Consider the following 56,579-nt stretch of genomic DNA (forward strand, 5'->3'; position numbering starts at 1 on the left):
GTGGCCACCGCGCGGTGCCGTTTCAGCCGGTTGATCCCGCACTCCACCGCGTGGCGCTCCTTGTAGTCCTCCTTGTCGAAGGCCGGCGGCCGGCCGCCTCGGGAGCCGGGCTTCTTGCGGTTGCGTACCTGGTCGGCCTTCTCCGGGATGGTGCATCCGATCCTGCGTCTGCGCAGGTAGGAGCGGTTCACGCGAGAGCCGTAGGCTTTGTCGGCACGAACCCTGGCCGGTTTGGTGCGCGGTCGTCCGGGACCGGTGCGGGGGACGCGGATGCGTTCGAGGACAGGCTGGAACTGCGGACTGTCGTGCCGGTGCCCGGCAGTGTCAGCAGCGACAGCGGCTTCTGCCCCTGCTCCGTCGCCAGGTGTCTTCGTGCTCAGTCCGCCCCGGGAGCGTCCGAGGCCATGGTCATCCGGCTCGGTGTCGATCCCGCCGGGAGGCTCGCGCTGCAGATCCCTTTTTTTACGCGCACCGGCGGCGTGCTGGTGGGCACGGCAGACAGTCGAGTCCACGCTCACGTCCCAGGTGATCAGGCCCTGTGCGTCGGCCTGGACCTGCAGTTGCTCCAGGATCCGCTTCCAGGTGCCGTCGCGCTGCCACCGGCGGAACAGGTCGTAGATCCGGTCCCACGGGCCGTATCGCTCAGGGGCGTCCCGCCACGGGGGGGCCCGCTCGGGTCCGCCACCGTATGCCGTCGATCAGCTGCCGACGTGTCCACGTCCGCGACCTGACGAACAGAACATCACAGCAGAACCCCAGGGACGTGCTGATCAGGCTCAACCAGATCATGCGCGGCTGGGCCAACTACTTCAAGCACGCGGTCTGCAAAGCCGCCCTGAGCTCCCTGGCCAGCTTCACGTGGCATCGGGTGATCAGCTGGTGGATGGCGCTGCACCGCTGGAAGTGGAAGGACGTCCGCCGACGCTTCACCGACCGCAACGGACGGTGGCAAAAGCTCTCGGCGGACGGGATCGAACTGTTCGACCTCCAGGCGGTGACGGTCACCCGCTACCGCTACAGAGGCAACACGATCCCCAACCCCTGGACCCGCCCCAACCACGCCTGAACGGCAGAGTCCGTGGAGAGCCCGGTACTCGGAGACGGGTACGCCGGGTTCGGCGAGCGGCACGGAGAAACGGACCGGCGGCAACACCGGCACCGCGCTCCGTGCCGACTCAACAGGCCCCCCGCATCCGGAATGAGTGCGTCCGGTGAATACGCGGGCGAGCCATTGAGATGGAGGCCATGACGGCGACAAAGGCGCTGGTCAGCACGGCTTACCAAGCAGAGAAGATCAGCGCCTTCTAAGCGCTTGGCCGCAGGTTCGAGTCCTGCCGGGGGCGCTCCGTTTCCACCGCACGCCCCTCCCCCCGGGAGGGGCGTTTCTGCTGGTCAGGGGCACCTTGGCGAAGACGGCGCAGCAGCCGCGTAAGCGCCGGGGAGGCCTGTGACGGCCGTGGCCCATGAGGCGGCGCGCCCGACCTGCGGGCCGATCCGCCCGACCTGCGGGCCGATCGATTCGCACACCTCGGCTGCCATCGTCGGCGCCGACGGCGGTCCTGCCGGAGGCTGTCAGCGGCGCCCCATCGAGGCTCGAGCGGTCTCCCATGGTCGCGTGCGCATGATGGGCCCCGAGGCGTCAGATGGCCCCGCGGTTCTCGCGGGGCCCGCCGCGTGGGGGGTGGGGACAGCGATGAGCAGCGATTACCTCGTCCGTGTCGAGCGGGGCCGGGCGAGCGAGGAGGAGGTCGCGGCCCTCACGGCGGTGCTGCTGGCCCGCGCCGCCGCGGCCGGGAGCGGCGGCCGGGGGCGGGGCGGCGGCCATCGCGCCTCCTCGGCGCGGTGGCGGCGGCTGGAGCGTACGCAGGGCTTCCGCGCCCCGCACAGCTGGCAGCGCTGACAGCCGGTCAGCCGGTCAGCCGGTCAGCCGGCTGTCAGTTGCCTTCGTAGTTGGTCAGGACGCAGCCGTTGACCAGTGCTTTCTCGAAGCGGTAGCCCTCGGGGGCGGTGAAGCCCTCCTGGCAGTTCAGGTGGAGGAACTGCGCCTGGTAGAGGCCGTTCCGGTGCGCCGCGTTGTTGGTCTCGACCGCGACGTTCTTCCCGACGAGGACCATGCTCCGGGTGGCCCTGTACCGGCCGCCGTTCTCCCGGAGCTCCTTCAGTTGGGCGGCCTTGGCCTTGGTCTGGAAGGTGATCATGTCGTCGACCTTGTCGAGCCAGGACAGGTCGTGGGCCCGGCGCTCGCCGGCCGGGTAGCCGCACATGCCGCGCTCGCCGACGCCCCACATCTTGTGGTCGCCCTCGATGGCGGGCAGGTAGTCGATGGAGGAGATGGACACGGTCTCGGGGTCGGTGGAGAACTGCTCGCAGCCGAGTTCGTGGTGGACGAGCTTCTTCAGCTCGGCGAGGCTGCCGGCCTCGGCGAGGCCGAGGCCGTCCTCGGGCTTGCGTCCTTCCTTGGGGCGGGCGCTCTCCCCGCGTTCCCGGCCTTCCTCCTCGGGGCTTTGGTGGTTCACGCTGCCCTTGCCGTCCTGGCTGTTGACGAAGTCGCTGAGGACGCAGTACTCGACCAGCGCCTTCTCCTTCTTGTATCCCTTGGGGACGCCGAAGCTGGGGTTGCAGGTGAGAATGCGCAGCCCGGACTTGGCGAGGGCCATCGCCGACTCGGTCCTGCTCGGGACGACGGCGAAGTCCTTGCCGACGAAGACACGGCTGAAGAGCCCGTAGTCGCCCTTCCCGCCGGCGATCGCGTCCGAGACGTGCTTCTTGTAGCCCGTCTGGAACTCCTTCATGTCGGAGGTGCGGTAGACGACGATCTCGCCCCCCTCGCGCCGGTCGCTGCACACGCCCCGCTCGGTCACGGACCAGGCCCCGGGCTTCGCCGGGTCGTCGGAAGGCATGCGCTGGTCCGCGGGTTCCGTGCTCAGCTGCTCGCACGAGGTGTGGCGCTGGACGTACTTCTGCGCCTCGCCCAGCGAACCGGCGGACGGCGGCCCGGTGTCGGGCCCGGCGGAGTTGGTGCTGTTCGTCGAGGCCGGGAACGCGTGGCCGTCGTCCTTGCCGCCGTCGCAGGCGGCGGTGGTGACGAGGGCGGTGAGGGCGGCGGTCGCGGCGAATATCCGCTTGATGCGCATGTGTTGCTTCCGTCGAGGGAGAGAACGCTCCGGAGAAGCGCTCCATGACGTGCGCATGCTAATGCGGTCGGCGGGGGCGGACGGACGCGCGCATGCGTGTGGCGCCCGCCGACGAGGTCGGGGGCGCCACACGAAGCGTTCCGGGGCCGGGGCGGAAGGGACCGAAGAGAGCGAGCCCCGCCCGGAGCCGCCGGGATCACTCCCGGCCCGCCTGAAGGATCAGGCGTTGACGCAGGTGTTGCCCGACGTCGGGTTCAGCAGGGCGATGATGTCGATGGTGTTGCCGCAGAGGTTGATCGGCACGTGGATGGGCACCTGGATGACGTTGCCCGAGATGATGCCCGGTGACCCGGCGGCAACACCCTTGGCGCCCGAGTCTGCGACGGCGCCGCCGCTGAAGCCGGCGAGAGCGGCGCCCATGGTGGCGGTCAGGACTGCTGCCTTGGCGATTCGTGACATGGGGAGACACCTTTGCTTCGTCGTACGGGGAGGAGCTCCCGGCCGGTGACGGTCGGGAGCCGGATAAACGCCCAAACCTCGCAAAGGTTTCGTACGGCGCGCGGATGGGTGACCGAAGCGGGGAGACGCCGCCCCTCGTGACGGCGGCGGACGGGGGCGCGCGCCATCTGTACAGCGCGCGCCGGGCCCCGCTACAACGGGGTGCGGGCGTGGCCCCACGGGGTCCCGGGCGGGGCACCTGACGGGGCACCTGACGGGGCACCTGACGGGGACGGACCGGCAATGGACCGGCAATGGACCGGTATCAGCACCGGAAACGGGACCGGCAACGGAGGCAGCGATGCGAAGGATCGCGATCGTCGGAGCGGGGCAGGCGGGGCTGCAACTGGCCCTGGGGCTGCGGGCCGAGGGGGCGTACGAGGTGACCGTCGTCACCGACCGGACGCCGGAGCGGATCCGGGCCGGGCGGGTCATGTCCACGCAGCTGATGTTCGGCCCCGCGCTCGCCCTGGAGCGGGCGGCGGGCCTGAATCTGTGGGACGACGCGGCCCCGCCCGTGGAGGGCATGTCCATGGCCTCGATCGACCCGCCGGGCGCACGGATCCGCTCCCTGGCAGCCCGCTTCGACACGCCCGCCCGGTCCGTCGACCAGCGGGTCAAGACGGCGCGCTGGCTGGAGCTGTTCGAAGAGCGCGGTGGCCGGGTGGAGTACCGGGCCGTCACCCCGGCGGACCTCGCGGACCTGGCCTCGGCCCACGATCTGACGGTGGTCGCCTCCGGCCGGGGCGCCCTCGCCGAGACCTTCGCGCGCGACGACCGCCACAGCCCGTACGACCGTCCGCAGCGCGTTCTGGCCTGCGTCTATCTGCACGGCGTCGGGCGCGGCCCGGACCTGCCCGGCCCGCACGCACGGCTCTACTCCGCGGGGGACGCGGGCGAGTTCTTCGTGCTGCCCGCCCTGGTCGCCGAGGGCCCGTGCCACATCCTCTTCTGGGAAGGGCACCCCGGCGGGCCGCTGGACTGCTGGCAGGACCGCCCGGACCCGGAGGCGACGCTGAAACGGTCGCTGGAGCTGCTCCGGCAGTACGCGCCCTGGGAGTACGAGCTGTGCGCGGGGGCGGAGCCGACGGACGCGGGCGCGGCGCTCTTCGGCGCCGTCACCCCGACGGTCCGCCGTCCGGTCGCCGAGGTCGCCCCGGGTCGGCACGTGCTCGGCATGGCGGACGCGGTGGTACTCAACGACCCGATCACCGGGCAGGGCTCGAACAGCGCGGCCCGCTGCGCGGCGGGCTATCTCCGGTCGGTCACGGACCGGGGCGAGGGGCCCTTCGACCGGGCGTGGATGAGCGGGACGTTCGCGGCGTTCTGGGAGCACGCGCGGCACGTCACCGCCTTCACCAACCTCATGCTGGGCCCGCGGCCCGAGCACGTACGCCGCGTGCTGACGGCGGCGGCCGACCACCCCGAGATCGCCCACCGTTACGTGAACGGCTACGCGGATCCGGCCGGCTTCCCGGACTGGCTGATGGACCCCGACCGCGCCGACGCCTATCTGGCGGCGATCGGGGCCGCTACGGTGCGGCGGTAGCCTGGGGCCGTCTTTACCAGAAGAGGTGCACGTGGACCGGCCCGGACCAGCGGAGACGATCGAGCCGATCGATCCCGACGTCGAAGCCGAGGACGTGCGCGGCACGGTCCGCGCACACTGGCCGGTGCTCTGCGCGGTCTCGGCGGGCGGCGGACTGGGCGCCGCCGCGCGCTACGGCGCGGGCCTCCTGTGGCCGACGGCGAGCGGCACCTTCCCATGGACGACGTTCGGGATCAATGTCGTCGGCTGCGCGCTGATCGGCGTCGTCCTGGCCGTGGTGACCCGGCTCGCCGCGCCCCACCCGCTGCTGCGGCCTTTCCTCGCCACGGGGATCCTGGGCGGCTTCACCACGTTCTCCACGTACGCGGTGGACATCCGGCAGCTGCTGACGGACGACCGCACGGCGACCGCCCTGGCCTATGCGGCCGCCACTCCGCTCGCCGCGCTGGCGGCGGTCTGGGCGACGGCCACGGTGACCCGCCGCCTGCTCGACCGTGTGACACGCCGGGAGGCCACGGCGTGACCTGGCTGTTCGTCATCACCGGCGCGATGATCGGTGCCCCCCTGCGCTATCTCACCGACCGCGCCGTCCAGTCCCGCCACGCCTCCGCGTTCCCCTGGGGCACGTTCACGGTCAACGTCATCGGCTCCCTCGTCCTCGGCCTCCTCACCGGTGCGACGGCCGACGTCCATCTGGCGCTGGGTACGGGCCTGTGCGGGGCGCTCACGACGTACTCGACGTTCAGTTACGAGAGCCTGCGGCTGGCGGAGGAGGGAAGGCGCGGGTACGCGGTGGCGAACGTCGTCGCGAGCGTGGCCTGCGGCCTGGGCGCGGCCTGCGCGGGGGCGGCGCTGGTGGGGTGAAGGCAGGGACCTTCACTCGAACGTGCGCTCCCCAGACCCCTGCCGCCCGGCGTCCTGGCCGAGGTGGAGCGACTCGCTACCGAACTCGCCGCGCCCGGCAGGGATGCGGCGAAGGTGGGTATGCCCGATCGCAAGGAGTGCGGCCTGCGGCAGCTCCATATCCTCGGCGGACATGGCCTCGTCAGCTTTCTGGTGGTCGCCCGGGACAGCTGCGTGTACGTCGTCAACGTCACCTGGACCGGCTGACCCCGGCATCATTCGCCGCGCTCCGCCCCCAAGTGCTCCAGCAGCACCCGCCGCAGCTCGCGTGCCGCGCGGGGCGGGGTCGCGTCCTTGCGGTGGGCGATCGCGATCGTGCGGCGCATGCGGGGGTCGTCGAAGGGCGTGACGCGCAGGCCGGAGCGGGCCGCGACCATGCCGGGGACGACGGCGAGGCCGAGACCCGCGCGGACGAAGCCGAGAACCGCGTCCATTTCACCACCCTCGACCGTGAACGACGGTTCGAAGCCGGCCGCTCGACACGCCGCCGTGGTGATCTCGCGCAGGTCGTAGCCGCGGCGGAACATCACCATCGGCAGCTCCCGCAGGTCCGCCACCCGTAGCGCCCGGCGCCGGGTCGGGGCGGGCGCGGCGGGGTCGGAGACGGCGACCAGGTCCTCGTGGAGGAGTTCGGTGGTCGCGAGGGCCGGGGCGCCGACGGCCAGCGGGGTGATGATCAGGGCGAGGTCGAGTCCGCCGGTGGCGAGGGTGCGGACGAGGTCCCGCGAGCCGCCCTCGTCGATGAGGAGCTCGATGCCGGGGTAGCGGGCGTGGTACGTGCGCAGCACGTCCGGCACCAGGCTCGCGCACAGGCTCGGCGGCGCGCCGAGGCGCACCCGGCCGCGGCGCAGCCGGGCGACCTCCTGGACCTCGCGGTGGGCGGTCTCGGTGTCGGCGAGGATCCGCCGGGCGAGCGGCAGCAGCGCCTCGCCCGCGTCGGTGAGCGTGATGTTGCCCCGGGCCCGGTGGAACAGCTCGGCGCCCATTTCCCGCTCCAGGGCCCGGATCTGCTGGGAGAGCGACGGCTGGGCGACGTGCAGCGCCTCCGCGGCCCGGGTGAAGTGCCGGACTTCGGCGACGGTGGCGAAGTAGCGGAGCTGCTGGAGTTGCACCCGTCCAGCATAGATAGGCACGGCCTATGGAAACCAGGTCCATCATGTCTTGGACGGATGGAGAGCGGCTGCCTAGCGTCTCACCCATGGCACTGGCGACCCGGACGGAGCGGCCTCCGTCCCTCATCGGCACCGTGTGGCACTCGACCGTCGGCAAGAAGGCGGTCATGGCCGTCACCGGTTTGATCATGCTGGCGTACCTGGTCGCCCACATGATGGGCAATCTGAAGGTGTTCTTCGGGGCCGGGGAGTTCAACCACTACGGGCACTGGATCCGCACCGTCGGCGAACCCTTCCTGCACCGGGAGTGGTTCCTGTGGGCGGCGCGGGTGGCGCTCAGCGTCTCCGTCGTGCTGCACGGCGTGACCGCGTACCAGCTCAGCCGCCGCGACCGCGCCGCCCGCCCGGTGAAGTACCGGCGCAAGCCGCGGCGCGCGAGCTATGCGACCCGCACGATGCGCTGGGGCGGGGTGATCCTCGCCCTGTTCATCGTCTGGCACATCCTCGACCTCACCACCCTCACCGTGAACCCCAACGCCCAGCAGGGCCGCCCGTACGAGAACCTCGTCGCGTCCTTCGACCGTCCGGCCGTCACGGCCTTCTACATCGTCGCCATGCTCGCCCTCGGCCTGCACATCCGGCACGGCTTCTGGAGCGCCGCGCAGACCCTCGGCGCCGGCTCCCCGCGCCGCGACCGCGCCCTGAAGTTCCTGGCCAACGCCCTGGCGGCCCTGCTGACCTGTGGTTTCCTCGCCCCGCCCGTGGGCGTCCTGACGGGAGTCGTGAGCTGAGATGTCCGAGTACGTGCACTACGGTGTCGGCGCGCCCCTCACCGACACCAAGGCCCCCGAGGGCCCGATAGCCGAGCGCTGGGACCGCCGCCGCTTCGACGCCAAGCTCGTCAACCCCGCCAACCGCCGCAAGCACACCGTGATCGTCGTCGGCACCGGTCTCGCGGGCGGCGCGGCGGGGGCCACGCTGGCCGAACAGGGCTACCGCGTCGTGCAGTTCTGCTATCAGGACTCGCCGCGCCGCGCCCACTCCATCGCCGCCCAGGGCGGCATCAACGCCGCCAAGAACTATCGCAACGACGGCGATTCCATCCACCGTCTCTTCTACGACACCGTCAAGGGCGGCGACTTCCGGGCCCGCGAGGCCAATGTGCACCGCCTCGCCCAGGTCTCCGTCGAGATCATCGACCAGTGCGTGGCCCAGGGCGTGCCCTTCGCCCGCGAGTACGGCGGGCTGCTGGACACCCGCTCCTTCGGCGGCGTCCAGGTCTCCCGCACCTTCTACGCCCGTGGCCAGACCGGGCAGCAACTGCTCCTCGGCGCCTACCAGGCGCTCACCCGGCAGATCGCGGCGGGCGGCGTCGAGATGCACCCGCGCACCGAGATGCTCGACCTGATCGTCATCGACGGCCGGGCGCGTGGCATCGTCGCCCGCGACCTGGTCACGGGCGAGGTCTCCAGCTACTTCGCGGACGCCGTGGTCCTGGCCTCCGGCGGTTACGGCAACGTCTTCTACCTCTCCACCAACGCCAAGAACTCCAACGCCACCGCCGCCTGGCGCGCCCACCGGCGTGGCGCGTACTTCGCCAACCCCTGCTTCACCCAGATCCACCCGACCTGCATCCCGCGCTCGGGCGACCACCAGTCCAAGCTGACGTTGATGAGCGAGTCGCTGCGCAACGACGGCCGCATCTGGGTCCCGAAGGCGAAGGGCGACACCCGGCCGGCGGCACAGATCCCCGAGGACGAGCGCGACTACTACCTGGAGCGGATCTACCCCGCCTTCGGCAACCTCGTCCCGCGCGACATCGCCTCCCGTGCCGCGAAGAACGTCTGCGACGAGGGCCGTGGCGTCGGGCCCGGCGGCCAGGGCGTCTACCTCGACTTCGCCGACGCGATAGCCCGAATGGGCCGCAAGGCCGTCGAGGAGAAGTACGGCAACCTCTTCGAGATGTACGAGCGGATCACCGCCGAGAACCCGTACGAGGTGCCGATGCGCATCTACCCGGCGATCCACTACACGATGGGCGGCCTCTGGGTCGACTACGACCTCCAGACCACCGTGCCCGGCCTCTTCGCGATCGGCGAGGCCAACTTCTCCGACCACGGCGCCAACCGGCTCGGCGCCTCGGCCCTCATGCAAGGGCTGGCCGACGGCTACTTCGTCCTCCCCGCCACCATCAACGACTACCTCGCCCGCCACCGGCACGAGCCGGTCGACCCCGGGCACCCGGCGGTCACCGAAGCCGTCACCGACGTCACCACCCGGCTGCGGCGCCTGCTGGCGAACGACGGCGACCGCACCCCCGACTCCTTCCACCGCGAGCTGGGCGAGCTTCTGTGGGACGAGTGCGGCATGGCCCGCACCGACAGCGGACTGCGCAAGGCGCTGGACCGCATCCCGTCGTTGCGGGAGGAGTTCTGGCGGCGGATCAAGGTTCCGGGCACGGGCGAGCAGCTCAACCAGTCGCTGGAGAAGGCGAACCGGATCGTCGACTACCTGGAGCTCGCCGAGCTGATGTGCCTGGACGCCCTGCACCGCACGGAGTCCTGCGGCGGCCACTTCCGTGAGGAGAGCGCGACGCCGGAGGGCGAGGCGGCCCGCAAGGACGAGGAGTTCGCCTACGCGGCGGCGTGGGAGTTCACGGGCACGGGCACCGCGCCCGTACTCCACCGGGAGCCGCTGGCCTTCGAGTACGTCCACCCCACCCAGCGGAGCTACGCGTGACGGTGTTCACCCGGGGGACAGCCCCCGGCACCCCGGCCGAGCCCCGGCACCCCGGAACCCCTTGTGCGAGGCATACGACATGAAACTCACCCTGCGCATCTGGCGCCAGACCGGACCCGACTCCGCCGGTGCCATGACCCGTTACGAGGTCACGGGCATCTCCCCGGACATGTCCTTCCTGGAGATGCTCGACCACCTCAACGAGGAGCTGATCCTCTCCGGTGACGAGCCCATCGCCTTCGACCACGACTGCCGTGAGGGCATCTGCGGCGCCTGCGGCATGGTCATCAACGGCCAGGCGCACGGTCCCGAGCGGACCACCACCTGCCAGCTCCACATGCGGCACTTCTCCGACGGCGACACGATCGACGTCGAGCCGTGGCGCGCGTCGGCCTTCCCGGTGGTCAAGGACCTGGTCGTCGACCGCTCGGCCTTCGACCGCGTCATCGGCGCCGGCGGCTACGTCTCCGTCCCCACCGGCGCCGCGCCCGACGCCCACGCCACGCCCGTCCCGAAGCCCGTCGCGGACCTCGCCTTCGAGCACGCCGAGTGCATCGGCTGCGGCGCGTGCGTCGCGGCCTGCCCGAACGGCTCGGCGATGCTCTTCACGGCGGCGAAGGTGGTGCACCTGAACGTGTTGCCGCAGGGCGCCCCGGAGCGGGAGTCGCGCGTACTGGACATGGTCGGCGCGATGGACGACCAGAGCTTCGGCGGCTGCACGAACACCGGCGAATGCGCGACGGCCTGCCCGAAGGGCATCCCGCTGTCGTCGATCGCGACGATGAACCGGGAGTACCTGCGGGCGACGCTCAAGGGCGGGGCGCGACGGTAACTCCGTCGGCGGTCGGAGGATGACCGTGCCCGTCCCGCGAGTGGTGGGCTGCTCTCGCGGGACCGGCGCCACGTCCCGCCACAGCGCCTCGTACTTTGTGAATCGCCGCACCCCGCAGCGCCCGCACTCTTGGGCTGCCGCCCGGTCGGGGAACACGTGCGCGCAGGGCCGCGCCGCCGCCATCAGTGCACCGCCCGGTGGTGGCGGCCCATGGCCGCGATCCACCCACGAGCGGCCACGCGGTCGCCCGCGCGCGACGTGAGCACGTAGGCCGCCTTGATCAGGCGGCACTCGGGACAGGGAACCGGGCGCGGCTGCGGGCTGCGGGCCGGCGGCCGATCGGCGGCAGCGACATCTGGCGAGCTCAACTGTGCGCATTGGCCGATTTCGCCGATGACTCGGCGGCCATCCTGCAGATTCTCCCCTTCGAGCATGGGGGACATGCCTTGCTGGGTGACCATCTGGTGCTGTTCACCTTGGACGACGACACCACCATCGCCTTTGAGGAGAGCGCCACCACGACTGAGTCGCTGGAGGATCCGGATCGTGTGAGGCGCCATTGCCGGGCTTACGAAATGGTCGGCGCTTGCGCTCTATCACCCAAGGCATCCACCGAAATGATCAACGCACACGTTAAGGAGCTCGCCTCATGACCTGCGTCAGCCAACCATCCGCCGCGTGGGTCAAGTCCAGCTACAGCACCAATGGCGGCAACTGCCTGGAGTGGGCCCCCACCCACATACCCACCGGCACCGTCCCCATACGCGACAGCAAGAACCCCGACGGCCCCGCCCTGCTCTTCTCCGCCAGATCGTGGCGGGCGTTCATCTCCGTAGTGAGCGAAGGTCGACTCAGCTAGAGCCCGCCGGTCTCACCGCACAGTGCCGCCGCCGTGGTAGTTCGGTGGTGGTTGGTAGATGTCGGGCGGACGAGGCGGGTCGGGGAATGGGTGTGAGTCGAAGGGGCTGGAAGAGCTTTCCCCATCGGGGGCCTTCACCGTCTCGTCAACCTCGAACGCACCTATGACCGCAAGGGCCACCGAAACGACGACGGCGGCCAGCAACATGGCGACGATTCCCCGCACCGCGCCCGGGGCGGCCTTCCGCATCACACCCGCTCCTCCGCTTGCGTTCATCCGACGGGGGCTCTCCTGAGGCTACGACAACGCCCGGGCGCAACAGGGGCACATGCGGCAATGATCATTGCCTGCTGCGGATGCCGATTACGCCGGCACCGCTCAATCCGATCGACGAACTGAGCGGGACACACCGGTAATTCGGGTACCTCAGGTGGCGGGGAGCAGGGTCTTCTTGGCCAGTTCGTAGGCCGGGAGCATGTCCTTGTACTCGGCGCCGTCGAACGCGGTGAGGTGCAGGACCACCGTGCCCTTCGGGGTCGTCATCGCGAGGGCCCGCTGGGGAGACGGTTCGTCCAGCAGCGGGCTCGACTCCTTGTACGTGACCTCCGCGGCGGTCAGGCCGCCGACCTTGGTTTCGCTGAATTCCTGCCCGCTGACGCGCTTCTCCTCGGCCATGAACGCGTCCAGGACCTGGCGCGGCGACTTGTCGGTCCGCGCCGCGGTCCACACCCGCATATTGCCGAGCAGGCCCGCCGGCTTGGCGTCGACCACGCAGGCGGCCGTCACCGACGTGCGGTCGTTCAGCTTGGCCAGCATCTTCGCCTCCTCGGCCGAGGACGCCGCGGGCTTCCACCCCTTCGCCACCTCGAACGACACCGGAAGCTCGCAGGCCGTACCGGCGGTGCCTATCCGGGCGGCGTCCTTCTTCCCGACCGCCTTTCCGGCGTCATTCTTCCCGGCGTCCTTCCCGGTTTCCTTCGCCGCGCCGGCCGAAGCCTTGGCAGAGTCGCCGCTCTTTCCGTCAGCGGACGAGCAGCCGGTGAGCATGCCGACCGAGAGCATCGCGGTCGCCGCAGCCCACGTGAGTTTGCGCATGTGTTCTTTCCTCGCCAAGTAGAATCAACCGCACAAATTTAGCCCTATCGGGTCGGCGCACCCAAACGGCTTTTCCCGCGTCCGCCGACGCGGTCCAGATCGCGGGCGAGATGCGCGCGGCGCAAGCCGTTCTCGCGCAGATTGCGACGGTCCTCGGCGGTGTCGTACATGAGCTGGGTGTGGAAGTAGTTCACGTGCTCCAGCACCGCGAACAGCGCGAAGCAGAGCCCCGGCACACTGCCGCTGCCGGGATCAGAGACCGTCGCCCACAGGGTGAACAGCACCCCCGCCGCCAGCACCGGCATGTTGATCACGCGGAGGGCCGCGAAGGCCCGGAGGCCCGGCAGGGGCGTCCCCGGGGCCGCGAGCCGGCGGAGCTTGGCCAGCCAGTACGCGGCGCCCTCCACGAGGAAGAGCGCGAACAGCGCGAAGCCCACGGCGTTCGCCGCCGTCACCGGGAAGCCGGTCACCCCGAACCAGAGCGCGGCTTGCAGGGGGATGTTGAACAGTTCGAGGGCGACCAGCGACCGCAGACGCCGCCGGATCCAGGCGCGGGAACGGTTGTCCATCCGGTGATCATGTCAGCAGCCGTACCGCGTCGAGGCGGCCCGGGGCCTGGGGAAACCTCGTCGACACCGCGTCGCTCCCCCGGGCAGGATCGTTCCATGGCGAACCCGAACTCACTCAGCAAGCGTGCCCAGGAGGCCGTAGACCTCGCGACCCGGGCCGGGAAGCGGCTCGGACTGCGGGCGGACGAGCCGCGCGTGCTGCACGACGTCTTCAACGTGCTGGTTCATCTCGCGCCGGATCCGGTCGTGGTGCGGGTGCCGACGCTCGCGCTCGCGTCCGCCGGGGAGCAGGCGGTCAAGCAGCGGCACGAGCTCGCCGTGGCGGGGTGGCTGGCCGACAGCGGGGCGCCGGTCGTGCGGCCCAGTCCGCTCGTGCCGCGTGAACCCGTCGAGTTCGAGGGCAGGTCGCTGACCTTCTGGGAGTTCGTCAGCGAGGCGGACGCCGACGAGAGCCAGTCGTTCGAGGACCGCTTCGCCGAGCAGACCGGCTGGGCCGCCCGGCTGCACGGCCTGCTGGCCGGGTACCCCGGCGAGCCGCTGCCGACGCTGGCGCCCCTGGTGCCCGCGCTGAAGCCGGCGCTCGCGGAGCTGAAGAAGCAGCCGCAGTCGCTCACGACGGCGGAGCTGGACCGGGCCGAGCGGGAGTACGCGGTGCTCGAAGCGCTCGTCAGCGATCTGTCCGCGTACTTCCCCGACGCCCGGGTGCAGACGCTGCACGGCGACTCACCGTCCTACAACGTCCTGCGGACCGCTGACGGCTATGTCTTCAACGACTTCGAGGACGTCACGCGCGGGCCCGTGGAGTGGGACCTGACGCTCGTCGGCCCGCGCGGGGTCGAGGCCTACGAACGCGCCAGCGGCACGCGGGTGGACCGGGCCCTGCTGGACGTCATGGAGGGCGCGCGGATGCTCCAGGTGGTGGGTGCCCTGGCGCTCGTGCCGCGCATGCCGGAGCTCGGCCCGATGCTGGAGCCCGTCGTCGACCAGTGGCGGGCCCGGACCCCGCTGTCCCTGCCCGGCCTCGCCTGAAAGCCCGATATGCCAGCGCAAACAAACGGTCGGTCACATTCCGATTAGTTGCGGTCAGGACCGTAAGCTCGACGGCATGACCTGGTCGAAGGCGCTGAAGGACACCGTCCGCACCGGGCTGACGGTCGAGCGGACCAAGTTGCAGCCGCTGGTCGCGGTGCGGGGTGCGGCCGGGGTGGCGATCGTCATCGGGGTCGTGCTGTGGCTCGCCACGCCGACGTTGGCTGTGTCGTCGGCGTTCGGGGCGTTCGCCTCCGCGCTGGTGACCTTCCAGCGGTCCTGGCGGCCACGGCCCGTGCTGGCGCTCGCGGTGGCGGCGGGGCTCGCGATCAGTACGTTCCTGGGGTACATGGCCGCCGCCGACCACCTCGCGTTCGCGGTGCTGCTGGCCGTCTGGACGCTGCTCGCGGGGATGGCGTGGGCGGTCGGGCCGGTGTCGGGGATGGTCGCGACGCAGACCGTCGCGGTCATGCTCATCACCGTCACGCTGCCGACGTCCGTCGCGGGGGCGCTGCTGCACGCCGGGATCATCGTCTGCGCGGGCGTGGTCCAGGCCGCGCTCATCGTCCTCTTCCCCATCAGACCCTGGGGCCTGCAGCGCGACGCGCTCGCGGACGCGCTGGCCGCCGAGGCGGACTACGCGCGCCGGCTGCGGCACGACCCGGTGGCGCGGTTCGACGCACAGCCGCTGATGGACGCCCGCAGCGCCGCCGAGCTCACTCCCCGCCAGGCCCGGAACCGGCCCCGCCAGTTGGGCGGGCCGCGCGGGGTCGCCGAGCGGCTGCGGCCGGTGCTCGCCTCGCTGGCCGACCCCGTCGTGGGGGCGCCCGCCGAGGGGCCGGAGCGGGATCACGTGCGGGATCTGCTGGCCGCCGCCGCGACGGTGCTGGACGCGGTGGCGCGGTCGATCCGGTGGGGCAGGCCGGTGCGGCTGCCGCAGGAGGTGATGGCGGTCCTGGAGGGGGCCGAGTCCGGTTCGATGCTCACCGGGCCCGCCCGCCGCTCGGCGCTGCGGCTGATCGCGCTGCTCGCGGACGCCGTGGAAGCCACGGACGAGCCCGTCAAGGAGGCCCCGCCCGCCAACGGGGACCAGCCCGCCAAGAAGTCCAGGAACTCCGGGGAGAAGGAGCCGTACCGCCATCTGCTGCGGCCCACGGTGCCCCGGCTGGTGCCGGTGGGGTTGCGGGCGCTGCGGCGGGAGGCCCGCTGGTCCTCGGCGATCGGACGGCACGCGGTGCGGGTCGCGGCGGTCTCGCTGGCCGGGTACGCGCTGGGCAGCGCGTTGCCGCTGGGGCACGGTTACTGGGCGCCGATGACGTCGGTGATGGTCATGCGGCCGGACTTCGGCCAGACCTATTCGCGCGGGGTCGCGCGCTTCGTCGGGACGCTGGTCGGAGTGTTCGTCGGCGGCCTGGTGATGGCACTCGCCCACCCCGGCCCGTGGGTGTGCGCGGCGCTCGCCGTGGTCTGCATCGGGCTGATGTATCTGCTGATGCGCACCGGCTACAGCGTGGCCTCGGCGTGCATCGCCGCGTATGTCGTCTTCCTGCTCGGCATCGCGGGCGAGGGCTGGTCGCAGACCGTGGAGGAGCGGGTGGTCCTGACCCTGCTGGGCGGGCTGCTCGCGATGGCCGCGTACGCGCTCTTCCCGGCCTGGGAGACGCCCAAGCTGCGCGACCGGCTCGCGGACTGGCTGGCCGCCAACGGCCGCTACTCCCTCGCGGTCCTCGACACGTTCGCCCGCCCCGCCGACCGCAAGCCGCGCCGGGTGCGCGAGGCGCTGCTCGATGCCCGGGCCGCGCGCCAGGCCTGGGACGACGCGGTCGCCCGCGCCCAGCGGGAGCCCGTACGCCACCGGGGGATCTCGCGCAGCGCGGAACGGGGCGCGGAGGCGGCGCTGGCCACGATGGGGCGGACGACGATGCTGATGGAGGCGCACCTCCCGGACCGCGACGCCACCCCGTCCAAGGAGGCCGAGGACTTCGCGGCGGCCCTGCGCACGGCCCTGCCGGACGCCGTCACGGCCATCCGGGAGCGGCGGGAACTGGACTGGTCGGGCCCCCTCCAGGCATACGCCGCGTGGCAGGCGCGGGTGGACGACGAGGGGGTGGCGGTGCGCGCCGCCGAGCTCCTCGTGGACGCCCTCGACGAACTCGCGGGCGCCCTTTCCCGCGGCCCCGGCGGCCGCAACCGGGCCGCTCGGCGCTAGGGCCTGTCCGGCCGGATCACGGGGGCGCACCGGCACCACCGCTGCGCGGCGGTGTCCTCAAACGCCGGACGGGCTGGTAATGGCTGAGCTCAGCCCAAATCAGCCCGTCCGGCGATTGAGGACGCGCCCGCAGGGCGCCCGCCGCCGCAGGCGGCACAACCCCAGCGGCTATGCCGTGAACAGCCCCTCCAAATGCGCGTCCACCAAGCGGAGCGCCTCCGCCGCGGAGACGACCTCCAGCAGGGTGTAGTTCGTCAGGCCGTCGATCAGTGCGATCAGCAGCATCGCCTCGGTGTCGGGGTCGCGGTCGTCGGCGACCTCGCCCCGGGTGACGCCCTCCCGGATCTGGTGGGCGAAGAGGCCGCGCAGGGCCGGGATGCCCTCCTTGGCGTGGCGGCGCAGGCGTTCGTCGTGGACGGCCCGGACGAAGTAGGCGATCTGGACGAGGTTGCCCGTGCGGCTGTTGTCGTCCAGGGGCAGCATCTCCACCGCCGATTCGCGCAGGATGTCGCGCGGGGCGGGGGCCTCGGCCAGGGCGTGGACGCGCTCGCCGATGCGGCGGGCCGCGAGGGCGCTGATGTGGTCGAGGGCGAAGACGAGCATCTCGTCCTTGCTGGAGAAGTAGTGCTGCAACTGCCCCAGCGAGATGCCCGCTTCGGCCGCGACGTCGCGCAGGCTGGCCCCGTCGAGCCCGCGCTCGCTCGCGATCACCCAGAGGGCCTCCGCGATCTTCTGGCGGCGTTCCTCATGGTCCACCCGCTTGGGCACGTGGCGCCCCTTCCTCATTTTTACAGGTCAAGTGTATTGCTATAGCTTAACCCCTGCCAATACGATTGACTTGCAAAAGATACGGGGGCGGTCATGGTCGAACACCGGCACCACACGCGCGTCAGGCTCCGGCCGCCGCGCAACAGCGTCGATCCCCGCGCCCGGCGCTGGTGGACCGTGCAGTCGCTGGTCACCGTCAGCGGCCCGCTGCTGCTGATCGCCCTCACGCTGTTCATGCTGTCCCTCCTCTTCTTCCCCGGCGCCCTGCTCTGGCTCGGCCCGCTGCTGCTCGCCGTCCTCGTGCTGCCCGCGCTGGCGTACACGCTGGCCATGCCGGCCTGGCGGTATCGCGTGCACGCCTGGGAGCTGGGGGACACCGCGGTCTACGCCGCGAGCGGCTGGTTCTGGCAGAAACGCCGCATAGCCCCGCTCTCCCGCGTCCAGACCGTCGACACCGCGCGCGGCCCCATCCAGCAGTACTTCGGCCTCGCCACGGTCACCGTGACCACCGCCTCCACGGCAGGCGACGTGAAGATCGCGGGCCTGTCCGACGCCGACGCCCGGCTGCTGGCCGAGCGCATCACCGCCGCCGCCCGCGCCGTCCCGGGGGACGCCGCGTGACCGGGCGGGACATCGATCGGGGCACCGGGCGGGACCGGGACAGGGACGGCTGGCGGTCGCTCGATGCCCGCACCCTCCTCGTGCACTGCGGCTGGCTGGCCGCGCCGCTGGGCTCGCTGGCGCTCACCGCGCTGGCCACCGGCGGCGAGCTGGATCTCCGCGGCTGGCTCACCCTCGGGGTCATCGGGGTCGTCTTCGCCGTCATCACCTCCGCCGGGTTCGTCACGTGGTCGCGCACCCGTTACCGCGTCACCGACGATTCCCTCGAACTGCGCACGGGCCTGTTCACCCGGCGGCTGCGGTCGATCCCGCTGCGCCGCGTGCGCAACGTCGACCTGACCGCCAACCCCGTGCAGCGCGTCCTGGGCCTCACGGTCCTGCGGGCGGGCACGGCCGGTTCGGCGGGCGGCCGCAGTGAGCTGTCACTGGACGCCCTGTCGCGGCCCGAGGCCGTGCGGCTGCGGGCCGAACTCCTCGCCCGCGCCGGGGCCGTGAGCGCCCAGGACCCGGTGCTCGCCACCGCCGATCCGCGCCGACTGCGCTACGCGCCGCTCACGTTCTGGGTGTTCGGAGGTGTCTTCGCCGCGTTGGGTGCCGTGTGGAGGGTGTTCGACGGGATGGGGATCAAGCCCTGGCGGATCGGCTTCGTCCGCCGGTCGTTCGAGGAGTTCGGCCACAGCGCGCTGTGGCTCACCGTCCCGCTGGCCCTGCTCGCGGTGGTGGTGATCGGCGTGATCGGCTCGGTGCTGCTCTACGTCGAGAACTGGGGGCGGTACCGCCTGGAGTGGACCGATCGGGAGACCCTCGGCGTCCGCCACGGACTGCTGACGACCCGTTCCGTCTCCATCGAGCGGGCCAGGCTGCGCGGGGTGGCCCTGCGCGAGCCGCTGCTGCTGCGCGCGGGCGGCGGGGCGAGCGTACGGGCGGTCGCGGGCGGTCTCGGCAACCGCGAGGAGAACCGCAAGCGCAGCGCCGTCCTGCCGCCCGCCTCCCGCGCCGAGGCGCTGCGGGTGTGTGCGGGGGTGCTGGGCGAGGAGGTCCCGACGGACGGGCTGCGTCCCCACCCGCGAGCGGCGCTGCGGCGCCGGGTCGTGCGCGCGCTGATGTGGTGCGTCCTGCCGCCGACGGTGGCGCTGGCCGTGCTGGGATGGCTGCTCACGCCCGTTCTGCTGTACTGCGCGGCGGGTTACGCGCTGCTCGCGACCCCCCTCGCCTGCTATCTCGCCCGCGACGCCTACCGCGCGCTCGGGCACGCGGTGCGGGGCCGGTATCTCGTGGTGCGGTCGGGCACGTTCGGCCGGGAGACCGTCACGCTGCGCCGGGACGCGGTGCTGGCGTGGACGTTCTCGGACACGCCCTTCTCCCGCCGGTCCGGGGTGGTCACCGTGACGGCCGGGGTGGCGGCGGGTGAGGACGGATATCGCATCCGGGACATGTCGGCCACGGAGGCGGCAGGCTTCACGGACACGGCGACGCCCGGGATCGTGACGGAGTTTCTGGACCGGTCGCCCTTCGACGAACACCCCCGCAACGCAAGTGACGAGACGCGCATATAGGGCACACCGGTGCAGGTGAGGCGCACGTGAGGTGCTTCACATCGGGCTCGCGACGGACTGATCCACAAGCCATCGACGGGCCCGGCCCCGCGCGCCGTCCATCTTCCAGAAACCCGCCCTGAGCTGGACGTTCGCCGCGAACCCGCACCCTCGCCCGGCAACCGCGGCCCGTACGCCGCCACCCGCGCGCACCCGCCGTTTCGATCTTTCCGCCCGAACCGATCTCCACATTCTTGTTATTGGATGAGCGGCTTCGGGTCTCCCATGTGTCGGGACGGCAATCGACTCAGGTGCGGAAAGAGGTGGACGGGGCGTGCAGAGTGACAGCGTGAGCGCGGCCGTGATCGAGGCGGCGCGTGCCGGGAACACCGCCGCGCAGGACGAACTCGTCGCCGCGTACCTGCCGCTGGTCTACAACATCGTCGGCCGCGCGCTGAACGGGCACGCGGACGTCGACGACGTGGTCCAGGAGACCATGCTCCGCATGATCAACGGCCTTGACGGGCTGCGGGATCCGGCCTCGTGCCGGTCGTGGCTCGTCGCGATCACGATGAACCAGATACGCAGCCACTGGCGGGACGGACAACGCGAGGAGACCCCCGTGGGCGGACTCCAGGAGGTCGGCCGCGAAGTGCCGGACCCCGGTGCCGACTTCGTCGACCTCACCATCGTGCGACTGGGCCTGTCGGGCCAGCGCCGCGAGGTCGCGGAAGCCACCCGCTGGCTGGACGACGGGGACCGGGACGTGCTGTCCCTGTGGTGGCTGGAGGCCGCGGGCGAGCTGACCCGTGCCGAGGTCGCCGCCGCCCTGGACCTCTCCCCGCAGCACACCGCCGTGCGCGTCCAGCGCTGCAAGGCCCAGCTCGACGTCGCCCGGGGCGTCGTACGGGCGCTCGCCGCCACCCCGCGCTGCCAGGAGCTCGCCGAACTCCTCGCGCCCTGGGACGGCACCCCCTCCGCGCTGTGGCGCAAGCGCCTCGCCCGGCACACGCGCGGCTGCGCGGGATGCGGTGGCGCCGGGGCGTCCCTGGTCCCCGCCGAGGGGCTGCTCGTCGGCCTCGGCCTGGTGCCCGTCCCGGGCGCGCTGCTCGGGTGGTGGGGCGGCGGCGCCGTGCTCGACACCCAGCCGGTGGCCTTCTCCTCGCCCCCCGACCCCGCGCCGCACACCGGCCCCCACACCGGTCCGCACGCCGATCCGCAGCCCTCCGTCCTCGCGTCCCCGACACCGGAACCGTCCCCGATACCGAATCAGGCCGCTATGCCGAATCGTTCCTCCATATCGAATTCCCCGCACCAGCCCTCCGCTCCCCGCAGTCACCGCGCCCGCCCCCGCCGCACCGCCGTACGGGCGGGGATCGGGGCCGGGGTGCTCGCCCTGCTCGGCGGCGCCGCGCTGGGCGGCTCGTACCTCTTCTCCGACTCCTCCGAGAGCACCGAGCCGAAGGCCGCGAGCGCCCCCGGCCAGGCTGTGCCCTTCGGGGACCGCACCCCCTCACCGATCGAGACCGGCGCCTCGGCTTCCGCCAAGCCCTCCCCCTCCCACAGCCCGTCGGCGTCCAAGAAGCCCTCGCCCAAGGCCTCCCCCTCGGCCAAGTCGGCGGCGCCCGAGCCGAGCGCCACGACGTCGAAGCCGGGGCCCGACACCGTCCCGGCCCGCCCGAAGCCCAAGCCGAAGCCGGCCACCGGCACCACGGGCGGCGGCAGCACCGCGCAGCAGGTCGTGGCCCTCGTCAACGAGGAGCGCGCCAAGGTGGGTTGCTCCCCGCTGACGAGCAACGCCCAGCTGACCACGGCCGCCCAGCGGCACTCGGACGACATGGCCGCCCGCGACTACATGGACCACACCAACCCCGACGGCCAGGGCCCGGGCGAGCGGATCACCGCCGCCGGTTACCGCTGGAGCACGTACGGCGAGAACGTCGCCGCCGGGCAGAGCGGCCCGTCGGCCGTCATGGACTCCTGGATGAACAGCTCCGGCCACCGGAAGAACATCCTCAACTGCGCGTTCAAGGAGATCGGCGTGGGCGTCGCCTCCGACTCCGGCGGCCCGAAGTGGACGCAGGTCTTCGGCGCACGCTAACGCTTGGCCTTTGGCTTTTGGGGCCGTGGCATCAGCACCACCGCTGCGCGGCGGTTGTCCTCAAGCGCCGGACGGGCTGGTTTTGGCTCAGCCGCAACCAGCCCATCCGGGCTGATGGGACGGCCTCAGCCAACAGCCGCCCTTGCGGCGGCACTTGCCGACCCGCTAAACAGAGGCGTGAAGCCCTCCCCGCACAGCCCGGCCGCAGGCCACGGCGCACGGCGCGGCGGCGACAGCGGCCCTCGTGGCTGATCGTCACCCCCGCACCCGGAGCGGAGCCGGCTCGCGGCGTGCCGCGTGGGTCGTGTTGCTCCTGGTGTCCCTGTTTGGCTGTGTGGCGGCCGTGGGCGCGCTCGGGACCCACACCCGGCTGTCACCCGAAGCCATCCTGCCCGCCTCGGCCGAGTCCGTCCGTGCCGAAGCCGTCCTGGTCTCCCGCTTCGGTGCCGGGGAACCGCACCTGATGCTGCTCGCCACGACCTCCGGCTCCGTCGACGAACAGGGGGCCGCCACGTCCGGCCGAGACCTCACCGACCGGCTCGCGGCCGATCCCCGCACCGCCTGGGTCCGGAGTTACTGGCCCCGGCGTCCGGCCGGGCTGCGCACGGCCGACCGGCACCGCGCCCTGATTCTGGTCCGGTTCCGCGGCGACGAACGCGCGTCGCGCGCCGCCGGTGACGACGTCGTCGCCCGGTACACCGGGAGGACCGGGCCGCTGCGCGTCTCCGCGGCCGGCACGGTCGCTGTCCTCTCCGAGAGCGACCGCCTCAGCGAGCGGGGCCTTCGCCTGGCCGAGATCGTCGCCATGCCCCTCGTGCTGCTGGTCCTGCTGTGGACGTTCGGGAGCGCGGTGGCGGCGCTGATCCCCGTGGCGGTGGGTGTCCTCGCGGTCGTCAGCACCACGGCGTTCCTGCGCCTGCTGACCGAGGTGACCACGGTGTCGGCCTTCGCCCTCAACATCACCACCGCCCTGGGCTTCGGACTCGCCGTGGACTACTGCCTGCTCCTGGTCAGCCGCTTCCGCGAGGAGCTGGCGCGGGAGGGGAGCACCGGCCCGGCCGTGCGGGCGACGCTGCGGACGGCCGGGCGCGCCGTGGCGTTCTCCGGGGCCATCGTCGCCGTGTGCCTGTGCACCCTGCTCGTCTTTCCTCTCCCCCTGGTCCGGTCGATCGCCTACGGCGGTGTCGCGGTGGTACTCGCCTCCGTCGCCGGGGTGCTGCTGGTGGTTCCCGCACTGCTGGTGCTGCTCGGGGAGCGCGTGAACCGCCTGGACGTCTTCGCCCGACTGCGGCCGCGGAAAAGGACGCTCTCCGCCGAGGGGGCGGGCGCGTGGTACCGGCTGGCCCTGTGGGTGACGAGGAGACCGGCGGCGGTCGCGGTCGGCGTGCTGCTCCTGCTCGGTCTCCTGGCCGCGCCGGCCGCCCTGACGAGGTTCGGCATGTACGGCGACCGGCTGCTTCCGCACTCCTCCCCGGTCGCCCGGACGTCCCAGGAGGTGCGCGCCGCCTTCGCGGCGACCGTGTCGGACAGGCCGTCCGTGGTCCTCCTCGGTCCGGGTGCCGCGCGTTCCGCGGAGGCGGTCGACGGGTTCGCCCGTCGCCTGTCCCGCGTCCCGGGTGTGCGGCGGGTGGATACGGCCACGGGTGCCTATCGGCAGGGGCGGAGGTCGGCGCTCCCGCCCGGTCCGGCGGAACGGTTCACGGTCGGCGGCGCCACCCGGCTGTCGGTCGTCCCTGCCACCGGGCCCGCCCCGCAGGACGGCCTCACGCCGGAGGGCAGCCGGCTGGCCGCGAGGCTGCGTGCGGTCCCCGCGCCGGCGCCGGTGCTCGTGGGCGGGGCCGGGGCCCGACTGGACGACGTCAAGGGGGTGTTGGCCGATCGACTGCCGCCGGCCGTCGGCTTCGCCGCCTCCGCCACCTTCGTGTTGCTCCTGGTCTTCACCCGCAGCCTCCTCATCCCGGTCAAGGCGCTGCTGTTGAACGCCCTGAGCCTGATGGCCACGTTCGGGCTCCTGGTCGCCGTCTTCCAGGAAGGGTGGTCGGCCGGTGTGTTCCTCGGCCCCCGGGGTGTGGGGGTCACCGACGTGATCGCCCCGTTGATGTTCGCGGTCGCGTTCGGCCTCTCCATGGACTACGAGATGTTCCTGCTGTCGCGCATCGTCGAGGAGCACCGCCGGGGAGCCTCCACCTCGACAGCCGTGGCCACCGGACTACAGCACAGCGGGCGGCTGTTCACCTCGGCGGCCGTCGTGTTCGCGACGGTGACGGCCTCGCTCGCCCTGTCGGACCTGTTGCACCTTCAGGTCGTCGGCACCGGGCTGGCCGTGGCCGTCCTGCTGGACTGCACCGTCATCCGCGCGCTGCTCGTTCCCGCCCTGATGCAGCTCGTGGGCCGGGCGAACTGGTGGCTGCCCGGGGCGCGCGCGAAGGACCGCGGTCAGGAAAGGAAGACCGGCAGGGACCGTACCCCGTAGACGATGGACAGCTCCCGGAAGTCGATCGCGTCCGGCTCGATGGCCAGTCGCGCGGCGGGGAACCGCCGTACCAGCGCGGGACAGGCGGCCCGTAGCTGCATCCTCGCCAGTTCGGCGCCGACACACCGATGGATGCCGTGGCCGAAGGCCAGGTGGGAGGTGGCCCGCCGGGTCGGGTCGAACTCCGTCGTGCCGGGCCCCGGGGGCCCGGCGCGGTTGGCTGCACTGAGCGAACACAGCACCGCGTCGCCCTTGGCCATCCGCACACCGGAGACGACGACGTCCCGCCGGGCGAACCGCGGGAACGCCACCTGGACGACCGAGAGGTGGCGCAGGAGCTCCTCCACCAGTGCGTCGACGGGTATCTCCCCGTCCCGGACCAGGCGGCACAGTGCGGGACTCCTCAGCAGGACGAGGGACCCCAGGGCCAGCATGCTCGCCGTCGTCTCCAGCCCGCCGGTCAGCACTCCGTCGGCCAGCCCGGCGAGTTCCCTGTCACCGACCTCGTCGCCGTGCTCGCGTACGAGCATGCCGAGCAGACCGTCACCGGGGGACGCCCGTTGTTGTCGCACCCATTCCGTCAGCTGCGCCATGGCTGCCGACGTGGCGCCGAGCAAGCCGTCCAGTCCGTCGGACGCGTCGAAGTGGGCCACGCTCAGTTCCTGGAACTCCGGGCGGCTCGCGTGCGGAACCCCGAGCAGTTCGCAGATCGTCAGAGCCGGGACGGGCAGCGCGAAGGACCGCACCAGGTCGACCGGGCCCGGTTCGTCCGCCATCGCGTCGAGCCGGGACTCGATGATCCCGTCGATCACGGGGGCGAGCCTGCCGAGCCGTCGGCCGGTGAATTCCGGTGTCAGCAGGCGGCGCAGCCGCGTGTGCTCCGGCGGGTCGCTGAACCCGAGGCCCCCGGGATGCCTTCGCGCGTCGACGCCCGCGCCCTCCACCAGCCGGGAGAAGTCATTGCTGAACGCATCCGGGCCGCCGAGAACCGCCTTGACCTCTTCGCGGCCGGTGACGAGCCAGACGTTGGCACCGAACCATCCGGCCACCCTGGTGACCGGTTCTGCCCCGTGCTCCCGGCCCTGGCCGACGACCGGGTCCACCCCCTCGCGCCGCAGGGCGACCAGTACCGAATCCGGGAGCAACGACCCGGCGGAGCGACCACGGCCGGCGCCGCGCGCTCTGAGCACCCGCGCGATATGGAGCCGTGTCAGGAGCGCAGCGACGGTGCAGCGACGACCGCTCATACCGGGACCGTAGCGTTCGGCCGTCTTCCCGGGGTGGGCCCCGCCCCCGATTCCACCGAACCGGTGAGGACGCGGTACCGCCCGCCTACCGCCCCGCCCACCGGCCGAGCGCCGCCTCGGCGCGGGCGCGGGCGTCGGGCGCCAGGTCCGTCAGCCGCGCGCGGTGGTTGGCCGTCGCGACCTCGACGTACGCGTCACGGCTGCCGCGGCCGAGCCGGAAGCGCTCGGCCGTGGCCGGGTCCCTCTCGCCGTAGACGAAGAGCAGTTCGCTGCCGTGGCGGCGCACCCAGCGGTCGATGTCGGCCATCGCGCGCGGCTGGAAGCGCAGCGGGATGTCCCGGGGGACGTAGCTGCGGACGTCCTGGACGCCGGGGTGGCGCAGCAGTCCGTCCAGGTGCGGGGCCCGGTACTGCGGGTACCCGAGCTGGGTGCCCAGCTGGTGGAAGTACGGGGTCAGGGCGCCCAGCACCTGGTCGGTGTAGTTCTTGAGGCCGGACGTTTCGTCCAGCCACGCGTACAGCTCGTCCGTCGAGGCGGTGGGCGCCGGGACCTCCGCGCACTTGGTGGCGTCGCCGTACTGCCAGAACATCGGCACGGCGCGCAGCACGGCGAGTTCGAGTGCCCGGTCCGCCCCGCCGACCGTGGTGAAGGTCCGCTGCTCCTTCGCCGCCCAGCCGGTGTAGCGGTTCACCAGCTCGGTGCGCCGCACGAGCGCCTCCCGCTGTGCCGCCTTGAGCGCGGTCCGGCAGGCCGGGGTGCCCAGCCGCTCGACGAGCGCGTCGTACGCGGTGTCGTCGCGGTCGTCGGTGTTGTTCGGGGCGGAGTAGGCGACGGTGCCGTTCACGTCCCGTGGGTAGAAGCGGCGGTGGTAGACGGAGGTCATGCCGCCCTTGCTCCCGCCGGTGGAGATCCACGGGCCGCCGTACAGCGCCTTGAGCGCCTGGATCAGCCGGTGGTGGTCGCTCGCCGCCTGCCAGATGTCCAGCGTCGAGTAGTCCACGGCCTGCGACTGCGGCCGGGAGGTGCCGAAGTACCGCTGCTCGGTGGAGATCTGGTTGCCGTCGACGAGCTTCGTGGGCTCCGATCTGAACGCGGGGTCCGCGCCCAGTGCGTAGCCCGTCGTGTAGAGCACCATCGGCTGCCGGACGGACTTGTGCAGCAGGGTCAGCCGCTGCTCGAACGTCCCCCGCTCGGGGTGGCGGTGGTCGACGGGCTGCCGGTAGCTCAGCTCGAAGTAGCGGTAGCCGGGGGCGGCGGGCTTCTCACCGGTCAGCCGCATGCCGGGCACGGCTTCGACCCTGGCCCGGATGTCGGTGTCGGGCGTCTCCTCCAGGGCCCCCGCCTGCGTCGTGGGAGCCAGCAGCCCGGCGAGCAGGCCGAGGGTGACGAGAGGGCGGCGTGTCCGGGTGCGCGTGTGCTTCCTCATGCCCGCCAGTCAACCGGCCGCGCCCGGCCGCCGGACCCCCCGCGCGTGTGAGCGGCCTCCCCCGCGTGGGGGAGGCCGCTCAGGCCGTGTCAGCGCGTGTCAGCGGTGGCTGGGGAAGCCCAGGTCGACGCCGCCGTCCTCGGGGTTCGGCCAGCGGGTCGTGACGACCTTGCCGCGGGTGTAGAAGTGCACGCCGTCGTTGCCGTAGATGTGGTGGTCGCCGAAGATCGAGTCCTTCCAGCCGCCGAAGGAGTGGTAGCCGACCGGGACCGGGATGGGGACGTTGACGCCCACCATGCCCGCCTGGACCTCCAGTTGGAAGCGGCGGGCCGCGCCGCCGTCGCGGGTGAAGATGGCGGTGCCGTTGCCCCACGGCGAGGCGTTGATGAGGGCGATCCCCTCCTCGTACGTCGCGGCGCGCAGCACGCACAGGACGGGGCCGAAGATCTCGTCGCGGTAGGCGTCCGCGTCCGTGGACACCTTGTCCAGCAGGGACAGGCCGATCCAGTGGCCGTCCTCGTAGCCCTCGACGGTGAAGCCCGTGCCGTCGAGGACGACCTCGGCGCCCTGGGCGGCCGCGCCGTGGACGTAGGAGGCGACCTTGTCGCGGTGGGCCTTGGTGATGAGGGGGCCCATCTCGGACGTGGGGTCGTCGCCGGGGCCGATCTTGATCTTCTCGGCGCGGTCGCGGATCTTCGCCACGAGGGCGTCGCCCGTGTCGCCCACGGCGACGACCGCCGAGATCGCCATGCAGCGCTCGCCGGCCGACCCGTAGGCGGCGGAGACGGCCGCGTCGGCGGCGGCGTCGAGGTCGGCGTCGGGGAGGACCAGCATGTGGTTCTTGGCGCCGCCGAGGGCCTGGACGCGCTTGCCGTGGGACGTGGCCACGCCGTGGATGTGGCGGGCGATGGGGGTGGAGCCGACGAAGGAGACGGCCGCCACGTCCGGGTGTTCCAGGAGCCGGTCGACGGCGACCTTGTCCCCGTGCACGACGTTCAGCACGCCGTCCGGCAGCCCGGCCTCGGCGGCGAGTTCGGCGAGGCGCAGCGCGGCCGAGGGGTCCTTCTCGCTCGGCTTGAGGACGAAGGTGTTGCCGCAGGCGATGGCGAGCGGGAACATCCACATCGGCACCATGGCCGGGAAGTTGAAGGGCGTGATGCCCGCGACGACGCCGAGCGGCTGGCGGATCGAGGCGACGTCCACGCCGCCGGACACCTGGGTGGACAGCTCGCCCTTGAGCTGGAGGGTGATGCCACAGGCCAGTTCGACGATCTCCAGACCGCGGGCGACCTCGCCGAGCGCGTCGGAGTGCACCTTGCCGTGCTCGGCGGTGATCAGCTCGGCGAGTTCGTCGCGGTGGGCGTCGAGCAGGGCGCGGTAGCGGAACAGCACCGCCGTGCGCGTGGCCAGTGAGGACGTACCCCAGGTGCCGAACGCGGCCTTGGCCGCCGCGACGGCCGCGTCGACCTCCTCGGCGGACGCGAAGGCGACCCGGGTGGTGACGGCGCCGGTGGCCGGGTCGGTGACCTGTCCGAACGCGCCGGAGGCACCCTCGACGGACGTGCCGCCGATCCAGTGGTTGACGGTCTTCATCTGCTGCGACCTCTCTTACGTTCCAAGGTAACGGCGGCGGGCGGCGGCGTGGCGCTCGTAGTCCCGGCGGGCCCTGACGGCCGCCGGGCGGGTCGCGGTCTCGGCGACAGGCACATCCCACCACGCCTGGGCGGGGGGCGCCCCGGACACACTGTCGGCTGTTTCGGTCTCCACATAGACACATGTGGGCCGGTCCGAGGCGCGCGCTTCCGCGAGCGCCGTGCGCAGCTCACCGGCCGTGCGGGCGCGCAGCACGGCCATCCCGAGGGAGGCGGCGTTGGCGGCCAGGTCCACGGGCAGCGGGTCGCCGGAGTACGTGCCGTCGGGGGCCCGGTAGCGGTAGGCGGTGCCGAAGCGCTCGCCGCCGACCGCCTCCGAGAGGCCGCCGATGGAGGCGTAGCCGTGGTTCTGGATCAGGACGACCTTGATCGCGATGCCCTCCTGCACGGCGGTGACGAGCTCGGTGGGCATCATCAGATACGTGCCGTCGCCGACGAGCGCCCACACGGGCCGGTCCGGGGCGGCCAGCCGGACGCCGATGGCGGCCGGGATCTCGTAGCCCATGCAGGAGTAGCCGTACTCCAGGTGGTACTGGCGGCGGGAGCGGGCCCGCCACAGCTTGTGCAGATCGCCGGGGAGCGACCCCGCCGCGTTGACGATCACGTCCTCGTCGCCGACGACGGCGTCCAGCGCGCCGAGCACCTGGGCCTGGGTGGGGCGGGCGCCCGGGTCCGCCACCGCGTACGCGCGCTCGACCTCCGCCTCCCAGGCGGCCTTCCCCGCGGCGTACTCGCTCTCGTACGGAGCCGGGACCCGGTATCCGGCCAGGGCTTCGGCGAGCGCCCGCAGTCCGGCGCGGGCGTCGGCGACCAGCGGCAGGGCGGCGAGCTTGTGGGCGTCGAAGGAGGTGATGTTGAGGTTGACGAAGCGGACGCCGGGCGCGAAGAGGGTCGCGGAGGCGGTGGTGAAGTCGCTGTAGCGGGTGCCGACGCCGATGACCACGTCGGCGGTGCGGGCCAGTTCGTCGGCGACGGCCGTCCCGGTGTGGCCGATGCCGCCGACGTCCGCGGGGTGGTCGTGGCGCAGCGAGCCCTTGCCCGCCTGGGTCGAGGCGACGGGGACGCCGGTCGCCTCGACGAGCGCGCGCAGGGCGTCCTCGGCCTCGCTGTGGTGGACGCCGCCGCCCGCGACGATCAGGGGCCGCCGGGCGGCCCGTACGGCCGCCGCCGCGTCGGCGGTCGCGGCCGGGTCGGGTGCCGGGCGGCGCACGTGCCAGACGCGGTCGGCGAAGAACTCCTCGGGCCAGTCGTACGCCTCCGCCTGGACGTCCTGGGGCAGGGCGAGGGTGACGGCCCCCGTCTCGGCGGGGTCGGCCAGCACCCGCATGGCCGTCAGGGCGGCGGGGATCAGCGCCTCGGGGCGGGTGATCCGGTCGAAGTACCGCGACACCGGGCGCAGACAGTCGTTGACGGAGACGTCGCCCGCGCCGACGGGTTCGAGCTGCTGGAGGACGGGGTCGGCGGGCCGGGTGGCGAAGGTGTCGCCGGGGAGCAGCAGGACGGGCAGCCGGTTGATCGTGGCGAGCGCGGCACCGGTGACGAGGTTGGTGGCGCCGGGGCCGATGGAGGTGGTGACGGCGTGCGCGGCGAGCCGGTCGCGCTGGCGGGCGAAGCCGACGGCGGCATGGACCATGGCCTGTTCGTTGCGGCCCTGGAGGTAGGGCAGGGCGCCCTCGGACTCCAGCAGCGCCTGCCCGATTCCGGCGACGTTGCCGTGGCCGAAGATCCCCCAGCAGGCGTCGATCAGCCGCTGCCTGCTGCCGTCGCGCTCGGTGTACTGGTGGGCGAGGAAAGCGACGAGGGCCTGCGCGACCGTGAGCCGTCGGGTCATCGGGCTTCTCCCTGGGTGTGTTCCTGCCGGGCGGGTTCCTGTGCGGCGGGGTAGAGCGGCAGGCGCGGGTCCACGGGTCGCTCGGGCCAGGTCCCGCGGATCCAGGCGTGGTCGGGGTGGTCGCAGATCAGCCACTGCCGCTCGGCGCCCGGCCCGGCCATCACATTGAGGTAGTACATGTCGTGGCCGGGGGCGGCCATGGACGGGCCGTGCCAGCCGTCGGGGATCAGCACGGCGTCACCGCTGCGGACCTCGGCGAGGACATCGGTCCCCTTCTCCCGCGACGGCGACACCCGTTGGTATCCGAGGCCGGTGTCGTCGCCGGCGATCTCGAAGTAGTAGATCTCCTCCAGCTCCGACTCCAGACCGGGGCGGTCCTCGTCGTGCTTGTGCGGCGGGTAGGACGACCAGTTGCCGCCGGGGGTGAGCACCTCGACGGCGATGAGCCTGTCGCACTCGAAGACGCCGGCGGCGGCGAAGTTGTTGACCTGCCGGGAGCAGTTGCCGGTGCCGCGCAGCTCGACGGGCACGCCGGAGGCGGGCCCGTAGCGGGCGGGCAGCCTGCGCTCGCAGCGCGCCCCGGTGAGCGCGAAGCGGCCGCCGGCCGGGGAGGCGACGGTGGCGCGCGCGTCACGCGGCAGATAAGCGAAGTCGGTGACGGCGGTGAACACGCTGTCCCGGCCGTGGAGTTCGAAGGCCTCACCGCTGTCGGTGACGACGGTGCAGCCGCCGCTGAGGGGCAGCACGATCCATTCGCTGTCACCGGTGGGGAAGCTGTGGCTGCCGCCGGGGGGCAGCGTCAGGATGCGCAGGGAGGAGTAGCGCCAGCCGGCGCGCTCGGGGGTGATGTCCACGGCGTACGGGCCGCTTGCCGTCCCGGCGGGTAGGTGGCGCTTCGCGGAAGTCATACGGTCCTCGTCTCGTGGCTCGCGTGAGGGAAACCGGGGCTCCGCCCCGGACCCCGGTCCGGGGTCGCCGGACGGGCTTGAAAATCGAGCCCGTCCGGCGATTGAGGACACCGCGCGTAGCGCGGCTGGGGAGCAACGACGCGCCACTGGCACAGCCTCCCCCGGCGAAGGCGAACCGTCACAACAACCCCACAGCCGCATCCACCGCACCCACCACATCCCCGTCCGCCGGATACAGCAGGGCCCGCCCCACCACCAGCCCCTGAACCGTCGGCAGCCGAAGCGCCGCCCGCCACCTCTCGTACGCCGCGTCCTGGTCGTCCCCCACGTCGCCGCCGAGCAGGACGGCCGGGAGGGTGGAGGTTTCCATCACCCTCGCCATGTCGTCGGCGTCGTCGGTGACGGGCACCTTGAGCCAGGTGTAGGCGGAGGTGCCGGCCAGGCCGGAGGCGATGGCGATGGACTTGGTGACGGCCTCGGCGCTCAGGTCGTTGTGGACCTTGCCCGCGACGCGCCGGGAGAGGAAGGGCTCGACGAACACGGGCAGCCGGTGGGCGGCCATGTCGTCGATGGCGCGCGCGGTGGCGACTATCGTGCTCAGCGAGCCGGGGTCGTCGTAGTCGATGCGCAGCAGCAGCTTGCCCGCGTCGAAGCCGAGGCCGACCAGGTCGGCGGCGCGGTGGCCGGTGAAGCGGTCGTCCATCTCGAAGGCCGCGCCGGCGAGGCCGCCGCGGTTCATGGACCCGACGACGACCTTGTGTTCGAGGGCGCCGAGCAGCAGCAGGTCGTCGAGGATGTCGGCGGTGCCGAGGACGCCGTCCACGCCGGGGCGGGAGAGCGCGAGGCACAACCGTTCCAGCAGGTCGGCCCGGTTGGCCATGGCGTGGGCGCGGTCGCCGACGGCGAGGACGCCGCGCGCGGTGTGGTCGGCGGCGATGATCAGGAGTCGGCCGCTGTCGCCGACCAGCGGGCGCCGGGCCCGGCGGGCCGCCGCCTCGGCGACGGCCTCGGGATGCCTGCTCCGCACCTTCACGAGGTCGGGGATACCGATGGTGCTCACGCGGTGCCTCTTTCAGGCGAGGAGTTCGTCGATCTCGGCCGAGGTGGGCATCGCGGCCGAGCAGGAGAGCCGGGAGGCGACCAGCGCCCCGGCGGCGTTGGCGTAGCGGATCACGCGCTCGAGGTCCCAGCCCGCGAGCAGCCCGTGGCACAGCGCGCCGCCGAACGCGTCACCCGCGCCGAGTCCGTTGACGACCTCCACCACCACCGGCGGCACCTCGGCGACGGTGCCGTCACGGTGCGCGGCGAGCACACCCTTGGGGCCCTGCTTGACGACGGCGAGTTCGACCCCGGCGGCCAGCAGGGCCCGGGCGCAGTCGACCGGTTCGCGGACGCCGGTGGCGATCTCGCACTCGTCGAGGTTGCCGACGGCCACGGTCGCGTGGCCGAGCGCCTTCGCGTACTGCTCACGGGCCTCGTCGGGGTCCCTCCAGAACATCGGCCGCCAGTCGAGGTCGAAGACGGTGACGCCCCCGGTGCCCGCGGCCGTGCGCGCCTCCAGGGCGGCGAGCGTGGCGGTACGGCTCGGCTCCTCACAGAGGCCGGTGCCGGTCATCCAGAAGATCCGAGCCCCGCACACGGCGGCCAGGTCGAGCTCGTCGGCGCGCAGCTCCATGTCCGGTGCCTTGGGCCGTCGGTAGAAGTAGAGAGGGAAGTCGTCGGGCGGGAAGATCTCGCAGAAGGTGAGCGGGGTGGGGTGGTCGGGGCTGGTCAGGACGTGCCGGTCGTCCACGCCGAAGTCGCGCAGCGCCCGGTGGACGTACTCGCCGAACGGGTCCGCCCCCGTACGGCTGACGAGGGCGGTGCGCCGCCCCAGCCGGGCGGCGGCGACCGCGACATTGGCGGGCGAGCCGCCGAGGAACCTCCCGAAGGTCTCCACCCGTGCCAGCGGCACCCCGGTCTCGAGCGGATAGAGGTCGACCCCGACGCGGCCCATCGTGAGCAGGTCGTACGGCTCGACCGGCCCGGCCGGTTCGCTCATGTCTGCCATCTCCGTCCTCCCGCCGGCCGGCGGATCGGCTCCGGTCGGCTCGGGTCAGGTCTAGCCGGGCGCACGGGACCCTGTCAAGGATTTGTCCTTACATATGGACGTCCCTCGAAAGGGCATTGACTGTACGTCCATATGTCCGGACGAAGCCTTGACACCCATCTACCCGGCAGGGAAGCTACCGGCAACCCCACCCCTGCCCTTCGGCACGGGAGAACCAGCCCTTGACCGGTCACCGCCGACCGGCGAGAGGAGAGCCGCCGCATGCCCGCCGCCCACTCCCCTTCTCCCCCCTCCGGTTCCCCTGCCCAAAGCTCCCCCGGCCGGATCCGGGTCGGCTCCGCACCGGACTCCTGGGGCGTCTGGTTCCCCGACGACCCGCAGCAGGTCCCCTGGCAGCGCTTCCTCGACGAGGTCGCCGAGGCGGGTTACGCGTGGATCGAACTCGGCCCGTACGGCTACCTCCCCACCGACCCCGCCCGGCTGCGCGACGAGACGGAACGGCGCGGCCTGACCGTCTCCGCCGGCACGGTGTTCACGTCCCTGCACCGAGGGCCGAAGACCTGGGACACCACCTGGGCGCACGTCGAGCGGGTCGCCGAGCTGACCCGGGCGACGGGCGCGGGCCACCTCGTCGTCATCCCCTCCTTCTGGCGCGACGACAAGACCGCCGAGCTGATCGAGAGCCCCGAACTGACCGCCGAGCAGTGGCGTCACCTCACCACCGGCACGGAACGGCTGGCCCGCGAGGTGCGCGAGCGCTACGGGCTCGACATCGTCGTCCATCCGCACGCCGACACCCACATCGACACCGAGGCGCACGTCGAGCGCTTCCTCGACGCCACCGACTCCGACCTGGTGAACCTCTGTCTGGACACCGGGCACTACGCCTATTGCGGCGGGGACAGCGTCAAGCTCATCGAGACCTACGGCGAGCGGATCGGCTACCTCCATCTCAAGCAGGTGGACCCGGAGGTCCTCGCGGACGTCCTCGCCGAGGGCACCGCCTTCGGGCCTGCCGTCCGGCGCGGTGTGATGTGCGAACCGCCGCGCGGCGTACCGGCCCTGGAGCCCGTCCTGGCGGCCGCCCGCAAGCTGGACGTCGACCTCTTCGCCATCGTCGAACAGGACATGTACCCCTGCCCGCCGGACCGGCCGTTGCCCATCGCCCGGCGCACCCGCCGCTATCTGCGCTCGTGCGGCGCGTAGGCCTGGCCGGCGGATCGTCGCGAGTGCACCTCCGCTGCGCGGCAGTGTCCTCAAGCGCCGGACGGGCGAAGGTACCCGCCGCCGCAGGCGGTACGGACCGGCCCGCAGTCGAACGAGAACGAGGGAAGCCATGACACAGCGAGGAACACTCGGCGTGGCCGTGATCGGTACGGGCAGGATGGGCGCGGACCACGTCCGGCGGCTCGACGAAGTCGTCGGCGGGGCCCACGTCGCGGCCGTCGTGGACATCGACGGCGACCGCGCCAAGGAGATCGCCGACCGCCTCGACGGCGCCACCGCCTACACGGACCCGGCCGCCGCCATGGCCGCCGACGACGTGGACGCCGTCCTCATCGCCTCGCCCGGCCCGGCCCACGAGGCCGCGCTGCTCGAAGCGCTCGACCGCGACCTGCCGGTGCTGTGCGAGAAACCGCTCACCCCGGACGCCGCGTCCGGGCTGCGCGTCCTGGAGGCGGAGACCCGGCTCGGCCACCGTCGGGTGCAGGTGGGCTTCATGCGCCGCTACGACGCGGAGTACATGCGGCTGAAGTCGCTGCTGGACGCGGGCGAGTTCGGCCGGACGCTGATGCTGCACTGCCGCCACCGCAACGTGTCCACGCCGCCCGGGTTCACCGAGCAGATGATGATCAACGACTCGGTCGTGCACGAGATCGACGCCACGCGCTGGCTCCTCGACCAGGAGATCACCGCCGTCACCGTCCTCAAGCCCGCCCCCTCGTCGGCGGCGCCCGGGGCGCTGAGCGACCCTCAGCTCGTCCTCTTCGAGACCTCGGGCGGCGCGGTCGTCGACGTCGAGATCTTCGTCAACTGCGGCTTCGGCTACCAGGTGCGCTGCGAAGCGGTCGGCGAGCGCGGCACGGCACTGATCGGGGACGCGCACGGCCTGACCGTGAACGCCGCCGGGCGGTGGGGCGGCGAGATCGCCCCCGACTTCCGCCAGCGCTTCGAGGACGCGTACGACCGCGAGGTCCGCCACTGGGTCGACGCCACCCGCCGCGGCCTGGTCGAGGGCCCCAGCGTCTGGGACGGCTACGCGGCCGCGGTCGTGTGCGAAGCGGGCGTACGAGCGCAGACCGCGGGCCACCGCGTAGCGGTGGAACTACCGGAGCGCCCGGACCTGTACCGCGACCGCCCACCGGCGTGAGGCCCCGGGACGCGCGACGCCACCGGACGTCGGACGTGCCGGGTGCCCTTCCCTCCCCCACCCAGGGGCGGAGGCGCCGCAGGCCAACGGACCTGAGGGCTCGGGACGCGCAGGGGTGTTGCGGGACGTAAAGCGAAGCAGTCCCGCAACACCCCGGAGCGGCACGGGCCCGCCCCACAACAGACGCGCAGCGGCGCGAACGGCCCAAACCCCCACCCCCGCCGAAGGCGGGAAACGACGCCGCACCGGGACGGAGGCCCAAACCCCACCAGCCCGCCGCAGGCGAAACGGCGCCGCACCCGGCGAACCAAGGCCCGCCACAGAAAGGAGCAACCACATGCGGATCGGACTCCTAGGAGCAGGCCGCATCGGCACGTTCCACGCCAAAACTCTCGCGCACACCGACGGCGTCGACGCCCTCGTCATCGCCGACGCCGACCCGGCGCGAGCCGCCGCGCTCGCCGAGCGGCTCGGCGCCCGGACAGCAACCGCGGCAGCCACAACGGAAGCCGTCTTCCGGGCCGTGGACGCCGTGGTGATCGCCGCCGCGACCGCCGCACATGCCGACCTCATCACCGAAGCGGCACGCAACCGCCTGCCCGCGTTCTGCGAGAAACCGGTCGCGCTCGACCTGGACCGCACGGTCCGCGCGCTGCGCGAGGTCGAGTCGGCGGGGACGCTGTTGCAGATGGGGTTCCAGCGGCGCTTCGACGCCGGGTTCCAGGCCGCTCGGGAAGCGTTGCGGGCGGGACGGCTGGGGCGGGTGCACACCATCCGGGCCGTCACCTCGGACGCGGCGCCACCACCGGCGGAGTTCCTGCCGCTGTCCGGCGGGCTGATCCGCGACTGTCTGGTCCACGACTTCGACACCGTCCGCTGGCTGACGGGCCGTGAGGTGGTGGAGGTCTACGCCCGGGGCACGGACAACGGCGCGGCGTTCTTCCGCGCGGCCGGTGACGTGGACACCGCCGCCGTTCTGCTCACCCTGGACGACGACACGCTCGTCACCGCGACCGCCACCCGGTACAACGGCGCGGGGTACGACGTGCGGATGGAACTGTCCGGCGAGCACGACCAATGGGTGGTCGGGCTGGGCGACCGTACGCCCATGACATCGGCCGAACCGGGCGGGCCGGGGGCTCCCGTGCGGCCGTGGGGCGGCTTCCTGGAGCGGTTCGACCCCGCGTACCGCGCCGAGCTGGCCGCCTTCGTACGGGCCGTGCGGGGCGAGGTGCCCAACCCCTGTTCGGGGTGGGAGGGGCTGCGCGCGCTGGTCGTCGCGGAGGCGTGCGAGCTGTCGCGGCAGGAGGGCCGGCCCGTGCGGCCGGCGGAGGTTGCCGAGCGGGCGGGGCTCGCTTTCCCCTGACTGTCACCGAATGTCACCTCCGCGTCACAGTGGTCACGCTTGCGCGGTCCTTCCGTCACAGGCGATCGACAGCCCCGCCCGCCCGGTCACTCTGCGTCGTTCATGGGGGGGCAGGCTCAGTGATCAAGAACGGCCGCGCGGCAGCTTTCCGACGGATCCCCCCTCCGTGGCTGCGGCGCAGCGGAGAGGCGCGACAGATGACCGACCGTCGGCTCTGGTCCTATAAGGAAATCGCGGCACACATCGGAGTGCAGACCGACACCGTGCGGTCCTACCGCAAGCACGGACTGCTCCCCGCACCCGACCTCACCGAGGGCGGCAAGCCCTACTGGTTCGCGGACACCATCCGCGCCTGGGTCGCCCAGCGGCCCGGCAACCGCTCCCGGCGCGGATCGAAGGACTGAATCCGCCCTCTGCCCCCTCACCCCGCCCCACCAGCCGGGCCCCAGGCCGAGCTCCCCCTCGGCCTGGGGCCCATTTCCGTTACGGCGCGTTCCGTTACGGCGCGCGGGCAGGCGTACGCAGGTGCGCGACCGGGTGGAAATCCCCGGAACCCCTCCCTGTGGGAATACCCCTAGGGGGTAAGGTGTTGACGCTGTCGAGTTGATCGAGATCTACCGAGGAGCCACCACCATGAGCGCTGGGACGAACACCGCCCCCACCACCGTCTACCGTGTCACCGGCATGACCTGCGGCCACTGCGAGTCCGCCGTGACCAGCGAACTCACCGCGCTCCCCGGCGTCACCTCGGTGCAGGCCGTCGCGGCCACCGGCGAGGTCACCGTCACCGCCACCGCCCCGCTGGACGACGAGGCCGTCCGCGCCGCCGTCGACGAGGCCGGCTACGAACTGACCGGCCGCGTCTGACCCACCCGCGACCGCCCCCTGCCCGCCCGCCCGCCAGGAGCGACGCGATGACCAGCACGACACCCACCCGGACGACGCCGCCCACCGCCGAGGTGGAACTCGCCGTCGGCGGCATGACCTGCGCGTCGTGTGCCGCCCGCGTGGAGAAGAAGCTCAACCGGATGGACGGCGTCGAGGCCACCGTCAACTTCGCGACGGAGCGGGCGCGCGTCGCCTTCGGCCCGGGGGTGGAGATCGCCGACCTCATCGCCACCGTCGAAAGGACGGGCTACACCGCCGAGGTGCCCCGCCCGCCGGAGCCGGAAGCCGCGGAAGCGGATCAGGGTGACGGCGGCGCAGAGGCGGGCGGGCTGCGGCAGCGGCTGGCCGTCTCGCTGACGCTGTCCGTCCCCGTCGTCCTGATGGCGATGGTCCCCGCGCTGCAGTTCGACAAGTGGCAGTGGCTGTCGCTGACGCTGGCCGCCCCCGTCGTGGTCTGGGGTGGGCTGCCCTTCCACCGGGCGGCCTGGACCAACGCCCGGCACGGCACGGCCACCATGGACACGCTCGTCTCGATCGGCACCCTGGCCGCCTTCGGCTGGTCGCTGTGGGCACTGTTCCTCGGCACGGCGGGCATGCCGGGCATGCGGCACGGCTTCGACCTGACCGTCTCGCGGACGGACGGCTCGTCGGCGATCTATCTGGAGGCGGCGGCCGGGGTGACCACGTTCATCCTCGCCGGGCGCTTCCTGGAGGCGCGCTCCAAGCGGAAGGCGGGGGCCGCGCTGCGGGCGCTGCTGGAGCTGGGCGCCAAGGACGTGAGCGTGCTGCGCGACGGGCGCGAGCAGCGGATTCCCGTCTCCCGGCTGGCGGTCGGCGACCGGTTCGTCGTGCGGCCCGGGGAGACGGTCGCCACCGACGGCACGGTCACCGAGGGCGCCTCGGCGGTCGACGTCTCCATGCTCACGGGCGAGTCCCTGCCCATGGACGTCGCCATCGGCGACGCGGTGACCGGCGCGACCGTGAACACCTCCGGGCGCCTCGTCGTCGAGGCCGTCCGGGTCGGCTCGGACACCCAGCTCGCGCGGATGGCGAAGCTGGTCGAGGACGCGCAGAACGGCAAGGCCGAGGTGCAGCGCCTCGCGGACCGCGTCTCCGGCGTCTTCGTCCCCGTCGTGCTGCTGATCGCGCTCGGCACGCTGGCCGGCTGGCTGCTGGCCACCTCCGACGCCGCCGCGGCCTTCACCGCCGCCGTGGCCGTACTGATCATCGCCTGCCCCTGCGCCCTGGGGCTCGCCACCCCGACGGCCCTGATGGTCGGCACCGGCCGGGGCGCGCAGCTCGGCATCCTCATCAAGGGGCCGGAGGTGCTGGAGTCCACCCGCCGCGTCGACACGGTCGTCCTCGACAAGACCGGCACGGTCACCACCGGCCGGATGGGCCTGCACGACGTGGTCGCGGCGCCCGGGGTGGACGCGGACGAGCTGCTCCGGTACGCCGGGGCGCTGGAGCACGCCTCCGAGCACCCGATCGCGCGAGCGGTGGCGGAGGCCGCCGCCGGGCGGGTCGGCGCGCTGCCGACGCCGGAGCGGTTCGAGAACGTGCCGGGCCTCGGCGTGCGGGGTGTCGTCGACGGCCACGAGGTGCTGGTCGGCCGTGAGCCACTGCTCACCGGGCGGGGGATCGAGCTGTCCGGCGAGCTGGACCGGGCGGTGTCGGCGGCGCGGACGGCGGGCCGCACGGCGGTGCTGGTCGCCTGGGACGGGCGGGCACGCGGTGTCCTCGCCGTCGCGGACACGGTCAAGCCCACCAGCGCCCGGGCCGTGGCCGAGCTGCGGGCACTGGGGCTGACGCCGGTGCTGCTGACGGGTGACAACAAGGCGGTCGCCGACGCGGTGGCGGCCGAGGTCGGCATCGACGAGGTGATCGCCGAGGTTATGCCGCAGGACAAGGTCGACGTCGTCCGGCGGCTCCGGGCCGAGGGCCGTACGGTCGCGATGGTGGGCGACGGCGTCAACGACGCGGCTGCCCTGGCCACGGCCGATCTGGGTCTGGCGATGGGGACGGGCACGGACGCCGCCATCGAGGCGGGCGACCTCACACTCGTCCGGGGCGATCTACGGGTGGCGGCGGACGCGATCCGACTCGCGCGCCGGACGCTCGCGACCATCAAGGGCAATCTCTTCTGGGCCTTCGGCTACAACGTCGCCGCGCTGCCACTGGCCGCGGCCGGACTGCTGAACCCGATGATCGCAGGAGCGGCGATGGCCTTCTCGTCGGTGTTCGTCGTGACGAACAGCCTGCGACTGAGGCGGTTCACGTAGGCGCGTCCTCAAACGCCGGACGGGCTGGTTGTGGCGGAGCTCAGCCGAATCAAGCCCGTCCGGCGCTTGAGGACGCGCCCGCAGGGCGCCCGCCGCCGCAGGCGGCAAAGACGGCTCGCGGCTCGCGGCTCGCGGCCGAAGATCCACCGGGCGCCCCCAGGCCGCACGATCGAGGTTCACGTAACCCACATAACCGGCACAACACCCACACCGCGCCGGAGGCGAATTGGCGGGCGGGGGTCTTGCCCTTTTACGTCCAGTTATGGCAAGAGACCTAGATCACAGCAATATGCAGGTAACCATTCAGGGGGGTGGATGGTCTAACCATGCAGTGCTGGATCGTCTTGGGGGACGAAACCGGCCACGCGTGGCCGGGGCACGTACCTGGGGAGCTTTGAGCGGCCCTCCCGTACGGGTCCCGGCAGATCGCGTCCGCCGGTGCCACGCGCCCGGCACGCCGAGGCGCCCGGCCGGATCCCGTGGGGGGAATCCGAACCGGGGAACGGAAGGCGCCTCGGCTCCGACCCGTGGGGGGATCGGAGCCGAGGCGCCTTCTAGTTGGTACATACATTGGTACCCGAAGCTTCTCTGTGCGTCGCATACGAAGGCGCCCCCTCCGCGAGAGCGGAGGGGGCGCCTTCGTATGCGACTACGACTACGTACGCGTCAGCGTCAGCGCTGCTCGACCGGGATGAAGTCGCGCTCGACGACACCGGTGTAGATCTGGCGCGGGCGGCCGATACGGGAACCCGGCTCCTTGATCATCTCGTGCCACTGGGCGATCCAGCCGGGCAGCCGGCCGAGCGCGAAGAGCACGGTGAACATCTCGGTGGGGAAGCCCATCGCCCGGTAGATCAGACCGGTGTAGAAGTCCACGTTGGGGTAGAGGTTGCGCGAGACGAAGTAGTCGTCGGAGAGCGCGTGCTCCTCCAGCTTGAGCGCGATGTCCAGCAGCTCGTCGGACTTGCCGAGCGCCGAGAGGACGTCGTGCGCGGCAGCCTTGATGATCTTCGCGCGCGGGTCGAAGGACTTGTACACCCGGTGGCCGAAGCCCATCAGGCGGACGCCGTCCTCCTTGTTCTTCACCTTGCGGATGAAGGAGTCGACATCACCGCCGTTGGCCTTGATGCCCTCGAGCATCTCCAGGACCGACTGGTTGGCGCCACCGTGCAGCGGGCCCCACAGGGCGCTGATGCCGGCGGAGATCGAGGCGAACATGTTCGCCTGCGAGGAGCCGACCAGGCGCACGGTCGACGTGGAGCAGTTCTGCTCGTGGTCGGCGTGCAGGATCAGCAGCTTGTCGAGCGCGCTGACGACGACCGGGTCCAGGTCGTACTCGGCGGCGGGCACCGAGAAGGTCATGCGCAGGAAGTTCTCGACGTAGCCGAGGTCGTTGCGCGGGTAGACGACCGGGTGGCCGATCGACTTCTTGTACGCGTACGCGGCGATCGTCGGGAGCTTGGCCAGCAGTCGGATCGTCGACAGGTGGCGCTGCTGCTCGTCGAAGGGGTTGTGGCTGTCCTGGTAGAACGTCGACAGCGCGCTGACGACGGACGACAGCATCGCCATCGGGTGGGCGTCGCGCGGGAAGCCGTCGTAGAACCGCTTGACGTCCTCGTGCAGCAGCGTGTGCTGGGTGATCTCACCCTGGAACGCCGCCATCTCGTCGACGGTCGGCAGTTCGCCGTTGATCAGCAGGAACGCCGTCTCGAGGAACGTGCTGCGCTCGGCGAGCTGCTCGATCGGGTAACCGCGGTAGCGCAGGATGCCCTGCTCACCATCGAGGTAGGTGATCGCGGATTTGTAGGCGGCGGTGTTGCCGTAACCGGAGTCCAGGGTCACCAGACCGGACTGGGCGCGGAGCTTGCCGATATCGAAGCCCTTGTCGCCGACAGTGCTGTCGACCACCGGGTAGGTGTATTCGCCGTCCCCGTACCGCACTACTACAGAGTTGTCGCTCACGTCATCCCTCACCGACGTTGTGCCTCTTCTTCGAGGTGCCCTGACTACCCCTACCTTCCCCCATTTGGACGATGTACGTGCACTCGGGGTCGGCCATAGGGCCTAAAGGCGGCACTCAGTGCCGCCCAGCCTGCCCATCCTGCCCCCTTCGCCCTGATTGGTAAACTCAACCGAGACGAACGCCACCTCCGAGCCGATGATCAAGCGCCGTGCAGCGCTTTCCGGCCGACATCGTGCGCACCGCCTGCCCGAGCGCCTTCCGCGAGCCCACCAGCACCACCAGCCGCTTTGCCCGGGTCACGGCGGTATAGAGCAGATTGCGCTGGAGCATCATCCAGGCGCTGGTGGTGACCGGGATCACCACCGCGGGGTACTCGCTGCCCTGTGAGCGGTGGATGGTCACCGCGTAGGCGTGGGCGAGCTCGTCGAGCTCGTCGAAGTCGTAGCCGACCTCCTCGTCCTCGTCGGTGCGCACGGTCAGCCGCTGTTCGTCGGCGTCGAGGGCGGTGACCACCCCGACCGTGCCGTTGAAGACGCCGTTCTGTCCCTTTTCGTAGTTGTTGCGGATCTGGGTGACCTTGTCGCCGACGCGGAAGACCCGGCCGCCGAAGCGCCGCTCCGGCAGATCGGGGCGGGCGGGCGTAATGGCCTGCTGAAGCAGGCCGTTGAGGGTGCCGGCGCCGGCCGGGCCGCGGTGCATCGGGGCCAGCACCTGGATGTCGCGGCGGGGGTCGAGGCCGAACTTCGCGGGGATCCGCCGGGCCGCCACGTCGACGGTGAGCCGGCCGGCCTCCTCGGTGTCCTCCTCGGGGAAGAGGAAGAAGTCCGTCATCCCCTGGGTGATGGGCGGCACCCCGGAGTTGATGCGATGCGCATTGGTCACCACACCGGACTGCTGCGCCTGCCGGAAGATCCGGGTGAGCCGGACCGCGGGGACGGGCCCGCCCGGGGCGAGGAGATCGCGGAGCACTTCGCCCGCGCCGACCGAGGGCAGTTGGTCGACGTCCCCGACGAGCAGCAGGTGGGCGCCCGGCGGCACGGCCTTGACCAGCTTGTTGGCGAGGAGGAGATCCAGCATGGACGCCTCGTCGACCACCACCAGATCGGCGTCCAGCGGCCGGTCGCGGTCGTACGCCGCGTCGCCGCCGGGCTTGAGCTCCAGCAGCCGGTGCACGGTGGAGGCCTCGGCGCCGGTCAGCTCGGACAGCCGCTTGGCGGCCCGCCCGGTGGGGGCGGCGAGCACCACCTTGGCCTTCTTGGCGCGGGCCAGCTCGACCACGGACCGCACGGTGAAGGACTTGCCGCAGCCTGGGCCGCCGGTGAGAACGGCGACCTTCTCCGACAGCGCCAGCCGGACCGCCTGCTGCTGTTCCGGGGCCAGTTCGGCGCCGGTACGGTCGGCGAGCCAGGCCAGGGCCTTGTCCCACTCGACGCCCCGGAAGACGGCGAGCCGGTCCTCCTCGGTCCGCAGCAGCCGGGTCAGCTGCCCGGCCAGCGACAGCTCGGCGCGGTGGAACGGGACGAGGTAGACGGCGGTGACGGGCGCTCCGCCCTCGGGGCCGGGGACCTGCTCGCGGACCACGCCCTCCTCGTCGGCGGCGAGTTCGGCGAGACAGTCGATGACGAGCCCCGTGTCGACCTGGAGCAGCTTCACCGCGTCCGCGATCAGCCGTTCCTCGGGGAGATAGCAGTGGCCCTGGTCGGTGGACTGGGACAGGGCGTACTGCAGGCCGGCCTTGACCCGCTCGGGGCTGTCGTGCGGGATGCCGACGGACTGGGCGATGCGGTCGGCGGTCAGGAAGCCGATGCCCCACACGTCCGCGGCCAGGCGGTAGGGCTGGTTGCGGACGACGGAGATCGAGGCGTCGCCGTATTTCTTGTAGATGCGCACGGCGATGGAGGTGGAGACGCCGACGCCCTGGAGGAAGACCATGACCTCCTTGATGGCCTTCTGCTCCTCCCATGCGGCACCGATCGACTTGGTGCGCTTGGGCCCGAGCCCGGGGACCTCGATGAGGCGCTTCGGGTCCTCCTCGATGACCTCCAGAGTGTCGGTGCCGAAGTGACTGACGATGCGGTCGGCGATCCGCGGGCCGATGCCCTTGATGAGGCCGGAGCCCAGATAGCGGCGGATGCCCTGGATCGTGGCGGGCAGCACCGTCGTGTAGTTCTCCACAGTGAACTGCCGTCCGTACTGCGGGTGGGAGCCCCAACGGCCCTCCAGGCGCAGCGACTCCCCCGGCTGGGCGCCGAGCAGGGAGCCCACGACGGTGAGGAGATCGCCGCCACCCCGGCCGGTGTCGACCCGGGCGACCGTGTAACCGCTCTCCTCGTTGGCGTAGGTGATCCGCTCGAGGACCCCTTCGACCACTGCCAGTTGCACCATGTCCCGACGGTACCGCCCGGGTCCGACAGGCGTTCGGGCCTGTGGATAACTCGAAGGCGTCGTGGCAGCGGGAGGAGCGGCGGGAAAAATTCGAGGGGCCCGGTCCGACGACCGGGCCCCTCGCGTTCCCCCCAGAATCGGCTTCCCCGAATCCCCCCGGATCCCTCCCCGGGAAGCCCGATGCCATGTACGACTCACTCCGGCGTCGTAGGGTTGCAGCGATTTCGAGGAGTTATCGATCCGTTACCGATCGCGACGGTCCGTGACCGTAATGGCGTGCTCGATCACTCAGAGCACATGCTCCCGGTATCGGTCCAGCACTTCCGCGAGGACGTCGGCCCCTTCGCGTGCCCAGAGCGCGGGGTTGAAGATCTCGACCTCGGTGGCCCCGGTGTACCCGGCGGTGACCACCCGTTCGCGGAACCCGCGCAGATCCACGCACCCGTCCCCCAATTGCCCCCGCCCCAGCAGGACTCCTTCGGGCAGCGGGGTGACCCAGTCGGCGAGCTGGAAGGCGGCGATCCGGCCGCTCTCCCCCGCCCGTACGAGCTGCGCGGCCACCGTGTCGTCCCACCACAGGTGGTAGGTGTCCACGACGACCCCGACCTGCCGGGCGGGGAACCGCTCGGCGAGGTCGAGGGCCTGGCCCAGGGTCGAGACCACACAGCGGTCGGCTGCGTACATGGGGTGCAGCGGTTCGATCGCGAGCCGCACCCCGTGCCCGGCCGCGAACGGGCCCAGTTCGGCCAGTGCGTCGGCGATCCGCTCGCGGGCCCCGGCCAGGTCCCGGCTGCCCGACGGCAGACCGCCCGCCACCAGCACGAGGGTGTCGGTGCCGAGCACGGCGGCCTCCTCCACCGCCGCCCGGTTGTCGGTGAGAGCCGCGGCCCGCCCGGCGGGATCGGCGGCGGTCAGGAAGCCGCCCCTGCACAGGCTGGTGACGGTCAGTCCGACGTCCCGCACGAGCCGGGCGGCGGCCGGAGCGCCGTACTCCCGGACCGGTCCGCGCCACAGCCCCACGTGCCGCACTCCGGCCGCCGCGCAGCCCGCCACCAGTTCGGGGAGCGACCACTGCCGTACGGTCTGCTGGTTGAGGCTGAACCCCGCCGGAGCGGCGGGAGAGCCGGGGCCGCTCACCGCTCGACCCCGTGCACCGCCAGCAGCCGCGCCATACGCTCCTCGGCTCGCCCCGGGTCGGGGAACAGCCCGAGGCCGTCGGCCAGTTCGTAGGCGCGCGCGAGGTGCGGCAGGGAGCGCGCGGAGTGCAGCCCGCCCACCATCGCGAAGGCGTCCTGGTGACCGGCCAGCCAGGCCAGCAGGACGACGCCCGTCTTGTAGTACCGGGTGGGCGGCTCGAAGAGGTGCCGGGCGAGGGCGACGGTGGGGTCCAGGAGGGCGCGGAAGCCCTGTCGGTCGCCGGTGTCCAGCCGTCGCGTCGCGTGGGCCGCGAGGGGCGCCAGCGGGTCGAAGACGCCGAGGAGGGCGTCGCTGTGGCCGTGGGCGTCGCCCTCGATGAGCTCGGGATAGTGGAAGTCGTCGCCCGTGTAGCAGCGCACCCCGGCGGGGAGGCGGCGGCGCAGCGAGCGTTCCCGGTCGGCGTCGAGCAGGGACACCTTGACGCCGTCGACCTTGTCCGGCCGGTCGGCGACGATGTCGAGGAACGTGTCGGTCGCGGTGTCCAGGTCGGTGCTGCCCCAGTAGCCCTCGAGGGCGGGGTCGAACATGGGGCCGAGCCAGTGGAGGATGACGGGTCCGGCCGTTTGGCGCAGCAGCCGCCCGTAAACCTCCCGGTAGTGGTCGGCTTCGGTGGCGACGGCCGCGAGGGCCCGGGAGGCCATCACCACGGCCGTCGCGCCGTGCCCCTCGACGTGGGCGAGCTGCTGCTCGTAGGCGGTGGCGACGTCGGCCGAGGTGCCGTACGGGGGCGTCAGCTGATCGGTGCCCGCCCCGCAGACGAGGTGCCCGCCGACGGCCTTCGCCTCGGCGGCCGAGCGCCGGACGAGTTCGGCGGCGGCCGGGGCGTCCAGGCCCATGCCCCGCTGGGCGGTGTCCATCGCCTCGGCGACCCCGAGACCGTGGGCCCACAGGTGGCGGCGGAAGGCGAGGGTGGCCTCCCAGTCGAGGTCGGCGGGGCCGTGGCCGGTGGTGTTGCCGAAGGGGTCGGCGACGACGTGGGCGGCGGCCAGGACGGCGCGGGACGCCGGGGGCGGACCCCCGCCCAAGACCGGCAGCACGACCGGGGGCGCTTCCCGGGGCGTGTACGCGCGCAGGGCACCGGAGGCGTCCGGCAGCCGGATCACCGCCCCGGCTCCCCGACGTCCATCCGGCGGCCGTCCGCGGCGGACATCCGTGCCAGCAGGCCCAGTTCGACACCCCGGGCCCCCGCGAGGAGGTCGAAGCGCCAGGGCTCGTCGAGGACCACGTGGCGCAGGAACAGCTCCCACTGCGCCTTGAAGGCGTTGGCCCCGGGCCCGTCGTCCCCGTTGTCCGGGACCTCCTGCCACTGCCCCCGGAAGTCCGCCGTGACCGGCTGGTCGGGGTTCCACACGGGCCTCGGGGTGACCGAGCGGTGCTGGACCCGGCAGGACCGCAGCCCGGCGACGGCCGAGCCCTCGGTGCCGTCGACCTGGAACTCCAGCAACTCGTCGCGGTGCACCCGCACCGCCCAGGAGGAGTTGAGCTGCGCGACCACGCCGCCGTCCAGTTCGAGGATCGCGTAGACCGCGTCGTCGGCCGTCGCCTCGTAGGGCCGGCCGCGCTCGTCCCAGCGACGGGGGATGTGGGTGGCCAGGTGCGCCTGCACGGAACGGACGGGCCCGAAGAGTTCGCGCAGGACGTACTCCCAGTGCGGGAACATGTCGGCGGTGATGCCGCCGTCGTCCGCCTCGCGGTAGTTCCACGACGGCCGCTGGGCGGGCTGCCAGTCGCCTTCGAAGACCCAGTAGCCGAACTCGCCGCGCACGGACAGCACCCGGCCGAAGAACCCGCCGTCGACGAGCCGTTTGAGCTTGCGCAGCCCCGGCAGGAACAGCTTGTCCTGGACGACGCCGTGCTTGACGCCCGCCCGCCGGGCGCGCTGGTAGAGGTCGAGGGCGCCACCGACGTCGAGGGAGGTCGGTTTCTCGCAGTACACGTGCTTGCCCGCGGCGATGGCCTTGCGCAGCGCGGCCTCGCGGGCGGCGGTGATCTGGGCGTCGAAGTACACGTCGACGGTGGGGTCGGCGAGGACGGCGTCGAGGTCGGTGGACCACTCCGGGACGCCGTACCGCTCGGCGAGCGCCCGGAGCCTGCCCTCGCTCCGCCCGACGAGGACCGGCTCGGGCCACAGCGCGGTGCCGTCGCCGAGATCGATGCCGCCCTGCTCGCGCAGGGCGAGAACGGAGCGCACGAGGTGCTGGTGGTGGCCCATGCGGCCGGTCACGCCGTTCATCGCGATGCGTATCGTCCTGGCGGTCCCGGCGGTCCCGGCGGCACCGCCGGGCTTGCCCCCGTCTGCTCCGGCCGTTCTGTGCGTCATCGGAGCGGGTCCTCTCCTCGTCGGCCACGACCTGTCACGAGCGCCTGCGAAGCTAGCACCTCCACCGGTGCCCACGCGGCGATTCGCACCGTTTGCCGTCCCGGGGGCATTTTCGTCGGCCCAGCGGGAAACGGATCACGAAGGACACGCACGGGTGGCCGCCACCGCCCGCTCGCGCCACGCCGACGACCTACGGAGCCCGTATGAAGCTGGCCTTCTCCACCCTCGCCGTCCCCGGCCTGCCCGTCCCGGAGGTGGTGCGGCTCGCGGGCGCCTACGGCTACGACGGCGTGGAGCTGCGGGCCCACCCCGAGGAACCCGTGCACCCCGGTATCGGGGCGGCGGAGCGGGCGCGGGTGGCCGGGGAGTTCGCGGAGGCGGGGGTGCGGATCCTGGCCGTGGCCGGGTACGCGCAGGTGGCCGCGGAGTCGGCCGACGAGGCCGTGCTCGGCGAGCTGGAGCAGCTGATCCACCTCGCCGGGGACCTCGGGGCGCCGTACGTACGGGTCTTCCCCGGGGGCGGGGACCGGCCGGCGGCGGAGGCCGACGCGCGCGCGGCCCGCCGGCTCGGGGCCGTCGCGCCGCTCGCCGCCGACCGGGACGTGCGGGTGCTGCTGGAGACGCACGACTCGCACCCCCGGGCCGCCGACACCGCCCGGGTCCTCGGTCCGGTCGGGCATCCCAGCGTCGGCGCGGTGTGGGACGTGCTGCACACCTGGCTCGGCGGCGAGGAACCGGCCGTCAGCTTCCCGGCGATCGCCCCGCACCTGGGCTATGTGCAGGTCAAGGACGTCGCCTCGGCCGAGGACCCGGCCCCGCTCGCCCTCGGTTCGGGGGTGCTGCCGCTGGGCGCCTGCGTGGGCGAGCTCAGCCGGGCGGGCTGGGACGGCTGGCTCAGCTGGGAGTACGAGAAGCGCTGGCACCCGCACACGGCCGACTTCGCCCAGCTGGCCGGGCCGGGACGGCAGTATCTGCTGGGCCTGCTCGCCGGCGCCGGGGCTGAGGGGCGCGGCCCGCAGACATCGCGGCCCTGACCCCGGACACGGCCTCTGACCACGGCGTCGGCCCGGCTCCGGCCCCCTCTCGGCCCCTGCCCCGACCGTATGATGAGCCCTCTGCGAGAGGGCGGCACATGACGGTGGAGACCAAGGAACGACTGATCGCCGCTGCGGGGACGGTGCTCCGGACGCAGGGGTACGGCAAGGCCAGTGCCCGGACGATCGCCAAGGAGGCCGGGGTCAACTCGGCCCTGGTCTTCTATCACTTCGGCGGCGTCGACCCGCTGCTGTTCGCGGCCCTCGACCGCTCCTCCGCCGAGCGGATGGCCCTGCACAGCGCCACCGTCGCGGACGCCGTCACGCTGGAGGAGCTCGCCGAGGCCGCCACCCGCATCTACCGCGACGACCTGGCGGGCGGCCACCTCACGCTCTTCAGCGAACTGGTCGCCGCCGCCGTCGCCAAGCCGGAGCTGCGCGAGGGCATCAGGACGCGGGCCGAGCCGTGGCAGGACTTCATCGAGGAGACCCTGGAGCGGGTCATCGGCGGCACCCCACTGGCCCGGCTCACCCCGCCGCGCGACCTCGCGAACGCGGCGATCGCCTTCTACCTCGGGGCCAATCTCTTCAGCGTGCTGGATGCCGACCACTCCCGCACGGAGTCGGTCTTCGCGATGGTCCACCGGCTGGCGCCGCGCGCCAAGCTGCTCACGCTGCGGCTGCCCGGGCGGGGCCGCGCGGTGCGGTCCGCTTCCGAGGGAACGGTTTAGGGCCTGTCCGGCGGGTCTTCGGCTGCGGGCCGGTTTTGCCGCCTCTCGCCTGGCCGGCGGGCCTTCGACTGTCGACCGCTGTGCCGCCTGCGGCGGGCGCCCTGCGGGCGCGTCCTCAAGCGCCGGACGGGCTGGTATCGGCTGAGCTCAGCCCATACCAGCCCGTCCGGCGTTTGAGGACACCGCCGCGCAGCGGTGGTGCGCCCCCATGATCCGCCGGACAGGCCCTGGCGGCGGTAACCGGCCCCGACGCGTGCGACGGCGCCAACCAGGGAACGTACGAATTCATCAGGCCGCCGACCGTCCGCGACGAACGGACCGAGCACCCACGGACGGCCGCCGGCCCCTCCCCGAGGCTTGCAGGAGGTCGTGCCCGTGCGTCCGACAGCCCCTCTGCTCCTGGTCACCGCCCTCGCCGCGGCATCGCTCACCGCCTGTGGCGGGGGCTCCGGCGGCGACCCCGGCACCGTCAAGGTCGCCTATCCGCGCAGCACCGACAACAAGGTGCGGATCATGGACGAGTACCTGGCCATGATCAAGAAGCAGTTCGAGCAGCGCCACAAGGGCAAGAAGCTCGAACTCGTCCCGATCCAGGCCTCCCAGGACGACTACTACACCAAGATCCAGCAGATGATGCGGTCGCCGAAGACGGCGCCGGACGTGGTGCACGAGGACACCTTCCTCATCAACTCGGACATCAAGAGCGGCTATCTGCGGCCCCTGGACGACAAGCTGGCGGCCTGGAAGGACTGGGCGCGGTACGCCGAGACGGCGAAGTCCTCGGCGAGAGCGGAGGACGGCAAGACCTACGGCGTACCGGACGGCACGGACACCCGCGGTCTGTGGTTCAACAAGGAGATCTTCGCCAAGGCCGGGCTCCCCGCCGACTGGCAGCCGAAGAACTGGCAGGAGGTCCTCGACGCCGCCCGCGCGGTCAAGCGGAAGGTCCCGGGCGTCATCCCCTTCAATGTCTACACGGGCAAGGGGCCGGGCGAGGGCGCCGTGATGCAGGGCTTCGAGATGCTACTGTACGGCACGGGGAAGGACCCTCTCTACGACCCGGCGGCGAAGAAGTGGGTGGCCGGCGGGAAGGGCTTCACCGACTCCCTGGAATTCGTCCGGACCGTCTACGGCGAGAAGCTCGGCCCCGACCCCGCGGACGCGCTGGACCCCAACGTCGGCACCCGTGTCACCGCCGAGTGGATCCCCGGCGGCAAGCTCGCCATCGCCCTCGACGGCAACTGGCTCGCCAAGAACTGGCTCCCCAAGGGCGCCCGGCCCTGGCCGCGGTGGTCGAAGGTGATGGGCCGGGCCGCCTTCCCGACCCGGGACGGCGCGGCACCGGGCAAGGTGAGCCTCTCCGGCGGCTGGACCTGGTCGATCGGTGCGAAGTCCACGAAGCCGGACCTCGCCTGGCAGCTCGTCGAGTTGCTGCAGACGAAGGAGAACGCGCTGGAGTGGACCGTGCGGGATGGGCAGATCGCCGTACGGGACGACGTGGCGGGGGACCCGAGGTACCGGACGTCCATGCCCGGCATCGACTTCTTCACCGGCCTGGTGAAGTACACCTATTACCGCCCCACCCTGCCCGTGTACCCGCAGGTGTCCGGGGCCATCGGGGAGGCCATGGAGTCGGTCACGACGGGCGACGCGACGGTGGCGAAGGCCGCACGGGGCTATGACGAGCAGCTGAAGTCGATCGCGGGTGGCGGCAACGTTCGGGAAGGGGAACGGTGACGGGCGCGACGAGCACGTCCCGCACCTCGCCCGCCTCGCTCCCCGGCGGCCCCCGCCGCGCCGCCCGCTGGCTGCCGCTGGCCCCGGCGACGGTCCTGCTGCTGCTCTTCCTCGCCGGGCCGATCGTCTACTGCGTCTATCTCGCCTTCACCGACACCCAGCTGACCGGCCAGGCCTCGGCGTCGTTCGTCGGCCTCGCCAACTTCCGCCGCGCGTTCGGTGACGACGGCTTCCGCAACGCCGTCGTCCTCACTCTCCTCTTCACGGTCCTCTCTTCGATCGTGGGCCAGAACAGCCTCGGCTTCGCCCTGGCCGCCCTGATGCGCCGCGCGTCGAAGCCCGTGCGGTCCCTGACCGGCTCGATCGTGATCGCCGCGTGGGTGCTCCCGGAGATCGTGGCGGGCTTCCTGCTCTACACCTTCTTCAACCGGCGCGGCACGCTGAACGCCGTCCTGGAGTGGCTCCATCTGCCGGCCCAGAACTGGCTGTTCACCCTGCCCATCCTCGCCGTCTCCTTCGCCAACGTCTGGCGCGGCACGGCCTTCTCCATGCTCGTCTACTCCGCCGCGCTCGCCGAGATCCCCCGGGACGTCACCGAGGCGGCCGAGGTGGACGGCGCGAGCGGCCCGCGCCGCTTCTGGCACATCACGCTGCCGATGATCCGGCGCTCGATCGGTACCAACCTCATGCTCAACACCCTCCAGACGCTGTCGGTCTTCGGCCTCATCTGGGCCATGACGCGCGGCGGCCCCGGCAATCGCAGCCAGACGCTGCCGGTATTCATGTACGACCAGGCGTTCCTGAAGTCGCTGATCGGCTACGGCACGGCGGTGGCGCTGCTGCTTCTGCTCGTGGGAGCGGTGTTCTCGGTGGTGTACCTGCGCTTGATGCGGGAGGAGGTGTGACAGCACCCGGGGATTGTCAGACCCCGCCCTTACGATCAGCGCATGGAAGGTACGTACCACCTGCGCAATGTCCACAGCGGTCTGCTGCTGGAGGTCGCCGACGGTCGCAAGGGCAGCGGAGCCAATGTGCGGCAGGGCAAGGACGACGGCACGCCCGCGCAGGTATGGCGGGTGACCCCGGTGCACGCCGGCGGCGGCGTGCACCACCTGGAGAACGTGGGCAGCGGCAAGCGCCTGGACGTCACGGGCGCTTCCACGGAGAACGGAGCGAACGTCCAGCAGTGGAAGGCCAATAACTACGGCGCCCAGGAGTGGCTGATCGAGCAGCACCTGGACGCGCCCGGCACGGTCACCCTCGTCAACCACGTCAGCGGCCTCCTCCTGGAGGTCGCCGACGCGGGAGTTGCCCCCGGGGACAACGTCCAGCAGTGGGAGGACAAGGACAGCCCGGCCCAGTGGTGGCACATGGAACCTGCGGCAGGCTGATTTCGGTCCGTCCGGCGATTGAGGACGCGCCCGCAGGGCGCCCGCCGCCGCAGGCGGCAGCACGACCCACGGCACGACACACCGCCGGCGACAGAACGACCCGCCGTCGGCATGACACGCGCACGGAGGTGCCATGCTCACCCGCCGCACCCGTCACCGTCTGGCCGCCGACCTCGCACTGCTCGCCGTGGCCGTCTCCTTCGCCGTTCCGCTCGTCTGGCTGCTGGTCTCCTCCGTCGACTCCGAGGCGGGGCTGCGCGTCGCCGCGCCCGCCTCACCGACGACGGACAACTTCTCGGCGGTGCTGACCGACGAGATCGCTTTCCGGCCGATGCTCAACAGCCTGCTGCTCTGCGGCGGGGCCACCGTCCTCACCATCGCGTGCGCCGCACTCGCCGCGTACCCCCTCTCCCGCTACCGGTCGCGCTTCAGCAGGCCGTATCTGATGGGGGTCCTGTTCACCACCTGCCTGCCGATCACCGCCGTGATGGTGCCGGTCTACGGGCTGTTCGTGCGGATCGACCTCATCGACACGGTGTACGGGACGGCCCTGTTCATGGCGACCGCCCAACTGCCCTTCGCGATCTGGCTGATGAAGAACTTCATGGACGGGGTCCCCACCGTCCTCGAGGAGGCCGCCTGGACGGACGGGGCGAGTCGGCTGCAAGCGCTGGTCAGGGTGATCCTGCCGCTGATGGGACCGGGGATCACGGTCGTGACGATCTACAGCTTCATCATGATGTGGGGAAACTTCTTCGTCCCCTTCATGCTGCTGCTCTCCCCCGACCGGCTTCCCGCGTCGGTCAGTATCTTCACGTTCTTCGGCAATTACGGGCAGGTCGCCTACGGCCAGCTCGCCGCTTTCTCGATCCTCTACTCGACGCCCGTGATTCTGCTCTACGCCCTGATTTCCCGCCGACTGGGCGGCGGCTTCGCCCTCGGCGGCGCCGTGAAGGGGTAGCCCTGGCGGGGTGACCCTGACGGTGACCTGCGAAAAGCCCCCCAGACATGGAAAGGCCCCGCCGTCCGTGCCCAGACGGCGGGGCTTGCCATCCGATGTCGGATGGCCGGCCCTGAATCTCCCCCGTTAACCCAAGGCCGGGTCCGCCGACCGCGCCCAGCCTGTCCCGAAACCGATGTGGGATTTGCCGGCGCCTTGACTGCGAACAAGCAGAACGGTACTAACGGGGCCACCCGTCGGCTACTCGCGAAACGCGGCTGTCGGCCGGATAACGCGGTCATCCCGGGAGGAAGCCCGATGAGTGAATCCGACGCGGGATCCATCAGTCCCGATAGCCCCAATGACCTCATTGACAACAGCAATATGCGCACGCTCGTGCTCAGCAACGACCTCGAGGAAACGCAGGAAGCCATCAGCTCCGCGTACAGCCCGTACCGGCTGAGCTGCCTGGGCGATCCGGAGGACTTCTCCGCCTGGTACGCGGAGGGCGGGTTCCCGGGGGTCACCCTCTCGGGGCTCCAGTACGGCGCCGAGACGCTCGTGGACCCCCAGCCCCTCGGCTCGTACCTCCTGGTCTGCCGACTTGTGAACGGCGGGGTCCGGGTGTCCTCGCCGGGTCGGGAGGAGCGGTTCGTGGGGACCGGCCAGACCTATGTCCTCGACCCGTACCGCAAGTTCCAGGTGCACTGGACCCCCGGCGCCCGGATGACGACCGTCCGCCTCTCCCGGGAGACCGTGGAGCAGGCCGCGGCCGACGCGCTCGGCGTCGAGGGGCCCGTCCGGGCGCGGTTCACGCTGGAGGGCACCGTCTCGGGGAAGGCCGCCAGGAGTTGGGAGGGGATCTCCGAGGCGGTGCACCGGGAAGTACTCGGCGAGGGCATCGCGCGCAACAGCCCCATTCTCGCGTCCCATCTGACCCAGACGACGGCCGCGATGCTCATGGAGACCCACCACCTGGTCACAGGAGGCATCGACGCGCGCCGCACCGGCGTCGTCGCGCATCCCGCCGTGCGCCGGGTCATGGCCCTGGCCGAGGAGCGGGCGGACGAGCCCCTGACACTGACCGAGCTCGCGGCGGTGGCGCGGTGCAGCCCGCGCGCGCTCCAGGAGGCCTTCCGCCGGTATCTGGACACCACGCCGCTGGGTTACTTACGCGAGGTCCGGCTGGGCCGGGCCCACGAGGAGCTCGTCGCCGCGCAGGGGAACGGGGACGTCACCGTCTCCGACGTCGCCTACCGTTGGGGTTTCTCCAACCTCGGCCGGTTCGCCGGGTATTACCAGCAGCGGTACGGCCACGCGCCGTCCCACACGCTGCGCACCTGAGCCGCACGGCCACGACGCACGAGCAACGCGAGCAGTACGAGCAGTACGAGCAGTACGAGCAGTACGAGAAAGGCACGACCCACATGACCTACCAGCAGCCCGAGCCCCTGGCCTTCACCGCCGGGCGGCTCACCGGGCGCGTCATATTCGTGACCGGCGCGTCCAGCGGCATCGGCGCCGCGGCGGTACGCCGGTTCGCCGCCGAGGGCGCGCTCGTCGCCGCGGCCGCCCGCCGCGCCGACCGGGTCGAGGCGCTCGCCGCGGAGCTGCGCGCGGCGGGGCACGAGGCGCTCGGCCTGGAGTGCGACGTAACGGACGAGCGGTCGGTGGCCGACGCCGTGGACAGGACCGTACGCGCCTTCGGCCGGCTCGACGGCGCGTTCAACAACGCGGGGGCGGGCGGCGCGCGGGCGCGGTTGCACGAGCTGGACACGGATCACTTCGACACGGTCATGGCCACGAACGTGCGCGGCGTCTTCCTCTCCATGAAGCACCAGATTCCGGCCATGCTCGACAGCGGCGGCGGGTCCGTCGTGATCTCCTCGTCGGTGGCCGGGCTGGTGGGGAGCCCGCTGAACACGGACTACTCCACCAGCAAGCACGCCCTCACCGGCCTCGTGAAGTGCGCCGCACTGGACTACGCCCGGGACAACATCCGGGTCAACGCCATCGCGCCCGGGCCGACCCGCTCCGAGATGTTCGACCGCTGGATGCCGACCGACGAGGCGCGGGCCGCTCTGGCCGACCGCTTCCCGATGAATTACGTCGCCGACCCGGACGACATGGCACGGGCCGCGCTCTTCCTCCTCTCCGACGAGTCCCGCTGGACGACGGGCGCGGTCCTGCCCTGCGAGGGCGGCTTCGCCGCCGGATGATCACCGCCCGCACCACCGCTGCGCGGCGGTGTCCTCAAACGCCGGACGGGCTTGATGCGGCCGGGCTCAGCCACAGCAGCCCGTCCGGCGATTGAGGACGCGCCCGCAGGGCGCTCGCCGCCGCAGGCGGCACCACCGGCCGGTAGCCGAAGGACCCGCCGGCCGGGCGAAAGGCCAACTCCAGGATGACCGTGTCCGTCGGAAGGACTACGGCGACGCACCCCCACGGACCTAAAGTCCGACACCGGGTTCAGACCATACGGCTGAGGCGGCAGCCGTTCGCCGCTCCGAGAATGGGAAGCGTTGATTCCCCCCACCCCTTCCGGAGGAGCCCCGTGTCCCGTGTGACGCCGTTCCCTGTTTCGTCCGCCCCCCACGCGCCCCACGGCTCCATCGCCGCCCGCGCCACCGACCTGAGCAAGGTCTACGGGCAGGGCGAGACCCGGGTGGCCGCCCTGGACTCGGTCTCCGTCGAGTTCCGCCGCGCGGAGTTCACGGCGATCATGGGCCCGTCCGGTTCCGGCAAGTCGACGCTCATGCACTGCATGGCGGGCCTGGACTCCGTCTCCTCCGGTTCCACCCGGATCGGTGACGTCGAGCTGGCCTCCCTCGGTG

At 72.1% G+C, this 56,579-nt stretch carries 52 protein-coding genes (1 of these 52 running past the window's edge); 32 read left to right on the plus strand and 20 right to left on the minus strand.

Annotation, left to right across the window (positions count from 1 at the left end; all coding sequences use genetic code 11):
- The coding region (locus tag ACZ53N_RS23005) for an IS5 family transposase (RefSeq protein WP_469142789.1) at nt 1-620 on the minus strand (620 nt) is incomplete at its 3' end.
- A 143-nt stretch (nt 621-763) separates the two neighbouring features.
- Between ACZ53N_RS23005 and ACZ53N_RS23010 the strand changes: the two genes are divergently transcribed.
- Nucleotides 764-1,066 carry a group II intron maturase-specific domain-containing protein gene (locus ACZ53N_RS23010; protein ID WP_469142693.1) on the plus strand — a complete coding sequence of 101 codons (303 nt, stop codon included), beginning with the start codon at nt 764-766 and terminating at the stop codon, nt 1,064-1,066.
- A gap of 627 nt (nt 1,067-1,693) precedes the next feature.
- The gene (locus tag ACZ53N_RS23015; protein ID WP_469142694.1) at nt 1,694-1,900 is read left to right on the plus strand and encodes an acyl-CoA carboxylase epsilon subunit; all 207 of its coding nucleotides are present in this window, start codon (nt 1,694-1,696) and stop codon (nt 1,898-1,900) included.
- A gap of 34 nt (nt 1,901-1,934) precedes the next feature.
- Here the strand turns inward: ACZ53N_RS23015 and ACZ53N_RS23020 are convergent, their stop codons facing one another.
- Nucleotides 1,935-3,134, minus strand: coding sequence for a hypothetical protein (locus tag ACZ53N_RS23020; RefSeq protein ID WP_469142695.1), 1,200 nt, complete (start codon nt 3,132-3,134; stop codon nt 1,935-1,937).
- A gap of 219 nt (nt 3,135-3,353) precedes the next feature.
- The gene (locus tag ACZ53N_RS23025) at nt 3,354-3,593 is read right to left on the minus strand and encodes a chaplin (RefSeq protein ID WP_356453008.1); all 240 of its coding nucleotides are present in this window, start codon (nt 3,591-3,593) and stop codon (nt 3,354-3,356) included.
- Between the two features lie 340 nt (nt 3,594-3,933).
- Here ACZ53N_RS23025 and ACZ53N_RS23030 point away from each other — a divergent pair, with 340 nt between their 5' ends.
- The 4 genes from ACZ53N_RS23030 (at nt 3,934) to ACZ53N_RS23045 (ending at nt 6,291) form a co-directional block, all read left to right on the plus strand.
- Nucleotides 3,934-5,181, plus strand: coding sequence for a styrene monooxygenase/indole monooxygenase family protein (locus ACZ53N_RS23030; RefSeq protein WP_469142696.1), 1,248 nt, complete (start codon nt 3,934-3,936; stop codon nt 5,179-5,181).
- A 25-nt stretch (nt 5,182-5,206) separates the two neighbouring features.
- A complete protein-coding gene (gene crcB / locus ACZ53N_RS23035) occupies nt 5,207-5,704 on the plus strand; it encodes a fluoride efflux transporter CrcB (protein WP_469142697.1) in 498 nt (165 codons plus the stop codon).
- A complete protein-coding gene (gene crcB / locus ACZ53N_RS23040) occupies nt 5,701-6,045 on the plus strand; it encodes a fluoride efflux transporter CrcB (RefSeq protein ID WP_469142698.1) in 345 nt (114 codons plus the stop codon). Before crcB (ACZ53N_RS23035) ends, crcB (ACZ53N_RS23040) begins: the two co-directional genes overlap by 4 nt.
- Nucleotides 6,046-6,165: 120 nt before the next feature.
- The gene (locus tag ACZ53N_RS23045; RefSeq protein ID WP_469142699.1) at nt 6,166-6,291 is read left to right on the plus strand and encodes a hypothetical protein; all 126 of its coding nucleotides are present in this window, start codon (nt 6,166-6,168) and stop codon (nt 6,289-6,291) included.
- Nucleotides 6,292-6,299: 8 nt separating this feature from the next.
- Here ACZ53N_RS23045 and ACZ53N_RS23050 read toward each other — a convergent pair whose 3' ends face one another.
- Entirely contained in the window at nt 6,300-7,196 is an 897-nt protein-coding gene (locus ACZ53N_RS23050; RefSeq protein ID WP_469142700.1) for a LysR family transcriptional regulator, read from the minus strand.
- A gap of 86 nt (nt 7,197-7,282) precedes the next feature.
- Between ACZ53N_RS23050 and ACZ53N_RS23055 the strand changes: the two genes are divergently transcribed.
- The 5 genes from ACZ53N_RS23055 (at nt 7,283) to ACZ53N_RS23075 (ending at nt 11,626) form a co-directional block, all read left to right on the plus strand.
- Entirely contained in the window at nt 7,283-7,987 is a 705-nt protein-coding gene (locus ACZ53N_RS23055; RefSeq protein ID WP_469142701.1) for a succinate dehydrogenase cytochrome b subunit, read from the plus strand.
- Nucleotide 7,988: 1 nt separating this feature from the next.
- On the plus strand, nt 7,989-9,935 hold the full coding sequence (locus tag ACZ53N_RS23060; RefSeq protein WP_469142702.1) for a fumarate reductase/succinate dehydrogenase flavoprotein subunit: 1,947 nt from the start codon (nt 7,989-7,991) through the stop codon (nt 9,933-9,935).
- Between the two features lie 79 nt (nt 9,936-10,014).
- Nucleotides 10,015-10,767 carry a succinate dehydrogenase/fumarate reductase iron-sulfur subunit gene (locus tag ACZ53N_RS23065; protein WP_469142703.1) on the plus strand — a complete coding sequence of 251 codons (753 nt, stop codon included), beginning with the start codon at nt 10,015-10,017 and terminating at the stop codon, nt 10,765-10,767.
- A gap of 200 nt (nt 10,768-10,967) precedes the next feature.
- Nucleotides 10,968-11,420: a Scr1 family TA system antitoxin-like transcriptional regulator gene (locus ACZ53N_RS23070; protein ID WP_469142704.1), complete on the plus strand. Its 453-nt coding sequence runs from the start codon at nt 10,968-10,970 to the stop codon at nt 11,418-11,420.
- Entirely contained in the window at nt 11,417-11,626 is a 210-nt protein-coding gene (locus tag ACZ53N_RS23075) for a DUF397 domain-containing protein (RefSeq protein ID WP_469142705.1), read from the plus strand. Before ACZ53N_RS23070 ends, ACZ53N_RS23075 begins: the two co-directional genes overlap by 4 nt.
- 12 nt (nt 11,627-11,638) lie before the next feature.
- Here ACZ53N_RS23075 and ACZ53N_RS23080 read toward each other — a convergent pair whose 3' ends face one another.
- The 3 genes from ACZ53N_RS23080 to ACZ53N_RS23090 all read right to left on the minus strand — a co-directional run bounded on the left by ACZ53N_RS23080 (nt 11,639) and on the right by ACZ53N_RS23090 (nt 13,290).
- Nucleotides 11,639-11,875: a hypothetical protein gene (locus ACZ53N_RS23080; protein ID WP_469142706.1), complete on the minus strand. Its 237-nt coding sequence runs from the start codon at nt 11,873-11,875 to the stop codon at nt 11,639-11,641.
- A gap of 177 nt (nt 11,876-12,052) precedes the next feature.
- Nucleotides 12,053-12,721, minus strand: coding sequence for a lipoprotein (locus tag ACZ53N_RS23085; RefSeq protein WP_469142707.1), 669 nt, complete (start codon nt 12,719-12,721; stop codon nt 12,053-12,055).
- Nucleotides 12,722-12,765: 44 nt separating this feature from the next.
- A complete protein-coding gene (locus ACZ53N_RS23090) occupies nt 12,766-13,290 on the minus strand; it encodes a hypothetical protein (protein ID WP_469142708.1) in 525 nt (174 codons plus the stop codon).
- A 96-nt stretch (nt 13,291-13,386) separates the two neighbouring features.
- Between ACZ53N_RS23090 and ACZ53N_RS23095 the strand changes: the two genes are divergently transcribed.
- On the plus strand, nt 13,387-14,319 hold the full coding sequence (locus ACZ53N_RS23095) for a phosphotransferase (protein ID WP_469142709.1): 933 nt from the start codon (nt 13,387-13,389) through the stop codon (nt 14,317-14,319).
- A gap of 76 nt (nt 14,320-14,395) precedes the next feature.
- Nucleotides 14,396-16,528 carry an FUSC family protein gene (locus ACZ53N_RS23100; RefSeq protein ID WP_469142710.1) on the plus strand — a complete coding sequence of 711 codons (2,133 nt, stop codon included), beginning with the start codon at nt 14,396-14,398 and terminating at the stop codon, nt 16,526-16,528.
- A gap of 168 nt (nt 16,529-16,696) precedes the next feature.
- Here the strand turns inward: ACZ53N_RS23100 and ACZ53N_RS23105 are convergent, their stop codons facing one another.
- A complete protein-coding gene (locus tag ACZ53N_RS23105; protein WP_469142711.1) occupies nt 16,697-17,296 on the minus strand; it encodes a TetR/AcrR family transcriptional regulator in 600 nt (199 codons plus the stop codon).
- 93 nt (nt 17,297-17,389) lie between these two features.
- Between ACZ53N_RS23105 and ACZ53N_RS23110 the strand changes: the two genes are divergently transcribed.
- The 4 genes from ACZ53N_RS23110 to ACZ53N_RS23125 all read left to right on the plus strand — a co-directional run bounded on the left by ACZ53N_RS23110 (nt 17,390) and on the right by ACZ53N_RS23125 (nt 24,026).
- The gene (locus tag ACZ53N_RS23110) at nt 17,390-17,917 is read left to right on the plus strand and encodes a PH domain-containing protein (protein WP_469142712.1); all 528 of its coding nucleotides are present in this window, start codon (nt 17,390-17,392) and stop codon (nt 17,915-17,917) included.
- Complete coding sequence (locus ACZ53N_RS23115; protein WP_469142713.1) at nt 17,914-19,473, plus strand: PH domain-containing protein; 1,560 nt, start codon at nt 17,914-17,916, stop codon at nt 19,471-19,473. The genes ACZ53N_RS23110 and ACZ53N_RS23115 overlap by 4 nt, the downstream gene beginning before the upstream one ends.
- Nucleotides 19,474-19,786: 313 nt before the next feature.
- Nucleotides 19,787-21,553: a sigma-70 family RNA polymerase sigma factor gene (locus ACZ53N_RS23120; protein WP_469142714.1), complete on the plus strand. Its 1,767-nt coding sequence runs from the start codon at nt 19,787-19,789 to the stop codon at nt 21,551-21,553.
- Nucleotides 21,554-21,797: 244 nt separating this feature from the next.
- Entirely contained in the window at nt 21,798-24,026 is a 2,229-nt protein-coding gene (locus ACZ53N_RS23125) for an MMPL family transporter (RefSeq protein ID WP_469142715.1), read from the plus strand.
- Here the strand turns inward: ACZ53N_RS23125 and ACZ53N_RS23130 are convergent.
- The 7 genes from ACZ53N_RS23130 to iolC form a co-directional block, all read right to left on the minus strand.
- Nucleotides 23,990-25,273: a cytochrome P450 gene (locus ACZ53N_RS23130; RefSeq protein WP_469142716.1), complete on the minus strand. Its 1,284-nt coding sequence runs from the start codon at nt 25,271-25,273 to the stop codon at nt 23,990-23,992. The two genes, ACZ53N_RS23125 and ACZ53N_RS23130, sit on opposite strands and share 37 nt — an antisense overlap.
- Nucleotides 25,274-25,358: 85 nt before the next feature.
- Complete coding sequence (locus ACZ53N_RS23135; RefSeq protein ID WP_469142717.1) at nt 25,359-26,699, minus strand: S28 family serine protease; 1,341 nt, start codon at nt 26,697-26,699, stop codon at nt 25,359-25,361.
- A gap of 99 nt (nt 26,700-26,798) precedes the next feature.
- Nucleotides 26,799-28,292: a CoA-acylating methylmalonate-semialdehyde dehydrogenase gene (locus tag ACZ53N_RS23140; RefSeq protein WP_469142718.1), complete on the minus strand. Its 1,494-nt coding sequence runs from the start codon at nt 28,290-28,292 to the stop codon at nt 26,799-26,801.
- A gap of 15 nt (nt 28,293-28,307) precedes the next feature.
- On the minus strand, nt 28,308-30,182 hold the full coding sequence (gene iolD / locus ACZ53N_RS23145; RefSeq protein WP_469142719.1) for a 3D-(3,5/4)-trihydroxycyclohexane-1,2-dione acylhydrolase (decyclizing): 1,875 nt from the start codon (nt 30,180-30,182) through the stop codon (nt 28,308-28,310).
- Nucleotides 30,179-31,090 (minus strand): 5-deoxy-glucuronate isomerase, encoded by a 912-nt coding sequence (gene iolB, locus ACZ53N_RS23150; protein WP_469142720.1) that lies wholly within the window; start codon nt 31,088-31,090, stop codon nt 30,179-30,181. Before iolB ends, iolD begins: the two co-directional genes overlap by 4 nt.
- Nucleotides 31,091-31,268: 178 nt before the next feature.
- A complete protein-coding gene (locus ACZ53N_RS23155; RefSeq protein WP_469142721.1) occupies nt 31,269-32,150 on the minus strand; it encodes a Cgl0159 family (beta/alpha)8-fold protein in 882 nt (293 codons plus the stop codon).
- Between the two features lie 12 nt (nt 32,151-32,162).
- A complete protein-coding gene (gene iolC, locus ACZ53N_RS23160; RefSeq protein ID WP_469142722.1) occupies nt 32,163-33,140 on the minus strand; it encodes a 5-dehydro-2-deoxygluconokinase in 978 nt (325 codons plus the stop codon).
- Between the two features lie 261 nt (nt 33,141-33,401).
- Here iolC and ACZ53N_RS23165 point away from each other — a divergent pair, with 261 nt between their 5' ends.
- From ACZ53N_RS23165 to ACZ53N_RS23190, 6 genes are all read left to right on the plus strand, one after another.
- On the plus strand, nt 33,402-34,346 hold the full coding sequence (locus tag ACZ53N_RS23165; protein WP_469142723.1) for a sugar phosphate isomerase/epimerase family protein: 945 nt from the start codon (nt 33,402-33,404) through the stop codon (nt 34,344-34,346).
- A 130-nt stretch (nt 34,347-34,476) separates the two neighbouring features.
- Complete coding sequence (locus tag ACZ53N_RS23170) at nt 34,477-35,511, plus strand: Gfo/Idh/MocA family protein (protein ID WP_469142724.1); 1,035 nt, start codon at nt 34,477-34,479, stop codon at nt 35,509-35,511.
- Between the two features lie 337 nt (nt 35,512-35,848).
- A complete protein-coding gene (locus ACZ53N_RS23175) occupies nt 35,849-36,877 on the plus strand; it encodes a Gfo/Idh/MocA family protein (RefSeq protein ID WP_469142725.1) in 1,029 nt (342 codons plus the stop codon).
- A 197-nt stretch (nt 36,878-37,074) separates the two neighbouring features.
- Complete coding sequence (locus tag ACZ53N_RS23180; RefSeq protein WP_362219177.1) at nt 37,075-37,281, plus strand: helix-turn-helix transcriptional regulator; 207 nt, start codon at nt 37,075-37,077, stop codon at nt 37,279-37,281.
- 229 nt (nt 37,282-37,510) lie between these two features.
- A complete protein-coding gene (locus ACZ53N_RS23185) occupies nt 37,511-37,744 on the plus strand; it encodes a heavy-metal-associated domain-containing protein (protein WP_469142726.1) in 234 nt (77 codons plus the stop codon).
- 47 nt (nt 37,745-37,791) lie between these two features.
- Nucleotides 37,792-40,047, plus strand: a complete 2,256-nt coding sequence (locus tag ACZ53N_RS23190) for a heavy metal translocating P-type ATPase (protein WP_469142727.1) — start codon at nt 37,792-37,794, stop codon at nt 40,045-40,047.
- A gap of 672 nt (nt 40,048-40,719) precedes the next feature.
- On the opposite strand, the gene ACZ53N_RS23195 is transcribed toward ACZ53N_RS23190, so the two are convergent.
- The 5 genes from ACZ53N_RS23195 to ACZ53N_RS23215 form a co-directional block, all read right to left on the minus strand.
- Nucleotides 40,720-42,009, minus strand: a complete 1,290-nt coding sequence (locus ACZ53N_RS23195) for a citrate synthase (RefSeq protein WP_469142728.1) — start codon at nt 42,007-42,009, stop codon at nt 40,720-40,722.
- 166 nt (nt 42,010-42,175) lie between these two features.
- A complete protein-coding gene (gene recD2 / locus ACZ53N_RS23200) occupies nt 42,176-44,395 on the minus strand; it encodes an SF1B family DNA helicase RecD2 (RefSeq protein WP_469142729.1) in 2,220 nt (739 codons plus the stop codon).
- 288 nt (nt 44,396-44,683) lie between these two features.
- Entirely contained in the window at nt 44,684-45,532 is an 849-nt protein-coding gene (locus tag ACZ53N_RS23205) for a sugar phosphate isomerase/epimerase family protein (protein WP_469142730.1), read from the minus strand.
- The gene (locus tag ACZ53N_RS23210) at nt 45,529-46,695 is read right to left on the minus strand and encodes a dihydrodipicolinate synthase family protein (protein ID WP_469142731.1); all 1,167 of its coding nucleotides are present in this window, start codon (nt 46,693-46,695) and stop codon (nt 45,529-45,531) included. Before ACZ53N_RS23210 ends, ACZ53N_RS23205 begins: the two co-directional genes overlap by 4 nt.
- The gene (locus ACZ53N_RS23215; RefSeq protein ID WP_469142790.1) at nt 46,692-47,825 is read right to left on the minus strand and encodes a Gfo/Idh/MocA family protein; all 1,134 of its coding nucleotides are present in this window, start codon (nt 47,823-47,825) and stop codon (nt 46,692-46,694) included. Before ACZ53N_RS23215 ends, ACZ53N_RS23210 begins: the two co-directional genes overlap by 4 nt.
- Nucleotides 47,826-48,115: 290 nt before the next feature.
- Between ACZ53N_RS23215 and ACZ53N_RS23220 the strand changes: the two genes are divergently transcribed.
- The 9 genes from ACZ53N_RS23220 to ACZ53N_RS23260 all read left to right on the plus strand — a co-directional run.
- Nucleotides 48,116-48,946, plus strand: coding sequence for a sugar phosphate isomerase/epimerase family protein (locus ACZ53N_RS23220; RefSeq protein WP_469142732.1), 831 nt, complete (start codon nt 48,116-48,118; stop codon nt 48,944-48,946).
- Nucleotides 48,947-49,044: 98 nt separating this feature from the next.
- On the plus strand, nt 49,045-49,677 hold the full coding sequence (locus ACZ53N_RS23225) for a TetR/AcrR family transcriptional regulator (RefSeq protein WP_469142733.1): 633 nt from the start codon (nt 49,045-49,047) through the stop codon (nt 49,675-49,677).
- Nucleotides 49,678-50,052: 375 nt separating this feature from the next.
- A complete protein-coding gene (locus ACZ53N_RS23230) occupies nt 50,053-51,414 on the plus strand; it encodes an extracellular solute-binding protein (RefSeq protein WP_469142734.1) in 1,362 nt (453 codons plus the stop codon).
- Nucleotides 51,411-52,319, plus strand: coding sequence for a carbohydrate ABC transporter permease (locus ACZ53N_RS23235; protein WP_469142735.1), 909 nt, complete (start codon nt 51,411-51,413; stop codon nt 52,317-52,319). The genes ACZ53N_RS23230 and ACZ53N_RS23235 overlap by 4 nt, the downstream gene beginning before the upstream one ends.
- A gap of 42 nt (nt 52,320-52,361) precedes the next feature.
- Nucleotides 52,362-52,805, plus strand: a complete 444-nt coding sequence (locus tag ACZ53N_RS23240; RefSeq protein ID WP_469142736.1) for an RICIN domain-containing protein — start codon at nt 52,362-52,364, stop codon at nt 52,803-52,805.
- 133 nt (nt 52,806-52,938) lie between these two features.
- Complete coding sequence (locus ACZ53N_RS23245; RefSeq protein ID WP_469142737.1) at nt 52,939-53,766, plus strand: carbohydrate ABC transporter permease; 828 nt, start codon at nt 52,939-52,941, stop codon at nt 53,764-53,766.
- Between the two features lie 297 nt (nt 53,767-54,063).
- Nucleotides 54,064-55,089, plus strand: coding sequence for an AraC family transcriptional regulator (locus tag ACZ53N_RS23250; RefSeq protein ID WP_469142738.1), 1,026 nt, complete (start codon nt 54,064-54,066; stop codon nt 55,087-55,089).
- Nucleotides 55,090-55,172: 83 nt separating this feature from the next.
- Entirely contained in the window at nt 55,173-55,964 is a 792-nt protein-coding gene (locus tag ACZ53N_RS23255; RefSeq protein WP_469142739.1) for an SDR family NAD(P)-dependent oxidoreductase, read from the plus strand.
- Between the two features lie 293 nt (nt 55,965-56,257).
- Nucleotides 56,258-56,579, plus strand: the beginning of a protein-coding gene (locus ACZ53N_RS23260; RefSeq protein WP_469142740.1) for an ABC transporter ATP-binding protein. It continues 512 nt past the right edge of the window; only the first 322 of its 834 coding nucleotides appear in the window; its start codon is at nt 56,258-56,260; the stop codon falls past the right edge of the window.

The sequence above is a fragment of the Streptomyces sp. NPDC033229 genome (assembly GCF_055576875.1).

What these genes read in the sequence shown, in the direction of transcription:
- ACZ53N_RS23030 (WP_469142696.1), top strand. Translation starts at nt 3,934, where the DNA reads ATGCGAAGGATCGCGATCGTCGGAGCGGGGCAGGCGGGGCTGCAACTG.
- iolD (WP_469142719.1), bottom strand. Translation starts at nt 30,182, where the DNA reads ATGACCCGACGGCTCACGGTCGCGCAGGCCCTCGTCGCTTTCCTCGCC.
- ACZ53N_RS23140 (WP_469142718.1), bottom strand. Translation starts at nt 28,292, where the DNA reads ATGAAGACCGTCAACCACTGGATCGGCGGCACGTCCGTCGAGGGTGCC.
- ACZ53N_RS23110 (WP_469142712.1), top strand. Translation starts at nt 17,390, where the DNA reads ATGGTCGAACACCGGCACCACACGCGCGTCAGGCTCCGGCCGCCGCGC.
- ACZ53N_RS23025 (WP_356453008.1), bottom strand. Translation starts at nt 3,593, where the DNA reads ATGTCACGAATCGCCAAGGCAGCAGTCCTGACCGCCACCATGGGCGCC.
- ACZ53N_RS23245 (WP_469142737.1), top strand. Translation starts at nt 52,939, where the DNA reads ATGCTCACCCGCCGCACCCGTCACCGTCTGGCCGCCGACCTCGCACTG.
- ACZ53N_RS23065 (WP_469142703.1), top strand. Translation starts at nt 10,015, where the DNA reads ATGAAACTCACCCTGCGCATCTGGCGCCAGACCGGACCCGACTCCGCC.
- ACZ53N_RS23170 (WP_469142724.1), top strand. Translation starts at nt 34,477, where the DNA reads ATGACACAGCGAGGAACACTCGGCGTGGCCGTGATCGGTACGGGCAGG.
- ACZ53N_RS23175 (WP_469142725.1), top strand. Translation starts at nt 35,849, where the DNA reads ATGCGGATCGGACTCCTAGGAGCAGGCCGCATCGGCACGTTCCACGCC.
- ACZ53N_RS23225 (WP_469142733.1), top strand. Translation starts at nt 49,045, where the DNA reads ATGACGGTGGAGACCAAGGAACGACTGATCGCCGCTGCGGGGACGGTG.
- ACZ53N_RS23250 (WP_469142738.1), top strand. Translation starts at nt 54,064, where the DNA reads ATGAGTGAATCCGACGCGGGATCCATCAGTCCCGATAGCCCCAATGAC.
- ACZ53N_RS23130 (WP_469142716.1), bottom strand. Translation starts at nt 25,273, where the DNA reads ATGAGCGGTCGTCGCTGCACCGTCGCTGCGCTCCTGACACGGCTCCAT.
- ACZ53N_RS23100 (WP_469142710.1), top strand. Translation starts at nt 14,396, where the DNA reads ATGACCTGGTCGAAGGCGCTGAAGGACACCGTCCGCACCGGGCTGACG.
- ACZ53N_RS23190 (WP_469142727.1), top strand. Translation starts at nt 37,792, where the DNA reads ATGACCAGCACGACACCCACCCGGACGACGCCGCCCACCGCCGAGGTG.
- iolC (WP_469142722.1), bottom strand. Translation starts at nt 33,140, where the DNA reads ATGGCAGACATGAGCGAACCGGCCGGGCCGGTCGAGCCGTACGACCTG.
- ACZ53N_RS23185 (WP_469142726.1), top strand. Translation starts at nt 37,511, where the DNA reads ATGAGCGCTGGGACGAACACCGCCCCCACCACCGTCTACCGTGTCACC.
- recD2 (WP_469142729.1), bottom strand. Translation starts at nt 44,395, where the DNA reads ATGGTGCAACTGGCAGTGGTCGAAGGGGTCCTCGAGCGGATCACCTAC.
- ACZ53N_RS23240 (WP_469142736.1), top strand. Translation starts at nt 52,362, where the DNA reads ATGGAAGGTACGTACCACCTGCGCAATGTCCACAGCGGTCTGCTGCTG.
- ACZ53N_RS23020 (WP_469142695.1), bottom strand. Translation starts at nt 3,134, where the DNA reads ATGCGCATCAAGCGGATATTCGCCGCGACCGCCGCCCTCACCGCCCTC.
- ACZ53N_RS23180 (WP_362219177.1), top strand. Translation starts at nt 37,075, where the DNA reads ATGACCGACCGTCGGCTCTGGTCCTATAAGGAAATCGCGGCACACATC.
- ACZ53N_RS23215 (WP_469142790.1), bottom strand. Translation starts at nt 47,825, where the DNA reads ATGAACGGCGTGACCGGCCGCATGGGCCACCACCAGCACCTCGTGCGC.
- ACZ53N_RS23095 (WP_469142709.1), top strand. Translation starts at nt 13,387, where the DNA reads ATGGCGAACCCGAACTCACTCAGCAAGCGTGCCCAGGAGGCCGTAGAC.
- ACZ53N_RS23075 (WP_469142705.1), top strand. Translation starts at nt 11,417, where the DNA reads ATGACCTGCGTCAGCCAACCATCCGCCGCGTGGGTCAAGTCCAGCTAC.
- ACZ53N_RS23220 (WP_469142732.1), top strand. Translation starts at nt 48,116, where the DNA reads ATGAAGCTGGCCTTCTCCACCCTCGCCGTCCCCGGCCTGCCCGTCCCG.
- ACZ53N_RS23080 (WP_469142706.1), bottom strand. Translation starts at nt 11,875, where the DNA reads ATGCGGAAGGCCGCCCCGGGCGCGGTGCGGGGAATCGTCGCCATGTTG.
- ACZ53N_RS23135 (WP_469142717.1), bottom strand. Translation starts at nt 26,699, where the DNA reads ATGAGGAAGCACACGCGCACCCGGACACGCCGCCCTCTCGTCACCCTC.
- ACZ53N_RS23085 (WP_469142707.1), bottom strand. Translation starts at nt 12,721, where the DNA reads ATGCGCAAACTCACGTGGGCTGCGGCGACCGCGATGCTCTCGGTCGGC.
- ACZ53N_RS23045 (WP_469142699.1), top strand. Translation starts at nt 6,166, where the DNA reads ATGCCCGATCGCAAGGAGTGCGGCCTGCGGCAGCTCCATATCCTCGGC.
- iolB (WP_469142720.1), bottom strand. Translation starts at nt 31,090, where the DNA reads ATGACTTCCGCGAAGCGCCACCTACCCGCCGGGACGGCAAGCGGCCCG.
- ACZ53N_RS23055 (WP_469142701.1), top strand. Translation starts at nt 7,283, where the DNA reads ATGGCACTGGCGACCCGGACGGAGCGGCCTCCGTCCCTCATCGGCACC.
- ACZ53N_RS23090 (WP_469142708.1), bottom strand. Translation starts at nt 13,290, where the DNA reads ATGGACAACCGTTCCCGCGCCTGGATCCGGCGGCGTCTGCGGTCGCTG.
- ACZ53N_RS23060 (WP_469142702.1), top strand. Translation starts at nt 7,989, where the DNA reads ATGTCCGAGTACGTGCACTACGGTGTCGGCGCGCCCCTCACCGACACC.
- ACZ53N_RS23255 (WP_469142739.1), top strand. Translation starts at nt 55,173, where the DNA reads ATGACCTACCAGCAGCCCGAGCCCCTGGCCTTCACCGCCGGGCGGCTC.
- ACZ53N_RS23015 (WP_469142694.1), top strand. Translation starts at nt 1,694, where the DNA reads ATGAGCAGCGATTACCTCGTCCGTGTCGAGCGGGGCCGGGCGAGCGAG.
- ACZ53N_RS23165 (WP_469142723.1), top strand. Translation starts at nt 33,402, where the DNA reads ATGCCCGCCGCCCACTCCCCTTCTCCCCCCTCCGGTTCCCCTGCCCAA.